43 protein-coding genes (1 of these 43 only partly in view) are annotated in these 57,671 nt (G+C 63.3%); 27 read left to right on the forward strand and 16 right to left on the reverse strand.

Features of this window, described 5'->3' with window-relative positions:
* Positions 1-132: 132 nt before the first annotated feature.
* The 3 genes from ACT89O_RS13425 (at position 133) to ACT89O_RS13435 (ending at position 3,172) form a co-directional block, all read left to right on the forward strand.
* Entirely contained in the window at positions 133-1,314 is a 1,182-nt protein-coding gene (locus ACT89O_RS13425; RefSeq protein WP_487260287.1) for an alkane 1-monooxygenase, read from the forward strand.
* A gap of 283 nt (positions 1,315-1,597) precedes the next feature.
* Positions 1,598-2,590, forward strand: coding sequence for a tRNA dihydrouridine(20/20a) synthase DusA (gene dusA / locus ACT89O_RS13430; RefSeq protein WP_487262860.1), 993 nt, complete (start codon positions 1,598-1,600; stop codon positions 2,588-2,590).
* 48 nt (positions 2,591-2,638) lie between these two features.
* Positions 2,639-3,172 carry a GNAT family N-acetyltransferase gene (locus ACT89O_RS13435; RefSeq protein ID WP_487260288.1) on the forward strand — a complete coding sequence of 178 codons (534 nt, stop codon included), beginning with the start codon at positions 2,639-2,641 and terminating at the stop codon, positions 3,170-3,172.
* Between the two features lie 55 nt (positions 3,173-3,227).
* On the opposite strand, the gene ACT89O_RS13440 is transcribed toward ACT89O_RS13435, so the two are convergent.
* Positions 3,228-6,095, reverse strand: coding sequence for a bifunctional diguanylate cyclase/phosphodiesterase (locus tag ACT89O_RS13440; protein ID WP_487260289.1), 2,868 nt, complete (start codon positions 6,093-6,095; stop codon positions 3,228-3,230).
* 169 nt (positions 6,096-6,264) lie between these two features.
* On the opposite strand from ACT89O_RS13440, the gene ACT89O_RS13445 reads away from it, so the two are divergent.
* From ACT89O_RS13445 to ACT89O_RS13485, 9 genes are all read left to right on the forward strand, one after another.
* A complete protein-coding gene (locus ACT89O_RS13445; RefSeq protein WP_487260290.1) occupies positions 6,265-7,356 on the forward strand; it encodes a GTP pyrophosphokinase in 1,092 nt (363 codons plus the stop codon).
* 207 nt (positions 7,357-7,563) lie between these two features.
* The gene (locus ACT89O_RS13450) at positions 7,564-9,192 is read left to right on the forward strand and encodes a polyhydroxyalkanoate depolymerase (RefSeq protein ID WP_487260291.1); all 1,629 of its coding nucleotides are present in this window, start codon (positions 7,564-7,566) and stop codon (positions 9,190-9,192) included.
* Positions 9,189-9,887 carry an RnfABCDGE type electron transport complex subunit B gene (locus ACT89O_RS13455; protein ID WP_487260292.1) on the forward strand — a complete coding sequence of 233 codons (699 nt, stop codon included), beginning with the start codon at positions 9,189-9,191 and terminating at the stop codon, positions 9,885-9,887. Before ACT89O_RS13450 ends, ACT89O_RS13455 begins: the two co-directional genes overlap by 4 nt.
* Before the next feature lie 319 nt (positions 9,888-10,206).
* Entirely contained in the window at positions 10,207-11,004 is a 798-nt protein-coding gene (locus ACT89O_RS13460) for an ABC transporter permease (RefSeq protein WP_487260293.1), read from the forward strand.
* Between the two features lie 3 nt (positions 11,005-11,007).
* The gene (locus ACT89O_RS13465) at positions 11,008-12,309 is read left to right on the forward strand and encodes an ABC transporter ATP-binding protein (protein WP_487260294.1); all 1,302 of its coding nucleotides are present in this window, start codon (positions 11,008-11,010) and stop codon (positions 12,307-12,309) included.
* A gap of 60 nt (positions 12,310-12,369) precedes the next feature.
* Complete coding sequence (locus ACT89O_RS13470) at positions 12,370-13,422, forward strand: glycosyltransferase family 2 protein (protein ID WP_487260295.1); 1,053 nt, start codon at positions 12,370-12,372, stop codon at positions 13,420-13,422.
* 169 nt (positions 13,423-13,591) lie between these two features.
* Positions 13,592-14,587, forward strand: coding sequence for a GDP-L-fucose synthase (fcl, locus tag ACT89O_RS13475; RefSeq protein WP_487260296.1), 996 nt, complete (start codon positions 13,592-13,594; stop codon positions 14,585-14,587).
* Entirely contained in the window at positions 14,580-15,338 is a 759-nt protein-coding gene (locus ACT89O_RS13480; protein ID WP_487260297.1) for a glycosyltransferase family 2 protein, read from the forward strand. The genes fcl and ACT89O_RS13480 overlap by 8 nt, the downstream gene beginning before the upstream one ends.
* Positions 15,339-15,364: 26 nt before the next feature.
* Complete coding sequence (locus ACT89O_RS13485; protein WP_487260298.1) at positions 15,365-17,926, forward strand: phytanoyl-CoA dioxygenase family protein; 2,562 nt, start codon at positions 15,365-15,367, stop codon at positions 17,924-17,926.
* A 27-nt stretch (positions 17,927-17,953) separates the two neighbouring features.
* On the opposite strand, the gene ACT89O_RS13490 is transcribed toward ACT89O_RS13485, so the two are convergent.
* Positions 17,954-19,444 (reverse strand): methyl-accepting chemotaxis protein, encoded by a 1,491-nt coding sequence (locus ACT89O_RS13490; protein ID WP_487260299.1) that lies wholly within the window; start codon positions 19,442-19,444, stop codon positions 17,954-17,956.
* Positions 19,445-19,618: 174 nt separating this feature from the next.
* Between ACT89O_RS13490 and dapC the strand changes: the two genes are divergently transcribed.
* From dapC to ACT89O_RS13520, 6 genes are all read left to right on the forward strand, one after another.
* A complete protein-coding gene (gene dapC / locus ACT89O_RS13495; RefSeq protein WP_487260300.1) occupies positions 19,619-20,824 on the forward strand; it encodes a succinyldiaminopimelate transaminase in 1,206 nt (401 codons plus the stop codon).
* 37 nt (positions 20,825-20,861) lie between these two features.
* Entirely contained in the window at positions 20,862-21,695 is an 834-nt protein-coding gene (gene dapD, locus ACT89O_RS13500) for a 2,3,4,5-tetrahydropyridine-2,6-dicarboxylate N-succinyltransferase (RefSeq protein WP_121506304.1), read from the forward strand.
* A 70-nt stretch (positions 21,696-21,765) separates the two neighbouring features.
* On the forward strand, positions 21,766-22,929 hold the full coding sequence (locus ACT89O_RS13505) for a PilT/PilU family type 4a pilus ATPase (protein WP_055397852.1): 1,164 nt from the start codon (positions 21,766-21,768) through the stop codon (positions 22,927-22,929).
* Positions 22,930-23,092: 163 nt separating this feature from the next.
* A complete protein-coding gene (gene dapE / locus ACT89O_RS13510) occupies positions 23,093-24,286 on the forward strand; it encodes a succinyl-diaminopimelate desuccinylase (RefSeq protein ID WP_487260301.1) in 1,194 nt (397 codons plus the stop codon).
* Complete coding sequence (prmB, locus tag ACT89O_RS13515; protein WP_487260302.1) at positions 24,283-25,218, forward strand: 50S ribosomal protein L3 N(5)-glutamine methyltransferase; 936 nt, start codon at positions 24,283-24,285, stop codon at positions 25,216-25,218. The genes dapE and prmB overlap by 4 nt, the downstream gene beginning before the upstream one ends.
* Before the next feature lie 112 nt (positions 25,219-25,330).
* Entirely contained in the window at positions 25,331-27,373 is a 2,043-nt protein-coding gene (locus ACT89O_RS13520; RefSeq protein ID WP_487260303.1) for an ABC-F family ATP-binding cassette domain-containing protein, read from the forward strand.
* Positions 27,374-27,859: 486 nt separating this feature from the next.
* Here the strand turns inward: ACT89O_RS13520 and phbB are convergent, their stop codons facing one another.
* From phbB to ACT89O_RS13535, 3 genes are all read right to left on the reverse strand, one after another.
* Positions 27,860-28,597 (reverse strand): acetoacetyl-CoA reductase, encoded by a 738-nt coding sequence (phbB, locus tag ACT89O_RS13525; protein WP_121420225.1) that lies wholly within the window; start codon positions 28,595-28,597, stop codon positions 27,860-27,862.
* Positions 28,598-28,946: 349 nt separating this feature from the next.
* Positions 28,947-30,125: an acetyl-CoA C-acetyltransferase gene (locus ACT89O_RS13530; RefSeq protein ID WP_121420226.1), complete on the reverse strand. Its 1,179-nt coding sequence runs from the start codon at positions 30,123-30,125 to the stop codon at positions 28,947-28,949.
* Positions 30,126-30,199: 74 nt separating this feature from the next.
* The gene (locus ACT89O_RS13535) at positions 30,200-31,900 is read right to left on the reverse strand and encodes a PHA/PHB synthase family protein (protein ID WP_487260304.1); all 1,701 of its coding nucleotides are present in this window, start codon (positions 31,898-31,900) and stop codon (positions 30,200-30,202) included.
* A gap of 124 nt (positions 31,901-32,024) precedes the next feature.
* On the opposite strand from ACT89O_RS13535, the gene ACT89O_RS13540 reads away from it, so the two are divergent.
* Positions 32,025-32,351, forward strand: coding sequence for a hypothetical protein (locus ACT89O_RS13540; protein WP_487260305.1), 327 nt, complete (start codon positions 32,025-32,027; stop codon positions 32,349-32,351).
* On the opposite strand, the gene pgeF is transcribed toward ACT89O_RS13540, so the two are convergent.
* The 3 genes from pgeF to ACT89O_RS13555 all read right to left on the reverse strand — a co-directional run bounded on the left by pgeF (position 32,271) and on the right by ACT89O_RS13555 (position 34,368).
* On the reverse strand, positions 32,271-33,146 hold the full coding sequence (gene pgeF / locus ACT89O_RS13545; protein ID WP_487260306.1) for a peptidoglycan editing factor PgeF: 876 nt from the start codon (positions 33,144-33,146) through the stop codon (positions 32,271-32,273). The genes ACT89O_RS13540 and pgeF overlap by 81 nt on opposite strands.
* Positions 33,143-33,811 (reverse strand): maleylacetoacetate isomerase, encoded by a 669-nt coding sequence (gene maiA / locus ACT89O_RS13550; RefSeq protein WP_487260307.1) that lies wholly within the window; start codon positions 33,809-33,811, stop codon positions 33,143-33,145. The genes pgeF and maiA overlap by 4 nt, the downstream gene beginning before the upstream one ends.
* Before the next feature lie 101 nt (positions 33,812-33,912).
* A complete protein-coding gene (locus tag ACT89O_RS13555; RefSeq protein WP_176886041.1) occupies positions 33,913-34,368 on the reverse strand; it encodes a MarR family winged helix-turn-helix transcriptional regulator in 456 nt (151 codons plus the stop codon).
* A gap of 169 nt (positions 34,369-34,537) precedes the next feature.
* Between ACT89O_RS13555 and ACT89O_RS13560 the strand changes: the two genes are divergently transcribed.
* The 3 genes from ACT89O_RS13560 (at position 34,538) to ACT89O_RS13570 (ending at position 36,140) form a co-directional block, all read left to right on the forward strand.
* Positions 34,538-35,233, forward strand: coding sequence for a fumarylacetoacetate hydrolase family protein (locus ACT89O_RS13560; protein ID WP_487260308.1), 696 nt, complete (start codon positions 34,538-34,540; stop codon positions 35,231-35,233).
* A 122-nt stretch (positions 35,234-35,355) separates the two neighbouring features.
* Entirely contained in the window at positions 35,356-35,907 is a 552-nt protein-coding gene (locus tag ACT89O_RS13565) for an NUDIX hydrolase (RefSeq protein WP_055397838.1), read from the forward strand.
* A gap of 8 nt (positions 35,908-35,915) precedes the next feature.
* Positions 35,916-36,140 carry a DUF1737 domain-containing protein gene (locus ACT89O_RS13570; protein ID WP_487260309.1) on the forward strand — a complete coding sequence of 75 codons (225 nt, stop codon included), beginning with the start codon at positions 35,916-35,918 and terminating at the stop codon, positions 36,138-36,140.
* A 57-nt stretch (positions 36,141-36,197) separates the two neighbouring features.
* Here the strand turns inward: ACT89O_RS13570 and ACT89O_RS13575 are convergent, their stop codons facing one another.
* The 8 genes from ACT89O_RS13575 to ACT89O_RS13610 all read right to left on the reverse strand — a co-directional run bounded on the left by ACT89O_RS13575 (position 36,198) and on the right by ACT89O_RS13610 (position 51,644).
* Entirely contained in the window at positions 36,198-36,596 is a 399-nt protein-coding gene (locus ACT89O_RS13575; RefSeq protein WP_055397836.1) for a collagen-like domain-containing protein, read from the reverse strand.
* A 213-nt stretch (positions 36,597-36,809) separates the two neighbouring features.
* Positions 36,810-39,143, reverse strand: a complete 2,334-nt coding sequence (locus tag ACT89O_RS13580; RefSeq protein ID WP_487260310.1) for a penicillin-binding protein 1A — start codon at positions 39,141-39,143, stop codon at positions 36,810-36,812.
* Between the two features lie 28 nt (positions 39,144-39,171).
* On the reverse strand, positions 39,172-41,325 hold the full coding sequence (ligA, locus tag ACT89O_RS13585) for an NAD-dependent DNA ligase LigA (RefSeq protein WP_487260311.1): 2,154 nt from the start codon (positions 41,323-41,325) through the stop codon (positions 39,172-39,174).
* Entirely contained in the window at positions 41,318-41,785 is a 468-nt protein-coding gene (locus tag ACT89O_RS13590) for a GNAT family N-acetyltransferase (RefSeq protein ID WP_487260312.1), read from the reverse strand. Before ACT89O_RS13590 ends, ligA begins: the two co-directional genes overlap by 8 nt.
* Positions 41,786-41,793: 8 nt before the next feature.
* Positions 41,794-42,912: a cell division protein FtsZ gene (locus tag ACT89O_RS13595; protein WP_487260313.1), complete on the reverse strand. Its 1,119-nt coding sequence runs from the start codon at positions 42,910-42,912 to the stop codon at positions 41,794-41,796.
* Positions 42,913-42,934: 22 nt separating this feature from the next.
* The gene (gene smc, locus ACT89O_RS13600; protein ID WP_487260314.1) at positions 42,935-46,459 is read right to left on the reverse strand and encodes a chromosome segregation protein SMC; all 3,525 of its coding nucleotides are present in this window, start codon (positions 46,457-46,459) and stop codon (positions 42,935-42,937) included.
* Between the two features lie 289 nt (positions 46,460-46,748).
* A complete protein-coding gene (locus ACT89O_RS13605; protein ID WP_487260315.1) occupies positions 46,749-49,931 on the reverse strand; it encodes a bifunctional diguanylate cyclase/phosphodiesterase in 3,183 nt (1,060 codons plus the stop codon).
* A gap of 255 nt (positions 49,932-50,186) precedes the next feature.
* Positions 50,187-51,644, reverse strand: a complete 1,458-nt coding sequence (locus ACT89O_RS13610) for a short-chain fatty acyl-CoA regulator family protein (protein ID WP_487260316.1) — start codon at positions 51,642-51,644, stop codon at positions 50,187-50,189.
* Between the two features lie 134 nt (positions 51,645-51,778).
* On the opposite strand from ACT89O_RS13610, the gene ACT89O_RS13615 reads away from it, so the two are divergent.
* From ACT89O_RS13615 to ACT89O_RS13635, 5 genes are all read left to right on the forward strand, one after another.
* A complete protein-coding gene (locus ACT89O_RS13615) occupies positions 51,779-52,174 on the forward strand; it encodes an acyl-CoA thioesterase (protein ID WP_487260317.1) in 396 nt (131 codons plus the stop codon).
* Positions 52,171-53,328, forward strand: coding sequence for a bifunctional 2-methylcitrate synthase/citrate synthase (gene prpC / locus ACT89O_RS13620; protein ID WP_487260318.1), 1,158 nt, complete (start codon positions 52,171-52,173; stop codon positions 53,326-53,328). The genes ACT89O_RS13615 and prpC overlap by 4 nt, the downstream gene beginning before the upstream one ends.
* Positions 53,329-53,362: 34 nt before the next feature.
* Positions 53,363-56,029, forward strand: coding sequence for a Fe/S-dependent 2-methylisocitrate dehydratase AcnD (gene acnD / locus ACT89O_RS13625; RefSeq protein WP_487262861.1), 2,667 nt, complete (start codon positions 53,363-53,365; stop codon positions 56,027-56,029).
* 70 nt (positions 56,030-56,099) lie between these two features.
* Entirely contained in the window at positions 56,100-56,483 is a 384-nt protein-coding gene (locus ACT89O_RS13630; RefSeq protein WP_487260319.1) for an endonuclease domain-containing protein, read from the forward strand.
* Positions 56,480-57,671 carry the 5' portion of a PrpF domain-containing protein gene (locus ACT89O_RS13635; RefSeq protein WP_487260320.1) on the forward strand. The gene runs 83 nt beyond the window's last position, so only the first 1,192 of its 1,275 coding nucleotides appear in the window; it begins with the start codon at positions 56,480-56,482; its stop codon lies beyond the right edge, outside the window. Before ACT89O_RS13630 ends, ACT89O_RS13635 begins: the two co-directional genes overlap by 4 nt.

Here is a 57,671-nt window from a genome sequence, read left to right on the forward strand (position 1 = left end):
CATTGTCAACAATCTTCTCCCGGCCTCACTTTGGTCAAAAAGATCTGGCATTTCGAAGGCGCCTGATCAGAATGACTGGCATGGCTCTCCTTCCCCGGAGCCGACCCACCACGCCGCGCTACGCCCTGGACCATGCTGCAAGCCACCCGCAACGACGACACCACCTACCGCGACCGCAAGCGGTACGCATGGCTATTGTCGCTGGTGGTGCCGTGCACCGTGGTCGTCGGCCCCGCGCTGATGCTCTGGACCGGTGAGACGCTGGCGCTGTGGACGCCGGTGGTGTTTTTCTACCTGGTAGCGCCGTTGCTGGACTGGCTGCTGGGCGTGGACCAGAGCAACCCACCCGAATCCGCCGTGCCGGCGCTGGAGCGAGACCGCTACTACCGCCGCATCACCTACCTGCTGGTGCCGGTGCTGTGGGCGGCCTTTATCTTCAGCACCTGGTTTGTGGCCACGCAGACGTTGCCCTGGCATGGTGTGCTGGCCATGGTGTTGACCACGGGCACGGTGGGCGGCTTCTGCATCAACCTGGGGCATGAGCTGGGCCATAAAAACTCCAAGCTCGAACGCTGGCTGGCCAAGTTGGTACTGGCACCCACGGCCTACGGGCACTTCTTCATCGAACACAACCGGGGCCACCACCGCGACGTGGCGACCCCGGCCGACCCGGCGTCGTCGCGCATGGGCGAGTCGATCTACCGCTTCGCGCTGCGCGAAATGCCCGGAGCCCTGCGCCGGGCCTGGGCGCTGGAGAAAGACCGGCTGGCGCGCCAGCAACAACCGCAGTTTTCCTGGCACAACGAAATCCTGCAGCCCGCGCTGATTACCCTGCTGCTATGGACCGCCCTGGCCCTGTGGCTGGGCCTTTTCGTGCTGCCGTTTCTGGTAGTGGCCTCGTTCTGGGCCAACTTTCAGCTCACCTCGGCCAACTACGTAGAGCACTACGGCCTGCTGCGCACGCAAGACGCCAGCGGCCGCTACGAGCCCTGCCAGCCACACCACTCGTGGAACAGCAACCACCTGTTCTCCAACTGGGCGCTGTTTCACCTGCAACGGCATTCCGACCACCACGCGCATCCGCTGCGGCGCTACCAGTCGCTGCGGCATTTCGACCATGTGCCGCAGCTACCGATTGGCTACTTCGGCATGTTCACCCTGGCCTACGTACCGCCCCTGTGGCGCCGCGTGATGGACCCACGCCTGCTGGCCATGGCGGGGCGCGATGCAACACACATCAACATCGACCCGCGCCAACGCGCCCAGGTGGTGCGCCGCTATGGGCTGCGCGACGGGGCGCAGCCGGTGGGTTAGCACTTCGAAGCGCGCAACCGCACAGCGCTTTGTTGCAAGCCATTCGAACGCTCTGTTTTTGATAGCTACCAGCGCTCGCTGGATAAGCGTTAGCGCCCATTTCTATTCAAAACCACACGCTGGTGCTGGCCGCGAGGTCGGTGGGATAATCGCGGCTTTCCAGTTACAGCCCTGCGGGCGCCTTCGCCCCCACAGGCGCACCCCACGCAACCCCCACCCTCCCCGCTTTTCTAGTTTGCCCGTGGAAACCACCCTGAGCCCCTGGCGCATGTCCGTCGCCCCGATGATGGACTGGACCGACCGCCACTGTCGTTACTTTCACCGGCTGCTGACCCGCCAGACCCTGCTGTACACCGAGATGGTGAACGCGGGCGCCATCATCCATGGCGGCACCGAGCGGCACCTGCGCTTCAACCCCGAAGAGCACCCTGTGGCCCTGCAATTGGGCGGCAACGAGCCCGACAAGCTGGCCGAGGCTGCTCGCCTGGGCGCGCAATGGGGCTACGGCGAAATCAATCTCAACTGCGGCTGCCCCAGCGACCGGGTGCAGCGCGGCGCATTTGGCGCCAGTCTGATGAAGTCGCCTCAGCTGGTGGCCGACTGCGTGAAGGCCATGAAGGACGTGGTCAGCGTGCCCGTCACCGTCAAGCACCGCATCGGCATCGACAAGGTGGAGGACTACGGTTTTGTGCGCGACTTTATCGGCACCGTGGCCGACGCCGGGTGCACCGTGTTCATCGTGCATGCGCGCAACGCCTGGCTGCAAGGCCTCTCCCCCAAGGAAAACCGCGATGTCCCGCCCCTGCGCTACGAGGTGGTGCACCGGCTCAAGGCAGAGTTTCCGCAGTTCACCATCGCCATCAACGGCGGCATCACCACCGATGCGGTGGTGCAAGAGCAGCTCACGCACCTGGACGGCGTGATGATCGGTCGCGAGGCCTACCACAACCCCTGGTGGCTGGCCCGCTGGGACCAGCTCTACTACGGCGAACAAGGTGGTATGCCCTGCCCCCTGACGCGCGAAGAGGTCGAAATCAAGATGGTCGAGTACATGGAGCGCGAGGCTGCCCAGTACGGCACCCCCTGGCCCCACATCGCCCGCCACATGCTGGGCCTGCGCCACAGCCTGCCCGGTGCCCGCATCTGGCGCCAGGTGTGGAGCAACCATCTGTTCAAGGACCGCCCTGCGCGCGAGGTGCATGCGCTGGCGATGCAGGCGTATGCCAACGCGCCTGAATCTTCTGCAGACCCAGCAGCCCAGGCCCTGGCTGCCTGACGCCGCGCAGGGGGTGATGGCTTGCGGGCAGAACCAAAGCGTGTGCAAGTGCGCGGAAAAACCCAAGCCACCGCGCCCGTCGCTTTGCGCGCACCCGTGGCAGCGGATGCAGAGCGCTTTGTCACTTTGGCCCAGCGCAGCCAGGCCCTGCATACACCCTGGACCTCGGCGCCATCGACCCCCGAGTCGTTTGCAGCCTATCTGGCGCAGCTGGACACGCCTGCGAACCAGGGTTTTCTGGTGTGCCGGCCGCCCAAAGCGGGCGAAGGCGAACAGATCGCGGGCGTCTTCAATCTCTCACAGATCGTGATGGGCAACTTTCGCAGCGCTTACCTGGGCTACTACGTCTTCGCCGGTTACGAGCGCCAGGGTCTGATGCGTGCGGGCATGCAACAGCTGCTGCGCCACGCCTTTGGGCCACTGAAGCTGCACCGGCTGGAGGCGAACATCCAGCCCGGCAACGCAGCGTCCATTGCGCTGGCGCGGGCTTGTGGCTTCCGGCAAGAAGGCTTTTCGCCCCGCTACCTCAAGATCAATGGCCGCTGGCGGGACCATGAACGCTGGGCGTTCGTGGCCCATTGAGCCACCTTCGGCTCCTGGTTAGGCGGTGCTGCACTTTCACCAAGCGCGCAGCGCATCATTGCGGTGAAGTCAGCCTACCCAGCCACGCCGCCAGCGGCTCCGGCCGCCCGAACAGGTAGCCCTGCAGGCAGTCACACTGGCTCGCCACCAGAAAATCTGCTTGTGCACGGGTTTCCACCCCCTCGGCCACCACGCGCAGGTTCAGGTGGCTGGCGACCGAGATGATGGACTGCACGATGGCGGTGTCGCTGGGGTCGTCAGGGGTGTCGTCCACAAAACTTTTGTCGATCTTGAGCTCATACAGCGGCAGCCGCTTGAGGTAGGCCAGGCTCGAATATCCGGTGCCGAAGTCGTCGATGGAAAAGCGCACGCCCAGGCCCACGATTTCGGTCATGCGGGCGATGGTGTCGTCCAGGTCTTCGATGAGCAGGCTCTCTGTCACTTCGAGGATCAGGTTGGCTGGATGGGCGCCGGTGTGGGCCAGCATGTGGCGCACACGCTCGACAAAGTCGTCCTGGCGGAACTGCCGCTCGCTCACGTTGACCGACAGCGACAGCTCGCGCCCCGCAGTCTGCAGGCGCGCCAGGGTTTCGCAGGCCTGCTGGATCATCCAGTCGCCCATGCGCAGGATGAGGCCCGAGGCTTCGGCGATGGGGATGAAGCGGCCGGGCGGCACATTGCCGCGCGTGGGGTGGTCCCAGCGCATCAGCAGCTCGCCGCCCACCACGGTGCCGGATGCGTCCACCTGGCTCTGCACGAATGCAGCCAACTGGCCCAGAGCGTGGGCTTTCTTCAGGTCCTGCTCCAGCGCCAGACGTTCCTGCACATCGGCCTGCATGGCCGCCTCATAAAAGCGGATGCGGTTGCGGCCCAGGTCCTTGGCGCGGTACATGGCGGTGTCGGCCTCGCGCAGCAGATCTTCCACGCCTTCGCCGCGCTTGGGGAACAGCGTAATGCCGATGCTGCCCGTGGTGCTGTAGAGGTGCGTGTCGATGGTATATGGCGCTTCCAGCGCAGTGCGGATTTCTTCGGCCACCAGCAGGGCCTGGCGCCCGGCGGCCTCCATATCGGTCGCCACGTTGTGCGCCAGCACCACAAACTCGTCCCCGCCCAGGCGGGCCACGGTGTCGCCGGGGCGCAGCTGCTGCGTGAGGCGCTGCGCTACCTGCATGAGCAGCGTGTCGCCCAGCGTGTGCCCCCGCGCGTCGTTGATCTGCTTGAAGTTGTCGAGGTCGATGTACAGCACGGCGCCCACCTGCGCCGTTTGCTGGGCGCTGCGCAAGGCGTGCTCCATGCGGTCAAGGAGCATGCGCCGGTTGGGCAGGCCGGTGAGCGCGTCGAAATAGGCCAGCTGGTGCGTGCGCGCCTCGGCCTGCTTGCGCTCGGTGATGTCGCGCGAGAGCGCGATGAATCGGGGTTCATCGCCCGGCGCAGCGCTTTCCTTGCGGGCGATGGACAGCTCAAACCAGTGCGTAGCACCCTGGAGTTCCAGGCGGTACTGATGGCCCGCCGAATAGCCCGTGCGGTCCGCGGCCTCCAGCGCTGCATGGCAGCCTGCGGCGGCCTCGGGCGGGACCACGTCGCGCAGCAAGCGACCCAGAAACATCTCGGGCGGCACGGCCAGTGCTTCGGACCTCGCCGACCGGTAGTGGTAGATGCAGCCATCCAGCCCCACCTCAAACAACAGGTCGGGGATGGCGTTGAGCGTGCTCTCCAGGTCATCGCGCGTGGCGCGCAGCTCCGCCGTCATGTCGCGCGCCAGTGCCACGGCCCGCTCGCGCCCCGTGGCCAAGATCCAGGTGAACCAGGCCAGCAACAGGCTCAGCACCGTGCCCATCAGGGCCACAGGGTGGTGCCCCTCATCCTGAAAACGCGCTGCAAACGCAGGCAGGGGCGACATCTGCAACACCCAGCGGCGGCCACCCAGTTCCAGCACACGCCGTGCCTGCAGACCCGAGGGGGCATCCCCCTGCACAGCGGCCTGGTGCACAACGTTGCTAAATAGCAGGGTTTGAGCGCCTGCGCTGGTGTCGTCGGTGATCCGAAAGCCGATGTCGGCATCAAACTCGCGCGACATGCCGTGGATCACGTCTTCCAGGAGGAACGGCGCAGACACCCAGCCAGCAAGGCCTGCACGCCGACCATGTACCGCGCGTGTATCGACGCCCGCGCCATACAGCGGCATGTACATGACCAGCCCCGGGCTGCTGTTTTGCAGCAGCGTCAACTGGCCGGACAAGGCGAGCTCTCCGGTGTCACGGGCCCGGTCCAGTGCTTCCTTTGCTGGGGGAAGTGTCAGCACATCGAATCCCAGCGCCTTGAGGTTGTTGCCCTCCAAGGGCTCGATGTGGGTGATGGGCGCCAGCACCTCGCGCGCACCTTCGGGGCGCACGGTGTATTGGGCAAAACCGCGCTGGCGCATGTCATCCAGGTGTGCCGCCAGCGCCGAAGCGGGTAGCTGCATGACGAGCGAAACCCCCTGCAGGCCGGGGCGCGTTTCACGCAGCTGGAGCGCCCCCACATAGGCCTGAAACTCGGCCCGGTCGATGCGCTCGGACCCTTCAAAATACCCCTTGACTCCGCGAAGCACCACCTCGTAGGTGGCCATCCGATCCTTGAGGTTGTAGGCGATCTGGTCGGCCGCGACCTGAAAGTTCTGCTCCTGCTTGGCGCGGGCACCGCTCTCGGCGCTCTGCCAGTACAAGAATGTCAGCCCCAGGGTCAGCAGCCCCACCAGAGGCGGCAGCACCACAGGAACCCACCGGTGGCTGGTGGTCCCCTTCCCTCCTCCAGAGGAAGGCGCCAAGGGTGTGGACCCAGCGGCTGCATCGACGATCCCTGCCGGAGAATGTTGGGTCATGGCGTTCTGGGTGATGTACGCGCCACGGTCGGCAAAAGCCACCGCCGTGGCGATCTGCACCATTATGGGCATCTGTCCGGCACTAGAAAGCAGTATTTGCGCACACACTTTGCACACAGGGCAACGCTGGGCGGGCATTGTTGGATATGCTCCCTGCGCACCATCCTCAACACCGCACCAGGAGCCTGAGCACGGCTCCCCCACCACCACCCTCGCACACCAAAGAACCAGCATGCCATCGCTTGATTTCGACCTGGAGGAATCCCATTTCCGCGCGTTCTACGCAGAGCAATCCGCTGCGCTGGAAACCGCCTGCGCCGCCTTCACCGCCATGGTGGCCGCTGTGGTCACGCAGTCGGGTGGGGTAGAGATCGCCAAGGTGGAGGGCCGCGTCAAGGATGTGGATGAGTGCATCCGGAAGTTCGTGCGCAAATACCGCCCGGCGCTGGAGGAAAACAACACGCCCTACGAGATCCCGCACTACATCACCGACCTGGTCGGCGTGCGTGTGGTGTGCCTGTACGAGGACGAGCTGGAGAAAATTGCGGCCATCGTGCGCGGGCACTTTGCCGTGATCGATGTCACCGACAAGGTGACGGCGGTGGAAAGCACCGAGGCCTCATTTGGCTACAAAGGCCTGCATCTGGACCTCAAGCTCAGCCATGCCGAACGCACGCAGCCTGAGCATGCAGCCTATGCCCACCTGCCGTTCGAGCTGCAGGTGCGCACCATCATCCAGGACTCCTGGAGCGTGCTGGACCATCGAATCAAGTACAAGAAATCGATCCCAGGCGAACTCAAGCGCCGCATCAATGTGCTGTCAGCCCTGTTCGAGCTGGCCGACCGCGAGTTCCGCCAGATCCGCGACGCCACGGCCGCCGAACTGCTGCAAGCCCCCGACGAAACCGCCGAGCCGCTGCCCGACCCTGCCACCGCCGACAACCCGCAGGCCCCCAGCAAGGCCCAAGCCCCCAGCAGCGAGCTCAACGCGTTCACCTTCCTCAAGATTGCAACGCACTTCTTCAAGGATTTTGAGTTCGAGCCTTCCAAGGTAGACGGTTTTGTGGACGACATTCAGGCGTGGTCCCGGGGCATGACGCGGGCCCGCTTCAATGCGCTGATGCGCGAGACCGTGGGCGTGGTCAAGCGCTACAAGCAGCACTTCGAAGAACAAAACCCCCAGGCCAGCTTCAATCCGTATACCGTGATCCGGCATTGCCTGTACCTGAGTAACAAGACCGCGTTCCGCCCCGCCCTGCGCAACTCGGCCCGGGAGTCGTTCGAGGCGTGGCTGCAGGAGCAGACTGAGCCAAAGCCGCAATAATTTGAGAAAAATTGGGCCCTACCGCTCGTCCAGATTAAATTTACAGCTATCTATTCAATAGCAATTTGACTGGCATCGGCTTATTGGACAAGCTCTAAGTGAGACGCCCTGATCTGTCGCATAGGTGACTTGGCATTGGTGGTTTTCCTCCATGCGCTTGTTACGAAGTGCTGTTATATTGCACTGCAACATAACGGAGTTTCGCCCATGCTGTATCACATCTACGAAACCCAGCGCTCCCTGATGGAGCCCTTTACCGATTTCGCGCAGGCTGCTGCCAAGCTGTTCAGCAACCCCATGTCCCCCTTCAGCGAAAGCCCGCTGGCGCAGCGCATGTCTGCGGGCTACGAACTGCTGTATCGCCTGGGCAAGGACTACGAAAAGCCCGCTTTCGAGATCCATTCGGTGGATGTGGACGGCGTCGGTGTGGCAGTGCACGAACGCATCGAGATGGACAAGCCGTTCTGCGAACTGCGCCGCTTCAAGCGTTTCTCGGACGACACCGCCACCTTGACCAAGCTCAAGGCCCAGCCTGTGGTGCTGATCGTGGCGCCCTTGTCGGGGCACTACGCCACTTTGCTGCGCGACACCGTGCGCACCATGCTCAAGGACCACAAGGTCTACATCACCGACTGGAAGAATGCCCGGCTGGTCCCCCTGGCCGAGGGCGAGTTCCACCTCGACGACTACGTGAATTACGTACAGGAGTTCATCCGCCACCTGCAGGGCATCTACGGCAACTGCCATGTGATCAGCGTGTGCCAGCCCACCGTGCCCGTGCTGGCAGCCGTGTCCCTGATGGCCAGCCGTGGCGAAACCACGCCGCTGACGATGACCATGATGGGTGGCCCCATCGACGCCCGCAAATCCCCGACTTCGGTGAACAACCTGGCGACAAACCGTAGCTTTGAGTGGTTCGAGAACAACGTGATCTACCGCGTGCCCGAGAACTTCCCCGGCGCAGGGCGGCGCGTGTACCCAGGTTTTCTGCAGTACACCGGCTTTGTGGCCATGAACCCGGACCGCCACGCCAGCAGCCACTATGACTACTTCAAGGACCTGATCAAGGGCGACGACGCCAGCGCCGAGGCCCACCGCAAGTTCTACGACGAGTACAACGCCGTGCTCGACATGGACGCCGACTACTACCTGGAAACCATCCAGACCGTTTTTCAGGACTACAAACTGGTGCACGGCACCTGGGATGTGCGCTCCCCCGACGGCAAGATCGAGCGCGTGCGCCCGCAGGACATCACCACGACCGCCCTGTTCACGGTGGAAGGCGAGCTTGACGACATCTCCGGCTCGGGCCAGACCGAAGCCGCGCACGATCTGTGCAGCGGCATCGTGCGCAAGGAACAGCGCCATCTGGAGGCCAAGGGCGCGGGCCACTATGGCATCTTCAGCGGCCGGCGCTGGCGCGAAGTGGTCTACCCCCAGGTACGCGCTTTCATCCTGGAACACGAAAAGCCCCAGGCGAAAATCGCAGCCCCCGTCACGGAAACGCCGGACGACAACCCCCCCCACCGCGCAGCAGCAACAACAAAAGCCGCAGCGCCCGCCGCCAAGGCAGCCGCCAAGCCACTCGTCAAACCCGCCGCCACAGCGGCTGTAAAAACGCCTGTCAAAGCAGCCGCCAAAACGCCGACCAAGCCCACGGCCAAGGCGCCTGCGGCGGTGGCCACCCGCTGGGTGGCACCTGCACCCGCAGCCACCACCAGCAAGCCCACCGGCGCTGCCGCACCCGCTGATGTGGGCGTTGCCACGCCAGCGAAGACTACGGTGACCGCCGCGGCATCTGCCCGCACCCGCCGCAATGCGGCACGCAAGGCTTGAGCTCCCCCCGGTCAGCTTCTGCATCAACTGCCGCCGTCCTCACGCTTGCGGCGCGGATCGACGCGGCCTTGCCCCAGACACAGTGCACACGCTGCGGCTACCCCGACTGCGCCACATACGCCCGGGCCATTGCCGAAGAGGGCGTGCCCATCAACCAGTGCCCCCCTGGGGGCGCTGAGGGCATCGCCCGCCTCGCAGCCATCACGGGGCAAGCACCGCTGCCGCTGAGTGCAGAGCATGGTGTGGAAGCCCCACGCACCGTGGCGTACATCGACGAAGCCTGGTGTATCGGCTGCACGCTGTGCATCAAGGCCTGCCCCACCGATGCCATCGTGGGCTCCCACAAGAAAATGCACACCGTTGTCGAGCCCTATTGCACCGGGTGCGAGCGGTGCATTCCGGTGTGCCCTGTGGATTGCATCCAGCTCGAAAACGCCAGCGGGAATGCCACCGGCTGGGCCGCATGGTCGGGTCCTTTGGCGCAACAGGCGCGCCTGCGCTACCAGGCACACCGTGAACGCCTGCCCTTGGAAGCAGTACCGGACGCGGATGATGAAACCCCTCCGTCCTCCGTTGACAACGGCCCTGTCCCTGCCTCCGTCGCAGATACCGCCACGGCGCAGGTTGCCCGCCAGGCCACCATTGCAGCAGCCCTGGAGCGAGCCCGCCAGCGGCGGTCACAAGCTCCGCGCTAGGTTGGGGGCTCTGAGCAAGAGCCCTCTTCATCCGCCCAGGTCGACAAGGACCGGGAAATCTTCAGGCCCAGCCCTCCCTGGCACTTTGAGGGAAGACAAACCCCGCAAAATCGAGCACATTGGAGCAAATTTCACGTTCAGACGGCGCATCGAACAGCCCCCCGCTGCAGGGCAACCTTCAATGATTCAATAAGAGCGTCCCCACCCGCCCGCCTAGCACAGATCTTCTCGACAATGCACATCGCGCAATATTAGCTGGGATTAATGACTATACCAACCAAATCAATACAGCCGCGATTTCAAATGGAATGTGCAATCCATGCAATCTAGCCTTCCCACCACATTGTGGCGGCACCGCAGTTTGGTCCTTGAACTCGTCAAGCGTGAATTTTCCAGCCAATATCGCGGTTCCTTTGGCGGAATATTTTGGTCGCTGGCGCAACCCCTCTTTTTACTGACCATCTACATTATCGCATTTGGAGTAATTCTCAAATCTCGCTGGAACAATGCAGGCAGCGCGGCTGACTATGCATTCATGTTATTCGCCGGGTTGATTATTTTCAATGCATTTTCAGAAGTCCTGAATAAATCACCTCTTTTGATAGCCAGGAACCCAAACTTCGTGAAGAAGGTGGTTTTCCCACTAGAGCTATTGCCCGTCGTTACAGTAGGAGTAGCCTGCCTTCAGGCATTACTGGGTACAGCGATTTTACTGGCGGGATATATAGTTTTCATGGGGAAGCCTTCACCCACGGTGCTTCTTTTTCCCTTTATCCTGCTGTGCTTTTCACCCATGCTGCTGGGGTTGGCATGGCTTCTCTCCGCTGTGGGCGTTGCGGTGAAGGACATCGGCCAGCTGACAGGCATGCTCAGCCACTGCCTTCTCTTCCTAACCCCGATTTTCTACAGCATGGATTCTGCCCCTGAATTGCTGAAGAATTTGCTGATGCTCAATCCTCTGACCTTTATCGTCGAGCAGTTTCGCCTCGTGCTTCTGACGGGGGGACTGCCCTCCTTCTTGGGGCTTGCGGTCTATACCGGCCTTGCCAGTGCTTTTTCGTGGGCCTCGTTGATACTGTTCAGACGGCTGCGCACAACGTTTGCGGACATGGTTTGAGCGATGTCGGACATTGTCATTTCCGTACAGGATGTCAGCAAGTGCTATCGGGTATTCGACAATCAGCGCTCACGCCTCCTGCATGCATTGTCTCCTAGGCACACAGAAGGAATGCAGGAAATATGGGCACTGAAAGACATCAACCTCGAGGTCAGGCGGGGTGAATCGCTGGGGGTCATCGGCCGCAACGGCAGTGGCAAAAGTACCTTGCTGGAAATAGTGACCCAGACCCTGACTCCGACGACCGGCAAGGTACAGGTGAATGGGCGAGTTGCCGCATTGCTGGAATTGGGCAGCGGGTTCAACCCGGAATACACAGGCCGGGAAAACGTCCTGCTGAATGGCTTGTTGATGGGATTGACGCGATCAGATGTAGAGCGCCAATTCGACGACATCGCCGCATTTGCTGATATTGGCGATGTGCTGGACCGGCAGGTAAAAACCTATTCGAGCGGCATGCTTGTTCGCCTGGCTTTTGCCGTACAGGTAGCATTGACGCCAGATATATTGATTGTTGATGAAGCACTGAGCGTAGGAGATTATTTTTTCCAGCAAAAATGTTTTGGACGCCTTCGAAAAATGCGGGAAGACGGTTTGACCCTGCTTTTCGTCTCACACGACATGGGGACGGTACGTGATCTTTGCAAAACAGCCCTCTATTTGCGCCATGGCATGGCTCAATTCATGGGCGACAGCGGATCCGCGATACGGCACTATTTCAATGAGGATGCGCCGATACTGCCTGCACACACCACGAAAACACCCACCTCACACCTTGTTGCAGTCACTGCGGATGCTCAAAATCCCATGATTTTCAACAATGCGTTCTGGACCAAACCTCAAAACCTTCGCAACAGGTTGATGGCAGTTAGCATCCAGGATCACAATGAGAACGAAATTGGGCATGCCAGGATGGGTTCTGATGTATATATAAAGGTACATTACCAAAGCCATCTGAATGATGTCGGCACGACAGTGGCATTGGCAATAAAAAACCGCTTTGACCAAGTCATTTTTGTCACCAATGCCCGGCGCTTGGGCGTGGAAGACTGCGAAACAGAAAAAGGGAGCAGCGCAGTTTTTGTGTTCAAGGTGACGCTGGCCATGGAAGCGGGACTTTATTCCTTGAAAATTGGTATTCACCAACCAACCGGCATCAACAAGGGCAGAGAAATCGACAGTACTGGCTGGTTTGGGCCATTCAGGATTGACTGGGACTACGAGACAGAATCAGCACCATTTCTTGGGATGTTTGGACTCCCGGCAAGCGGAGAATTTATGGCAATAACCTCTGTGCAAAATTGACACTCAAAAATTTCCCACTAATGTACAAATTTTGCCATAGCGTTTCGCCGTGCAGTTTCAATGGAGATTGAATTGCAGGAATATAAAAAAATTCCAAAAAAATGGCTTGCAAAGTTCTTTGCGATCATCAAGAAACCGTACCAACTACTTGGTACTTTTAGAATAATTTTGCATATCGCTTTTTCAGCATTTCGCCCATTGCGTCCTATTTTCCGACATTTTGCAGCCCCCTTCAAGCCGCGGCTAGGCAATCTCAATCAGTATGCGCCAAGGCACATGGTGCCGCCTAGAGTGATACCAAAGACGCAATCATCTACAATTTTCCCCAAAATTTCACTGATCACACCTTCATTTAAGCAGGGTAATTTCATTGAAAATACAATAACAAGTGTTCTGGACCAAGAATATCCCAATCTGGAATATTTCATTCAGGATGGCGGCTCCCAGGACGAAACTATCTCCGTTCTGAAAAAATTCGAAGCAAAATTAACCGGATGGGTATCCGAAAAGGATACGGGGCAATCGCAAGCGATCAACCGGGGTTTCGCTCGAACGACGGGTGAAATCATGGCGTGGCTCAATTCAGACGACCTGCTCTTGCCGGGCGCCTTGAGCACCGTCGCAGACTACTTTGCCCGCCATCCCGATGTTGACGTGGTCTATGGAGACCGCTTGCTCATCGATCGAAATGGAATGGAGATTGGTCGCTGGATCATGCCAGGGCATGACAACACCGTATTGTCTTGGGCAGACTATATTCCGCAGGAAACACTCTTCTGGCGGCGACGCATCTGGGACAAGACCGGAGCCCAAGTCGACGAATCATTCAGGTTTGCCATGGACTGGGATTTGCTGATCCGTTTCCGGGACGCCGGTGCAAATTTTTCCCACATCCCCCGCTTCCTGGGCGCATTCCGGGTTCATGAACACCAAAAGACTTCTGCCAATATCAATGACATTGGCCAGCAGGAAATGAGCCGGATACGCGAGAAAATCCTCGGCAGAGTCCCTGACTATAAAGAGATACGGAATGCCGTGCTTCCCTATCTCTCAAGGCACATGCTTCGCGATTTGGCATTCCGGATGCGGCAACCACTCAAGCGTGCACATTGAGCTGGGTGGAGCGTGCTCTTCAAGCTGGCTGCAGCCACTACATCGACCAATACGCCGCCAAAAGCAAACTGGCTGGATTCGAGACAAAGGAATTGGAAATGAGAAGAGCAGAAAATGGGAAGGCCGCCCGGAGGTACCGGCCTGGCGACGAGGTGTGGGGGCCGCGCCCATGACCGCGACCAATAACGGCTCAGCAGTCCGGGCACCGAGGGTTTATGTGGCCGGCCACAGCGGCATGGTCGGTTCGGCCATCGTGCGTGTGCTTGAGCAACAAGGTGGTGTCCAGATCATTGCACGCACCCACGCCGAACTCGATCTGACCTGCCAGGCGGATGTGCGTTCGTTTTTCAAGGATGAAGCTCCAACCCACGTCTACCTAGCCGCAGCCATGGTGGGGGGTATACACGCCAACAATACGTATCCCGCAGAGTTCATTTACCAAAACCTGATGATCGAGGCGAATGTCGTGCATGAAGCCTGGCGAGCCGGTGTTCAGCGCCTGATGTTCCTGGGTTCCAGCTGCATCTACCCCAGACTCGCGCCACAGCCCATGGGTGAAGACGCACTGCTGACCGGCACCTTGGAGCCCACCAACGAGCCCTATGCCGTTGCCAAAATTGCGGGCATCAAGCTGTGCGAGTCTTACAACCGGCAATATGGCACCGACTATCGCAGCGTGATGCCCACCAACCTGTATGGCCCGGGCGACAACTATCACCCAGAAAACAGCCATGTCATTCCGGCACTGATACGGCGTTTCCACGAGGCAAAGCTCGCCCATGCGCCCAATGTCGTGATCTGGGGAACCGGTGCACCGCGCCGCGAATTTCTATATGTCGATGACATGGCGGCAGCCTGCGTCCATGTCATGAATCTCGAAAAATCAATTTACAACGCCTGCACGCAGCCTCGGTTATCACATATCAATCTGGGGACTGGCGAAGACCTGTCCATTCGGGAGCTTGCACACTTGATCAGCGACGTGGTGGGATATCCCGGCCATATCGAGTTTGACGCCTCCAAGCCGGATGGTCCTCCACGAAAACTCCTGAATGTGAGTCGCCTGGAGGGACTGGGCTGGCGCGCCCAGACTGAACTTAGGCAGGGGTTGGCCATGGTCTACGGGAATTACATGTCAACACTGCAGCAGCGTGCCAATGGATGATCCGCTGGACATGCCGTTGGTGACAGTGGCAGTGCCTTCCTATAACCAGGGGCGCTATCTGAATGCTGCACTCGAGTCCATATTTGCACAGGACATCCCCGTCGAAGTCTATGTCGCGGACGGTGGTTCCACCGACGGCACGATAGAGGTCATCCGCCGCTGGGAAGAACGGCTTGCAGGCTGGCGCAGTTCCAAAGACATGGGCCAATCGTCGGCCATCAACGAGGCGATAGCAAATGGACGTGCGCCTTTTGTCTGCTGGCTCAATAGCGACGATTGGTTGTTGCCAGGTGCGCTGAAAAGCCTGGTGGCAGCACTGCAGCACAATCCAGCAGCCCCCATGGCCTACGGACGGGTATGGAACTATGTGGAAAGCACAAAAAGAACCAATCCCGTCTTTGTCCGCCCTTTCAGCGAGTGGTGGATGGCGCAACTCTGCATCGTTTCTCAGCCCGGAACGCTGATTCGCCGCACTGCTTGGGAAGCCGTTGGAGGCGTGGACGAAACATTGCACATGACCATGGACTACGATCTTTGGTGGCGCCTTTACAAGACTCTGGGACCTCTGGAATTTGTGGATACCTTTCTGGCAACTAACCGGGAGCACCCCGAAACGAAGACGAGCACCCGGCGCAAAGCGCATTATCAGGAGGCGATAGATGTGGTTCGCCGGCATTATGGCCGGGTGCCATTAAAGTGGTGGCTCGCCCAACCATACTCGGTTTGGTATCGTTCCATGATGAGGCATTGACCACCTATTACTTCTGACATCCACAAATGGCACCGCACCGAATTCTGGTCGATTCAGGAAACTATTTCTCCAACAACGATAATCTAGGAGACAGGGCGATTTACCAGGTCATTTTTCGCCGGTTACGGCACCTCTGGCCAGATTGTCAAATACATTGGATAACCCGCAATGCAGCCCTGCTCAGAAAGGATTGTCCCGAAGTCATTGCGCTTGAGCTCACCGAAGAACGCCTCCCCCTGCCGCTGATCGCCCTTGGTGCTGATACCCGGAACCTGATAACCCAAGCATCAGCAGACTGTGCGCGCATCGTGTCGGCGCTGATGGATTGCGATATGGTGATGGCGACCGGCGGCGGATATTTCAGCGACGATTTCTCTGGTCAATCGGAAGTCATCTTGCAGACGCTGGAAGCGGGTATCAGGCTCGGCAAACCGGCAATCATTCTGAGCTGTGGATTTGAACCTGTCAGCGTTCGCAGCCTTTCGCAGAAGATGCTGGGGGTATTTCCTCTTTTGAGCCTGGTGGTCTGCAGAGAATCGCAGCAAAGCCCGATGGTGGCGAGATCCTTTGGGGTGCCAGAACAACGCCTGGTCGTAGCAGCAGACGAGGCGATTGAACTCGCGTTTGACTTGCGCCCCACAGTTCTGGGCGAAAGCCTGGGCATCAACGTCCGCCAAGCGGACTACGCCGGCGTCGATGCCAACACCCTGTCGCGCCTGCGGGAAGGATTGGGAAGTGCCATTTCACGGCTGGGTGCACCTCTTGTTGCCGGTGTGCCCATTTCGCTTGCCGGTCCTTCCGATCCGGACGCCATTGCCTCACTGCTCCATGGCATCCCGGGCATCAGCTACACCTCCTACCCGGTTGCAACGCCACAGGACGTCGTGCAGCAGATCGGTGCATGCCGTGTGGTCATCACCGGCAGCTACCACGCGGCAGTGTTCGCACTGTCGCAAGGGGTGTCGGTGATCGCCTTGGTGGCATCGCCCCACTACCGGTCGAAAATGCAAGGGCTTCAAGCCCAGTTTGGGCCCGCCTGCCACATCGTGTTTCTGGACCGCGAGGAAACGGCCACGCACTTGGCGACCGCCATACAGGATGCGTGGCAAGCAGCAGGGACTGAACGGCAGCGGTTGCTGCAAGTGGCACGACAGCAGGTCAGCGTGGGCCGGGCTGCCTACGAGCGCCTGGCCGCGCTAGTGGAGGACGTTCCAGCCAACCCGCGTGACAGCGCAACCTCAGAATTGACAGGTATTTCTACGCAGGCACCCATGAACAAAGACACCTCCGAACTCCCCGTCTGTTTGTCTCTGGAGGAAATTGAGCAATTTCGGACACAGGGCTACGCAGGGCCATTCACGGCATTCTCGCCCCATGAAATGGAAAAATTCCGCACAACGGTATGTGAGCGGGTGCTGCCCACGCCTACGCCTTATTGCCCATTCGGCCTGCGCGTGCGGCACCTAGACAGCCAAGCGGTCCATGCGATGTGCTCGGCCCCGGCCATCGTGGAACGCATGGCTTCTCTCTATGGGCCGGATCTCGTTCTGTGGAACTCCAATCTTTTCAACAAACCGCCTGCCCGGCCTGAACAGCAAGAGGAATACCCCTGGCACCAAGATCATTACAACTGGAACATGGAACCCATCCTGAACATTTCAGCTTGGCTGGCGATTACGCCGGCAACGCTGGAAAATGGATGCGTGGAAATCATTCCAGGCTCGCACCGGCAAATCATCCCTCCGGCCATCGATACCGATCCAGCCAAGAGCCTTCGGTTCGGGGGCATCGCTTCAGACCCCGCCTACGTGGATGAAACCCGCAAGGTATCCATGGTGCTGGAGCCCGGCCAGTTCTTTCTCTTCAATGAACGGCTGCTGCATCACTCCAACCCCAACCGCACCACGGAGCACCGGCTGGGACTGGCCGTCCGAGTGACGGTCCCCATCGCAAAGGTCAGCGAACCTTTCCCCTGCGTCATGTTGCGGGGTGAAGACCGCATGGGCTTCAACCGGTACATTGAAGCGCCCTTGGACGAGCCCGATTCGCACTGGCTCGCCTCCCTGCCGCCTGGACACGACTACCTCTTTGACCGCCCCATCCCGGGACGGGGCTGGCATGTCCGGGAGACCGAAGGTCCACATCACTTTGCATGGACAGGCCTGGAGCCTGAGACATGGATCGACTTCCGCCCGGTAGGCGTTGGCGATCACCTGCTGCGGATGGAAGTCGTCCACCTGTTGACGATGGCAGCTGTCAGCGAGCTTCAAATGCAGGTGAATGGGCGAGCGATTGCGGTGCACCAGGAACAAGTGGGCGACACGCTCGTCCTGGACGCCCGTGTTCCCGACGCGGTCTTGCGAAGCCGTGCGGACCGGGTCAGAGTGGTGCTCAAGGGCTCCCCCCTCGTTCGGCCCTGCGATCTGAATCCGGAGAGCACGGACAAGCGCTCTTTGGGATTGGGTATTCGCCGGATTGCGCTCTTGCCCATGGATGCCTCCGGAACTGAGGTCGAAGCTGAGGCGACCAACGCAAAAGCACCTGCACCACAACCACCCACTGCCTGGTACCGCCGGCTGCTGGGGTGAGCCCGCCGGTGGCCGAGGGCCGACAACTCAGCGGGCAGCGAGTGCCTTGTAAACCCCACACCCCACATACAGATCGCCCGCGCGGCTGACGTAAGACATTTTCGTCTGCACCGCACCCGTGGCAGGGTTGGTGATGTCGTACTCCACCCAGCCCGGCTCACGGTCCGCCTGGGAAACGATGTCGTTCACCAGCCGGTCGCCCGCAATGCCAGGAATGTCCTGCACCCGCGTGCCCACCTTGGCGGTGTTGCCTCCAAAGGCCAAGTAGGTGCCTGCGGAGTCGAGGACAAACACATACATGTCGCGGTCGTGGTAGGGCTGATTCTTGTCGGTGATGCTGCGCAGGAACTGGTCGCGCGAGGTACTCTTGTGCAGCGCCATGGCCTTGCCCACCAGCGCCACAGCCTCCTCGGCCGTGCCCTGCTGCAGGCGGAATGCAGAGACCGCACGCGACAGGGTGGATGCGCGGCTTTCCAGGGCCTCTGCCTGTTGCACGGCATGGCCCACCATCTGGGCGTTGTGCTGGGTGATCTGGTCCAGTTGTTGCACGGCGGCGCTCACCTCGCGCAGGCCGGTGCTTTGCTCGGCGCTCGATCCGGAGATTTCGCTCATGCTGGCTGCCACGCTGCGAATGCCCCCCGCCATGTCCGAGATCCCCTCCCCGGCCGACCGAATCAGGCCCGCACTGGTTTCGACCTGACTGACCGAGGCACCGATCAGTTCACGAATTTCGTGCGCGGCATCGCTGGACCGCTTGGCCAGCGTGCGCACCTCTGCTGCCACCACGGCAAACCCACGGCCCTGCTCTCCGGCGCGAGCAGCCTCAACGGCTGCGTTCAGGGCAAGGATATTGGTCTGAAATGCAATGCTGTCGATCACACCGATGATTTCGGTCATGCGCCGCGCACCTTGCTGGATGGCCTCGACCGACTGCACCGCACGTGCCATGGCCTGGGCGCCCACATCGGCTGCGTCACGCACCTGCGCCGCCCTGGCATCTGCACTGTGAGCGGTCTGGGCGTTGTTCTGCACCGCTGAAGACAGTTGCTCCACACTGGCGGCCGTCTGCTCCAGGTTGGCGGCCTGCTGCTCGGTGCGGTCGGCCAGCGAGCGATTGCCCTCGGCCAGGCTCTGCCCAGCATGGGCGACCAGCGCCGCATTGCTACGGATGTCTGCCACCATGGAGGAGAGCGTGATCACCATGCGGTCGAGCGACTGCGCCATCTCGGCCACCTCATCTTGTCCGTAGTCGCGACGGGGCTGGGCCCGGAGATCCCCGGCCTGGGTCAGCTCTATGGTTTGCGCCAGACCCGCAAGGTCGGTGGCCAGACTGAGGTAAAGCACGAGCAGAGCGTACAACACCACCACTGCGGCCAAGGCAAGCGCCCACCAAGGCGCCCCAAACGCAGCAATGGCAAGTGCCGCCCCCACCAGAAGACTCAGCGAGAGCAGCTTGCCAGGCAAATGCCACCTGCGCATCCACCAGAGCCCCGGACGCAGCGGTAGGAATCCTGACATCGTGTCTCCTCTATTGTTCTGATCAAATGGCCTGAATACTAGGTACACGCACTTACGGCGGATTGACAGACCACGGGCCCATCGACGCATTGAGGTCAGCTCCGGTCACGATCCGCTAAACCCTGGCCGATCCAGCGCCGACTGATCTGAGGTGATCGCCCATAATGGCGCCCCATGAATCCCCTGCTTTCCCATCTCCAGCCCTACCCCTTCGAGCGGCTGCGGCAGCTCTTTGCGGGGGTGGTGCCCCCGGCAGCCTACAGCCCCATCAGCCTGGGCATGGGTGAGCCACGCCATCCTACACCGCAGTTCATCAAAGATGCACTCAGTAACAACCTCAGTGGCCTGGCGAGTTACCCCGCCACCGCTGGCGAGTTGGGCTTGCGCGAGGCCTTCACCCGCTGGCTGAATTTGCGCTATGCCATCACGCTGGATCCGGCCACCCAGGTCCTTCCCGTGAATGGTTCTCGGGAAGCACTTTTTTCGTTTGCCCAAACCATCATCGATCCTTCGCAGGGCCAGCCGCTGGTAGTCTGCCCCAATCCGTTCTACCAGATCTATGAAGGTGCAGCCCTGCTGGCGGGCGCGGCCCCTTATTACGCGGCCAGCGACCCGGCACGCAATTTCGCCGTGAATTGGGACGCGGTGCCGGACTCCGTGTGGCAGCGGACGCAGTTGCTTTTTGTTTGCTCCCCTGGCAACCCCACCGGCGCCGTCATGCCGCTGACGGAGTGGAAGAAGTTGTTTGAACTGAGCGACCGGTATGGTTTTGTGATTGCCTCGGACGAGTGCTACAGCGAAATCTACTTCCGCGACGAACCGCCGTTGGGCGGCCTGCAGGCTGCAGACAAGCTCGGCCGCAGCGACTACAAGAACCTGATCTCCTTCACCAGTCTCTCCAAGCGCAGCAACGTGCCCGGCATGCGCAGTGGTTTTGTGGCGGGAGATGCGGCCCTGATCAAGGCCTTCCTGCTGTACCGCACGTACCACGGCAGCGCCATGAGCCCCATCGTGCAGGCCGCCAGCATTGCAGCCTGGGGAGACGAGCAGCATGTGGTGGAAAACCGCACACGCTACCGCAAGAAGTTCGCCCAAATCACGCCGCTGCTGGCGGGTGTCATGGAAGTAGCCCTTCCCGATGCAGGTTTCTACCTCTGGGCCAAAGTCCCCGAGCAGCTTGCCATGGACGACGCCGAGTTCGCGCGGGCCCTTCTGGCTCAATACAATGTTACGGTGCTCCCTGGCAGCTACCTGGCCCGCGAGGCCCAGGGCAGAAACCCCGGTGCCCAGCGCGTGCGCATGGCCCTGGTGGCCGAAACCGAAGAGTGCGTGGAGGCTGCGTTGCGCATCGTGCAATTCATCCAGTCCCGCACTGCCTGATTTCTGATTCCTGATCCACAGACTGACAGACAACAACATGACCCAACAACTGCAAACCCTCATCGACAACGCCTGGGACAACCGCGCCAGCCTTTCGCCCTCCGCCGCCCCCAAGGAAATCCAGGACGCTGTCGAGCATGTGATCGCCGAGCTGAACAACGGCACGCTGCGCGTGGCCACGCGCGAAGGTGTGGGCCAGTGGACCGTGCACCAGTGGATCAAGAAGGCGGTGCTGCTGTCGTTCCGCCTGAAGGACAACGAAGTGGTCAAGGCCGGTGACCTGGGTTTTTACGACAAGGTGCAGACCAAGTTTGCCCACTTGTCTGAAGAAGAAATGAAGGCCACCGGGGTGCGTGTGGTGCCACCCGCCGTCGCCCGCCGTGGCAGCTTCATCGCCAAGGGCGCGATCCTGATGCCGTCGTACGTGAACATTGGCGCCTATGTGGGCGAAGGCACCATGGTCGACACCTGGGCCACCGTGGGTTCGTGCGCACAGATCGGTGCCAACGTGCACCTGTCGGGTGGCGTGGGCATTGGTGGCGTGCTGGAGCCTCTGCAGGCCGGCCCCACCATCATCGAAGACAACTGCTTCATCGGTGCACGGTCCGAAGTGGTTGAAGGCGTGGTGGTCGAAGAAAACTCCGTGCTGGGCATGGGCGTGTACCTGGGCCAGAGCACCCCCATCTTCAACCGCGCCACGGGCGAGATCAGCTATGGCCGCGTGCCCTCGGGCTCGGTGGTGGTCAGCGGCAACCTGCCCAAGACGGCCGCCAACGGCACGCCCTACAGCATGTACGCCGCCATCATCGTCAAGCAGGTGGACGCGCAGACCCGCTCCAAGACCAGCATCAACGACCTGCTGCGCGACTGATCGCACTCAAGGCCGGGGCAGGCCATCCCGCCTGCCCGCCGACAGACACCGACAACAAGAGGGAAACACCATGAGCACGATGGAGCGGATTCTTCGCCTGATGAGCGAAAAGAAGGCATCAGACGTCTACCTGTCGGCCAATGCCCCGGCGCTGATCAAGATCAACGGCGAATGCATCCCGATCAACAACCAGATCCTGCCGCCCGATGCGCCGCGCAACCTGCTCTCCGAAGTGGTTCCTCCAGATCGCATCGAAGAACTGGAGGAAACCGGCGAGCTGAACATGGGCGTGCCGCTCAGCGGTGTGGGCCGCTTCCGTATCAGTGCCATGCGCCAGCGCGGCAGCTACGCGGTGGTGATCCGTTTCATCTCGCAGCAGATTCCCGAATTCGACTCGCTGGGCCTTCCACCCGTGATGCGCGAACTCATCATGGAAAAGCGGGGCCTGATCCTGATGGTCGGCGCCACGGGCTCGGGCAAGAGCACATCCCTGGCGTCGATGATCGACACCCGCAACGAAGCACTCACCGGCCACATCCTCACCATCGAAGACCCGGTCGAGTACCAGTTCAAGAACAAGAAATCCATCGTCAATCAGCGCGAGATCGGCAGTGATACCCAATCGCTGCAGACCGCCCTCAAGAACGCGCTGCGCCAGGCGCCGGATGTGATCCTGATCGGCGAAATCCGCGACCGCGAAACCATGTCGGCCGCCATTGCCTACGCCCAGTCCGGCCACCTGTGTCTGGCCACGCTGCACGGCAACAACAGCTACCACGCGCTCAATCGCATCTTGTCGTTCTATCCCGTCGAAGTGCGTCCCACCATGCTGGGCGACCTGGCATCCGCCCTGAAGGCCATCATCTCCCAACGCCTGGTGCGCACCATCGACGGCAGCCGTGCTCCGGCGGTGGAAGTCATGCTCAACACCAAGCTGGTGTCCGACCTGATCGAAAAAGGCGATTTCTCAGGCGTCAAAGAAGCGATGGAGAAGTCCATGGCCGAAGGTTCGCTGACCTTTGAGGAAGCCCTCGCCCGGTTGATCATGGACTCCAAGATCGACCGCAAGGAAGGCATGGCCTACGCTGACTCGCCTACCAACCTCATGTGGCGCTTGCAAAACGATTTCTCCCTGGCCGCCAATGCCGCCAAGGCGCAGAAGGAAGCGCGGGATGCACCCGACGACGCGCCTTCCTTCACCGAGATCGTGCTGGACGTCAAACCAGCGGCATGAAATGTCTCCGCCCTGAGTCGCCTGCGGCGCCTTCCCTCTGGGGGACGACGCCCTCGCTGCGGGGCGGCCCTTGGCTTGCCGTCTCTCGCCTAGGCCGCGCTGATGCTTACGCTTCGCTCTCTAACTACAGCTGACTGCACGGCCCCATCCCACCGAATCCCCAATGTCCCGTACCCTGCACCTCGCCGAACAGCTCATTTCCCTGCCCTCCATCACCCCGGAGGATGCGGGCTGCCTGGAACTGCTGGCCGCGCGGCTGGCTCCGCTCGGGTTTGTGTGTGAGCGCCTGGACAGCGGCCCGGCGGACTTTCGTGTCAGCAACTTGTGGGCGAAAAGGCCTCTAGCGCTTGATGGAAAGGCGCAAGCAGCTATTAAAACCATAGTGTTTGCCGGCCACACCGATGTCGTACCCCCCGGCCCGCTGGCACAGTGGAGCAGCGACCCGTTTGTGCCTACCCACAAGGACGGCAAGCTCTATGGCCGTGGTGCCAGCGATATGAAAACTTCCATCGCCGCCTTTGTCGTGGCGGTGGAAGAGTTCCTGGCCGCCACGCCCGATCCGCAGATCGCGCTGGCTTTTCTTCTGACCAGCGACGAGGAAGGCCCCTCGGTGGATGGCACCAAGGTCGTGGTCGAGCAACTCAAGGCGCGTGGTGAAAAGCTCGATTACTGCATCGTCGGAGAACCCACCTCCGTCGAAAAAACGGGCGACATGATCAAGAACGGACGGCGCGGCACGCTCAGTGGCAAGCTCTCGGTGCGCGGTATTCAGGGGCACATTGCCTACCCGCAACTGGCCCGCAACCCCATTCACCAGGCCCTGCCCGCACTCGCGGAGCTGGCGGCCACGGTGTGGGACGAGGGCAACGCGTTTTTCCCGCCCACCAGCTGGCAGATCAGCAACATGCACGGCGGCACGGGTGCCACCAATGTGATTCCGGGAGAGGTCGTGATCGACTTCAACTTCCGCTTCTCGACTGAATCCACTGCCGAAGGCTTGCAGCAGCGTGTGCACGCCGTGCTGGACCGCCATGGCCTGGAATACGACCTGCGCTGGACGCTGGGCGGCCAGCCGTTTTTGACAACCCCCGGCGAACTGGTGGGCGCCGTGCAGCAGGCCATCACTGCAGAGACCGGGCTGACCACCGAACTCTCCACCACGGGCGGAACCAGCGACGGCCGTTTCATTGCCCAGGTGTGCCCCCAGGTGATTGAACTTGGCCCTCCCAACGCCAGCATCCACAAGATCGACGAGCACATCGTCGTGGCCGACATTGACCCCCTCAAGAACATCTACCGCCGCACGCTGGAAAACCTGCATGCGCAGGCCCTGGCCGCCAATGGAGTGCCAGCATGAACACTCCACAACAGCACCCCACCGTCGCGGGCGATACCGTGGGTGTCCTGGTCGAATCGGGTGCGCAGTGCCTTGCCGCAGCAGGCGTCTCCTTTGGCCACGGTACCACCAATGCCCACGACGAAGCCGCTTGGCTGGTGCTCTGGCGTCTAGGGCTGCCGCTGGACAGTGATCTGTCGGAAGCCCCCGATTCCATGAAGAATCAGCCCGTAGCGCCCGCCGATCAAGCGCTGGTAGCTACTCTTTTTGAAGAGCGCATCCGCACCCGCAAGCCCGCCGCCTATCTCACACAAGAGGCCTGGCTGCAAGGTGTACCGTTCTACGTGGACGAACGCGCCATCGTGCCGCGCAGCTTCATTGCCGAACTGCTGGTCGACGGGGGGGCTGACGAGTACCTGAGCGACCACACCCGCCAGGTGCTGGACCTGTGCACGGGTAACGGCAGCCTTGCCGTGCTGGCGGCCATGGCCTGGCCCGAGGTGCAAGTGACGGGCGCCGACATATCGCCCGACGCGCTGGCGGTAGCCCGCATCAACGTGGACAAACACGGCCTGCAGGACCGCATCCAGCTACAGCTGTCCGATGGCCTGGCAGCCCTGCCCGGCCCCTGGGACCTGATCCTGTGCAATCCACCCTACGTAAACGCGGCCAGCATGGCCGCCTTGCCCGCCGAATACCGTGCCGAGCCCGAGCTGGCCCTGGCCGGAGGCAACGATGGCATGGACTTTGTGCGCCAGCTGTTTGCCGCTGCTCCCGCCTGCATGAGTGAGGATGCAGTGATCATTCTGGAGATTGGCAACGAACGCGCTTACTTCGAGGCCGCTTTCCCCCAACTGCCTGTTTTCTGGCTCGATACCAGTGCAGGTGAAGACCAGGTTTTGCTGGTGACTCGGCAGGCCTTGGCCGCCCAAAGCCGGCTCACGGCACAATAGAGGGTTGCGCGCCACCGGCTTGTTGCATCCTTTGGATGGTTTGCAACAGCCTTGGCCCCCTGCTTTTTCACGCCACCCGCCCAGTGCGGGTGCGCTTTTTTCTGAGTTCCGGATGATCACCCTCAAGAACGTTACCCTGCGACGCGGCGCCAAAGTCGTGCTCGACAGCGTTTCCGCCACCATCAACCCCGGCGAAAGCGTAGGCCTTGTGGGCCGCAATGGCGCGGGCAAGTCGAGCCTGTTTGCCTTGCTCAGCGGCAAACTGCACGAAGACGGGGGAGATTTCTACATCCCCACCAGCTGGCGCATGGCGGAGGTCGCGCAGAACATGCCCGAAACCGACCAGTCGGCCACTGACTTTGTGTTGGAGGGTGACACGCGTCTGGCCGAGGTCCAGCAACAGTTGCTGGACGCAGAGGCCAGCGACGACGGCATGGCCATCGCGCATGCCTATTCCGACTTGCACGACGCCGGAGCCCACGATGCCGTGGCACGTGCACAGGCATTGATTCTGGGCCTGGGCTTTCGCGTCAGCGAACTGGACCACCCCGTCAACAGCTTCTCGGGTGGCTGGCGCATGCGCCTGCAACTGGCCCGCGCACTGATGTGCCCCAGCGATTTGCTGCTGCTGGACGAGCCCACCAACCACTTGGACTTGGACGCCCTGGTCTGGCTCGAAGCCTGGCTCAAGCGCTACGCGGGCACAATGATCGTGATCAGCCATGACCGCGAGTTTCTGGACGCCATCACCAACGTCACCCTGCAAATCCAGCAAGGCGAGTTGAACCGTTACGGTGGCAACTACAGCAAGTTCGAAGAGCTGCGCGCCCAGCAGCTTGAACTGCAACAGGCCAGCTTCTCCAAACAGCAGGAGAAGATGGCCCATCTGCAGAAGTTCATCGACCGCTTCAAGGCCAAGGCCAGCAAGGCCAAGCAGGCGCAAAGCCGCGTCAAGCAGCTCGAACGCATGGAAAAGATTGGCCCCGTGCTGGCCGAGGCGGACTTCACCTTCGAGTTCAAGGAACCTGCCAATCTGCCAAACCCGATGCTGGCTATCAGCGATGCATCATTTGGCTATGTGGACGACGAGGGCACGCCCACCACCATCCTCACCGGCGTCAACCGCTCGGTGCTGGCGGGCCAGCGCATCGGCATCCTGGGTGCCAACGGCCAGGGCAAGTCCACGCTGGTCAAAACCATTGCCCGCACCATGAAGCCCCTGGGCGGCAGCGTGACCGAAGGCAAGGGCCTGAACATCGGCTACTTTGCCCAGCAGGAATTGGACGTGTTGCGCCCCAGCGAGAACCCGCTGGAGCACATGATCCGCCTGGCCAAGGAACTGGGCCCCGACATCAAGCAACCCAGCCGCGAGCAAGACCTGCGCAGCTATCTGGGCACGTTCAACTTCACGGGCGACATGGTCAAGCAGGCCGTGGGCACCATGAGCGGTGGCGAAAAAGCCCGCCTCGTGCTGGCCATGATCGTCTGGCAGCGTCCCAACCTGCTGCTGCTCGACGAACCTACCAACCACCTCGACTTGGCGACCCGCGAGGCCCTGGCCATGGCGCTCAACGACTTTGATGGCACCGTCATGCTGGTCAGCCACGACCGTTCGCTGCTGCGCTCGGTCTGCGAAGACTTCTGGATGGTGGGCCGGGGCGTTGTGGGGCCCTTCGATGGCGATCTGGACGACTACCAGCGCTACCTGCTCGAAGAGTCCAAACGCCTTCGCGAAGAGGCACGCCTGGCCGAGCAGGCACAGGTCTCGGTGGCAAGCTCCACGGCCCCCAAGGCCAACGCACCTTCAGCGGCAGCAAATCCCGCTCCTGTCGCGGCCCCGGTGCCCACACCGACCTCCGCCACAACCCCTTCAAGGGACGGGCGAGAACAACGCAAACTGGATGCCCAGGCGCGCCAGCAACAAGCCGAAAAAACACGGCCGCTCAAAAAAGAGCTGGAACAGATCGACAAGCGCCTGGCGACGCTGGCTGGCGAACGGGCTGCGCTCGAGCACAAGCTCACGCAGGCCCTGCCCCCGGCCGAGATCGCAGAGTGTGGCCGCGCCCTGAAGGCAGGCCATGAAGAGACGGCCCAACTGGAAGAACGCTGGCTGGAAATTTCTTCCGAATTGGAAGAAATCTCGGCAGCGGCATAGGCCAAAAATGTAAATTCATGTAATCACAAAGTGATATTTTTCGGCCTTTTCGCTTATCCAGCATTGATTTTTAGCTATCATTTTTGATAGCGGTGTAGAGGTAAATCTGCGGGCACTTACGGTTGCATTTTTTTGCGAGACGCTGTCAACGGACTGTAGATGGGCCGCGTTGTTGGTACATCACAGGAGTTTTCCAGCATGAATACCACCGCAATCTTGTCCGCTTGGCCCGAAGACGAACGCGATCGCAAGCGCGCTCCCTCCCGCTTCTGAAGGCGTGGCAGCCATTTTCCCGCTTCAAGCGCCCATCCAATGCCAGCCGCAAAATCAAAGCACAAAGCGTACCAAGGTACCGGTTGTGTTTCCGCCAAACGGCCCATTTCATAGGCTCCTCGAAGCAAGATAACCGGCGACCCCTTCCCTCTTGCTCCTCCAACAAAAAACCCCGCATTGCGGGGTTTTTTTGTTTTTCCAAGCCTTCGGGCATCAACCCATGTGCAGGCCACCGTTGACCGAAAAATCGGCACCGGTCGCGTAGCCACCTTCATCCGAAGCCAGCCACGCAATGATGGAAGCGATTTCGCTGGGTTCACCGAGGCGCTTGACGGGAACCGTGGCAACGATCTTTTCAAGCACATCGGGGCGGATCGCCTTGACCATGTCAGTGCCGATGTAGCCGGGGCTCACCGTATTGACCGTCACGCCCTTGGTGGCAAGCTCCTGCGCCAGCGCCATCGAAAAGCCATGCATGCCCGCCTTAGCGGCCGAGTAGTTGGTCTGGCCCGCCTGGCCCTTTTCACCGTTCACCGAGCTGATGTTGATGATACGGCCCCAGCCCTTTTCCACCATGTCGGCCACCACCTGCTTGGTGACGTTGAACATGCTGTTGAGGTTGGTTTCAATCACCGCGTCCCAGTCTTCGCGCGACATCTTGAGGAACATGCGGTCGCGGGTGATGCCAGCGTTGTTCACCAGCACGTCGATGGTGCCGTGCTCGGCCTTGGTCTTGCCAAAGGCTTCTACCGTGGAATCCCAGTCGCCCACATTGCCCACCGACGCATAGAAGGTGTAGCCCAGGGCTTTCTGCTCGGCCAGCCACTTGGCATGGTCACGGGTAGGGCCACAACCTGCGATGACCTTGAAGCCCTCCTTGTGCAGGCGCTGGCAAATGGCAGTCCCGATGCCGCCCATGCCGCCGGTGACGTATGCAACTTTCTGGCTCATGTGATTTCTCCTTGTTAGTGATTTGCTCAACAGCCACTCTACCGAAGAAATCTACCGCCGCCGTGAAGGAAAACACTGAAGCCCTTTTCTTTTTGGCATATCGGCATGCGTCACACACCTTACGCGCTATGTGTCTCGGCAGAGTCACAGTTTTGGTGCAAGCCACAGCCTTCCAACGATCCCATAGAAACATCTTGCAACCACCTGCGCACGCAGAAGTGAGGCCACGGCGGCGACACGTTCACACTGAAGCCAGACATAAAAAAGCCGCGTCGTAACGCGGCTTCGATTTTTGGCCTTGCACCTGAGAAACGGCTGAACCGCAGGTGCAAACAGGCGCAGGGGCTTGTTAGCGCTCCAAGGCCAGGGACACGCCCATGCCGCCACCAATACACAGCGCTGCCAAGCCCTTCTTGGCATCGCGGCGCTGCATTTCGTGCAGCAGGGTCACCAGGATGCGGCAGCCGGAAGCGCCGATGGGGTGGCCGATGGCGATGGCACCGCCGTTCACGTTCACCTTGGCAGGGTCAATCCCCAATTCCTTGTTCACCGCGCAGGCTTGTGCGGCAAAGGCTTCGTTCAGCTCGAACAGATCCACATCGGCAGCGTTCCAGCCTGCGCGCTGCAGGGCCTTGCGTGACGCTGGCACCGGGCCCATGCCCATGGTGGCGGGATCGAGTCCGCTGGTGCCGAATGCAGCGATGCGTGCCAGGGGCTTGAGGCCCAGGGCTGCAGCTTTCTTAGCGGTCATCACCACCACAGCGGCTGCGCCGTCGTTCAGGCCCGATGCGTTGCCCGCCGTCACGCTGCCGGCCTTGTCGAATGCGGGGCGCAGGCCTGCCAGCGCTTCGGCGTTGGTCTTGCGGTTGAGGTATTCGTCGGCGTTGAACAGGATGGGGTCGCCCTTCTTCTGCGCCAGGCTCACACCCACGATTTCGTCCACAAACTTGCCGGCATCTTGCGCTGCGGCGGCCTTTTGCTGACTGCCCAATGCCAGGGCATCCTGCATATCGCGCGTGATGCCATAGGCCTTGGCCACGTTTTCAGCGGTGATACCCATGTGGTACTGGTTGTACACGTCCCACAGACCGTCCACGATCATGGTGTCGATCAGCTTCCAGTCGCCCATGCGCTGGCCATCGCGGGAGCCGGGCAATACGTGGGGCGCCATGCTCATGCTCTCTTGGCCGCCAGCCACGACGATCTCGCTGTCACCCCAGGCCACAGCCTGCGCAGCAAGCATCACGGCCTTCAAGCCTGAGCCGCACACCGCATTGATCGTGAGCGCAGGAGTTTCCTTGGCCACACCGGCCTTCATGGAAGCCTGCCGGGCGGGGTTCTGGCCCACGCCAGCGGCCAGCACCTGGCCCATGATGACTTCACCAATCTGGTCGGACGACAGGCCCGCGCGCGCGATGGCTTCGCGGATCACGATGGCGCCCAGTTCGGTCGCAGGCGTCTTGGCCAGCGCACCACCAAACTTGCCCACAGCAGTGCGGGCGGCCGAAACGATGACGATGTCTTCCATGGAATGTCCTTGTGGTTGGAGGTTGTTGGTTGCTTGGTAATTCTCGCAGTGCTGAAAGTCAGGACTTTTGCGTATCAGGCTTTCTGCTTCACGTAGCTGCCAGGTGCGGGCTCGATGGCCTTGAACTTGGTGCCCTTGCCATAGCTCTTGGGCGCTGCAATCTGCTTGCCTGCATGGCCTTTGAGCCAGCCGGCCCAGTCGGCCCACCAGCTGCCGGGGTGCTCGGTAGCGCCGTCCAGCCATTGGTCGAGCGTGGCGGGTAGCTTGCCGTCGGCGCGGATCCAGTGGCTGCGCTTGCCTTTGGCGGGCGGGTTGATGACGCCCGCAATGTGGCCCGAGGCACCCATCACAAAGCGCTTCTTGCCGGGTAGCACCTGGGTGGACGCATAGGCGGCGTTGATGGGCACGATGTGGTCCTCGCGCGAGCCATAGATGTAGACGGGCAGCGTGAGGTTTCCCAGGTCCATCTTCTCGCCACACACGGTGAGCTTGCCCGGTTGGACGAGGTTGTTTTCAAGGTAGAAATTGCGGAGGTACCAAGCGTAAAACGGGCCTGGCAGGTTGGTGCTGTCGCTGTTCCAGTACAGCAGGTCGAACGGGGGCGGTGTTTCGCCCTTGAGGTAGTTGCCCACCACGTAGTTCCACACGAGGTCATTGGGGCGCAGAAAACTGAAGGTCGAGGCCAGGTCCTGCCCCTTCATGAGGCCGCCCTTGCCCATCTGCATCTCACGGAACTTCACGAAAGCCTCGTCGATGAACACATCGAGGATACCGGTGTCGGTGAAGTCGATCAGCGTGGTGAGGAAAGTGGCGCTGGCCACGGGCTCATCGCCGCGCGCCGCCAGCACGGCCAGCGCATTGCTCAGGATGGTGCCGCCTACGCAAAAACCCAGCGCATTGATCTGGTCGGCGCCCGTGATGTTCTGCACCACGTCGATGGCGGCCATGGCGCCGTCTTCCACGTAATCGTCCCAGGTCTTGTGGGCGAGGCTGTCGTCAGGGTTGCGCCAGCTGACCACAAAGGTCCGGTGGCCTTGTTCCACGGCGTAGCGGATCAAAGAGTTCTCGGGCTGCAGGTCGAGGATGTAGAACTTGTTGATGCACGGCGGCACGAGCAGGAAGGGCCGCTCGTAAACCTTGGCGGTCAACGGCTTGTATTCGAGCAACTGGAACAACTCGTTCTCAAACACCACCGCGCCTTCCGTAGTGGCCACGTTGCGCCCCACCTCGAACAGGCTTTCGTCGGTCATCGACACATGGCCCTGCGTGATGTCGTGCAGCAGGTTCTGCATGCCTTTGGCAATGCTCTCGCCCTTGGTCTCAATGGCTTTTTTCTGTGCTTCGGCGTTGAAGGCCAGGAAGTTGCTGGGTGCCATGGCAGCCATCCACTGCTCCACGCCAAAGCGGATGCGTGCCTTGGTCTTTTCGTCGGCCTCCACCGCGTCGGCCAGCCCCATGAGGGTGCGGGCATTGAGCAGGTAGGCTGCGGCTGAGAACGCAGCAACGGGGTTGCTGGCCCAGCCCTCGCCGGAGAAGCGGCGGTCCTTGACTTCGGGGGTTCCCTGCAGGCCCTGGGCCCAGAGTTCCTGCGCGTCTTTCAGGTACTGCTGCTGCAGGGACTGCAGCTTGGTGGGCGAAAATTTCAGGGGTGGTGCTGCAGGAACCTGGGTGCCCATGTCCAGCTTCTGGAACGACTGCAGCGCCTGCGACCAGCTTTGCCCGAAAATCTTCTGGAACTGCTCGGCGCTCTCGGCCCAGGGTGATTCAGAATTCATGCTCTTTCCTCAGTGATTGGTCGCTCGCAGCGGCAAAGCTTCTGGTTTTTTATCTCTCGGGTTCATTGTTGCCGAGCCCTTTGCACATGGCAACGGATTCAACGCTTGCACTGAACACAAACCAATGTACCTCATCGTCATCGCCTGGACCTACGTCACCCTCATGATGGCGGTGGCCGAAGCCACCAGCCCCAACGGCACCGTGCTCGGCGCCGTGATCACCTTTGCGCTGTATGGCATGCTGCCCATGGGCATTCTGGTGTACATCCTTGGCACTCCTTCGCGCAAGCGGGCAATCAAGGCACGCGAGGCCGCAGAGCAGGCGGCCTACGATGCGGAGCAAGCCGCAGCCGCAACCACTGCCACGGCGTCAGCTGCGCCAGATGCAGGCGGCGAAGCGCCCGCTAGCGCCGAGGGCTCCACTGTCGCGGCGGTGCGAAAAGAACCGTGAAGCGTTGGTTACGGTGCACCAAGGCGATGTGCCATCGTTGCCGTGGATGTGGGTGATCCCCAGCGCCTGCAGCCGCAGTCGAGCCAGTCCAGCCAGGTCGCACAGGTATTTGCCTTTGGCACTGCCACTGGGCACAAAACACGCCTCTGAAGCCGGGTTCGCCTCGCAAAATGCCGCGCGCACCTCGGCCCCCACTTCAAAGGCCTGCGGGCCAATACAGGGCCCCAGCCAGACCAGGGTGTCCTGGGCGAACGTTTGGGCAGGATCGTTTGCTTCTATTTTGATAGCATTTGGCGCTTTGCCATCCAGCGCCAGGGCCTCAAAACGCTTGAAAACCGATTCCAGCACTCCCTGCCCGCCCACTCCGGCCAGCCCGCGCCAGCCTGCATGTGCCGCCGCCACCACACGGCCTGAGCGGTGTGCTAGCAGCACCGGCAGGCAATCCGCCACCATGATGGTGCAGGCCACGCCGGGCGCGGTGGCCACGCAGGCATCGGCGTCGATGCCATCGGGTGTGCTGCTGCCCAGGTGCACCACGCCATCGCCGTGTACTTGGTTCAGAAACACCGCCCGTGTGCCATTCACCACCGCAGCGACCGTGGATTGCAGCCGCATGCGGTTGGTGTGCACGGCGGCCGCGTCATCACCCACATGGGTCCCCAGATTCAGGCTGTCATAGGGTGGCAGGCTCACGCCCCCCGTGCGTGTGGTGCACAGTGCAAACACGCCCTCGGGCGCGGGCCAGTCGGGCACCAGACAGTCGGCCGCCGCCAGAGGGCCTTCGTGCGGGGTCAAGCTTCGTGGTCCGGGCAGGCGGACGGCTGGGCCTTCTGGAAGGCAGGCAACGCCATGCAGGCGTCGAATGCCCCCATCGTGAGTGGCAGGCCACCGAGGTCCACGTTGAAACGCTGGCCGTTGAAGATTTGCGGCACCAGGCAGCAGTCGGCCAGCGTGGGGGTGTCGCCCCAGCACAGCACGGAGGGAGGCAGGCCCTGGGTTTCGAGCTCTTGCGCCAACAGTGCCAGCTGGCGCTCAAAGGCCTCCAGCCCGCTGCGCACCCAGTGGTGGTACCACGCGTTCTTGGCCCCCTCGTCCACCTTCAGCTCGCGCACCAGGTACTTGAGAACGCGCAGGTTGTTGATGGGATGGATTTCGCACGCCACCATCTGCGCCAGCGCACGCACGTGTGCCCGCGCCAGGGGCGTGGCAGGCAGCAGCGCGGGCGTAGGGTGGGTTTCCTCCAGGTATTCGATGATGGCCATCGACTGGGACAGCGCCGCTCCGTCATCGGTCACGAGCGTGGGTACCAGCGCATCGCCGATGCGGCTGGCGTACGCGGGGGCCTGGTGCTCACCCTTGACGAGGTGCACGGGGATGTAGTCGTATGGCAGGCCCTTGATCTGCAGCGCGATGCGCACACGGAACGAGGCGGAGGAGCGGAAGTAGTTGTACAGCTGCATGCAGAAAATACGTTGTGAAAGGGGACGTTTCAAAGCGTGACAGTGGGGCCCCACACTACCGCGGGCGCTGAATGGGCAAGCCTCGGGGCCGCCCGGGTCCGTCAGGCGCCCGAGGCCCCTGCCGGGTCCTGGTGGTTGTAGACAACCTTGGACAGGATGGACATCAGATCGACGCGCTCCTGCGCGTTGAGTGGCGCCATCAGCCGCTCCTGCACACGCTGGGCGGCATCACGCATCTGTAGCGCGGCCACCTCGCCCTCGGGGGTGATCCACAGCAGTTTGCGGCGGCGGTCACGGGTGTCGGGCTCACGGCGGATCCAGCCGCGTTTTTCGAGCCGCCCAATCACCGAGCCCGATGTGGCAGCGTCGAACGCCACGCGGGACGCCAGCGTGACCTGGTCTTCACCGGGCCGTGCCAGCAGCTCGTGCAGGATGGCGAACTGCACCGGCGTCACGTCAAACCCCGCAGTCTCTTCCATGAAAAGCGCCACGGTTCGCTGGTGGGCACGGCGCACCAGGTGGCCTGGCGTATTGTGGAAATCGAAGCTCTTTGCCATGGGCGCGAGTGTAGCGCCCCCCAGCAGGCAGCCCGCGCCCATGGCACACTGCCACACCGAGGCCGCGCAGGGTCCACCCCGGGGTTTTTGCGACACAGTCCCTGCCCTGGCATCCGCGCCGTCCGGCAACCATTCATTTCCATTGAACCCAGAAATTCGAGAGGCTGACATGAGCTACGTGTTTTCTCCCGCCCCCGTGGCCAGCGTGCCCGTGGCGGGCAGCGGCGACCGCTTTCCCGTACACCGCATTTATTGCGTGGGCCGCAACTATGAAGAGCATGCCAAGGAAATGGGCTTCACCGGCCGCGAGCCACCCTTCTTCTTCATGAAGCCCGCCGATGCCATCGTGGTGGTCAACGCGGGTGAAACGGGCCAGCTGCCCTACCCCAGCCTCACCGCCAACCTGCACCACGAGATCGAACTGGTCGTGGCCATCGGCAAGGGTGGCAAAAACATCAAGGCCGCCGACGCATTGGCACACATCTATGGCTATGCCGTGGGCCTGGACATGACACGCCGCGACCTGCAGAACGACATGAAAAAACAGGGCCGCCCCTGGTGCATCGGCAAGGGCTTTGATGCCAGCGCGCCCATTGGCCCCATCACCCCGGCCGCCCAGGCGGGCGACGTTGCCAAGGCGGCCATCTGGCTGCAGGTCAACGGAACGGACAAGCAGCGCAGCAGTGTGGCGCAGCTGATCTGGAACATTGCCGAAACCATCGAACACCTCTCGGCCGCGTGGGAGCTGCAGCCCGGCGACCTGATCTACACAGGCACCCCCGAAGGCGTGGGCGCCGTGGTGCGCGGCGATGTGCTGGAGGGTGGTGTCGAAGGCCTGGGCACGCTGCGCTTGAGCGTGGTGTAACGCCCTGGCCGGGGCGCCGCGGGGCCCCAGTCTGGACGCACAGCCCCTGCACTATGCTTTTCATAGCTGCTTGCGCTTATAGAACGAGCGCTGGCAGCCGATTTGATTCGAAAAATCCTCCGATGACCTTCCGCAGCCCCATCAAACACTGCCGCGCCTGTGGCACCGCCGTGGTCTACCGCCTGCCGGACGACGGCGACACCAAACAGCGCGCGGTGTGCCCCGTCTGCAACACGGTGCACTACGAGAACCCGCTCAACGTGGTGGGCACGGTGCCCGCACTGCCCGATGGCCGCATCCTGCTGTGCAAGCGCAATATCGAACCCCGCTGGGGCAAGTGGACCCTGCCCGCAGGCTTCATGGAGCTGGACGAAACCACGGCCCAGGGCGCCGCGCGAGAAACAGACGAAGAGGCTGGCGCCCAGATTGAAATGGGCCCGCTGTTCAGCCTGCTGAATGTGCGCCGTGTGGGCCAGGTACACCTGTTTTACCGCGCCACGCTGCTGAGCGACCAGTTCAACCCCGGCTACGAGACCATCGAGGCGCGCCTGTTTGCCGAAGACGAGGTACCCTGGGACGAACTGGCCTTCCGCACCGTGAAGGAAACCCTGGAATGCTACTTTGCCGACCGCAAGGCGGGCGCCATGGGTATGCACTTCATTGACATCGAATAGGCCGTGGGATGACTGCCACTACCACCCCAACGTCCCCTGCCCCGGCCAGCACACCTCCCGATGGCCTGCCAGCCTACCGCTTGCTCACAGGCCCTGATGACGCCAGCTTTTGCCGCCGTGTCAGCGACGCGCTGGCACTGGGCTACCGGTTGTACGGATCCCCCGCCGCCACGTTCAACGGCCAGAACGTGATCGTGGCGCAGGCCATTGTGTGGCCTGGCACAGTGGTCTGACCTCCGCCCGTCCGACGCATCGCCGGTCGCGGGCCGTCAGCCGCCGAGCGCGCCGTGTCACGGCTTGGCGGGTATGACGATGACGGTACTGCCATCGCCCGAGGTTCCGGTATTACCGGTGTTGCCCTTGCTACCAGTGTTGCCGGTGTTGCCCTTGGCACCCGTGGCACCTGTATCCCCCTGGTAGCCCGTGGCGCCTTGCATGCCGGTAGCACCCGTGCTGCCCTGCCCGCCTGTGGCCCCTGTGGACCCCATGCTGCCCGTAGCCCCTGTGTAACCCGTGTTTCCCTGGTTGCCCGTGGCTCCGGTGGCTCCGGTATAGCCGGTGTCACCGGTCTTGCCGGTATATCCCGTATTGCCGGTATTGCCCTGCGCTCCCGGGGGGCCCATGGGGCCGGTGCAGGCGCCGAGGGTGAGGGTGGCCAGCACAAGCAAGGTGGTGGTAATCGTTTTCATGGTGAGTCCTTTGGCGTTGCATGCAGTCCAACAACGACTGCATGGGCCAATGTGCGGGCCCCACCATGAAAGGTCTGTTCGTTTACGCGCATAAGCCAGGCGCCAGCCGCACCATGGAGTGACTGGCGACGCCGTCCTACAACGTCAAAGTTGGCAGCGTTGTGCAACGCTTCGGTGGCTTGGGGTGCGCAGGCCCACCCCGCCGCTTCGCACCTACCCGCCCACCCGCTCCTCGGCTGGCACAGGCGGCCGGGACGAACCAGCAGGGTCCGTGGTGACCGGTGGCAGCCCATCACCGCTGGGCCGTGGCGGAGTTCCGGGCCAGGGGGCCGGTGCAGAGGGGGATTGCGCATCCCCTCCGAACAGGCCCCGAATCCATTCCCGCATCGCGCCCAGTGATCCATCCGCCGGTGGCGGGGGGGTATCCACAAACTCGTCTACAAAGCGGTCATTCCCGTTGATCGCCCTGGTGCGAATGGCCTGCTGCATGAACTCGCCCACCATGGGCAACGCGCTGCGCGCCCCCTGCCCCCACGCATCGCTGCGCAGCGTGATGCGGCCGTCGTTGAAACCCGCCCAGGCACCCGCCACAACGCGCGCGTGCATCAGGATGAACCAGCCGTCGGTGTTGTCCTGCGTGGTGCCGGTCTTGCCCGCCACATCGGCCTGGATGCCATAGCGGGTGCGGATTGCGGTGGCCGTGCCCCGGTCGATGGCGCCGCGCATGGTATTGCGCAAGGTCTGCGCGGCGCGTGGCTCGAAAACCGTTTCGGGGGCAGACGGCGCAAAAGTCTCCAGCACCTTGCCGTGGCGGTCCTCGATGCGGGTAATCAGCACGGGCTCCACATAGCGGCCCAGATTGGCGATGGAGCTGTAGGCCGTCACCATTTCCTTCAGGGTGACCGGGCTGGTGCCGAGCGCCAGAGATGGCACCTCTTCCAGCGGCGACTGGCGCACCCCCAGGGCCCGGGCCACCTCGGCCACGCGGGCCGGGCCCACCTGCTGCATGACCTGTGCGGTGATGGTGTTCTTGGAAAACGCCAGGCCATCGGCCAGCGTCATGGGCTGGTCGCTGGGCGGGCCGCCATCGGTGGGGCGCCACACGCGGCCTCCGCCCAGGGGGATTTCTACGGGCCCGTCCATCAGCGTATCGCTGGGCGACGCGCCACTGGCAAACGCCGCGCCATACACAAAGGGCTTGAACGTGGAGCCAGGCTGGCGCCGCGCCGCCTGCACATGGTCGAACGGGTCTTGCGCAAAGTCGCGGCTGCCCACCCACGCCAGCACATGGCCAGTGACCGGGTCCTGCGCCAGAAAACCAGCCTGCACGCGCGTCTTCTCGGCGCGCAGTTTCTGCAGGTAGGCGGTGTCATCCAGCAGCGCCTGCAATGCCTCTTCCGGGGCCTGGCCCTTGTCCACGGCGTTGCGGTATTCGGGGCTTTCGCGCACCAGCGTCTGCACCAGCTCGCTCTTCGGGCCCCAGCCATTGCGCTGGGACCAGGCGGTGTCGGCCACGCCCTGCAGCTGGCGCCCCTGGCGCGCCACGGCCTGGTTGGCAATGGCCTGCAGGCGCGAGTCGATGGTGGTGCGGATCACCAGGCCATCGGCATACAGGTTGTAGCCATGGCTGTCGGCCCACTCGATGAGCTGCTTGCGCAGCTGCATCGCAAAGTGGGGCGCGGGGCCCATGACCTCGGTCTGACGCTCGAAATTGACGCGCAGCGGGCGTTTTTGCAGGGCCTCCAGCTGCTTTTCTTCGAGCTTGCCGCGCTTGACCATTTGCGACAGCACGGTGTTGCGCCGTGCCTGGGCACGCTCGGGGTTGAGCACGGGGTTGTAGTAGGCCGTGCCCTTGAGCATGCCGATCAGCGTGGCGCTTTCCAGCACGTTGAGCTTGTCGGCCGACTTGTCGAAATACGTGCGCGCGGCCATCTCGATACCGTAGGCGTTGTAGAGGAACGGCACGGTGTTGAGGTAAGTCTCCAGGATCTCGTCCTTGGTGTACGACGCCTCGATCTTGAGCGCGGTGATCGCCTCCTTGAGCTTGCGCGTGAGGGCCTGTGGGAACACGCGCGAGCGCCCGATTTCCTCAGGGAACAGGTTGCGCGCCAGCTGCTGCGTGATGGTGGAGCCGCCCTGTGGGTCGCCGCGCAGCGTGTGCACCACCGACGACGCCGTGCGCCGCCAGTCGAGCCCGAAGTGGTCGTAGAAACGGTGGTCTTCGGTGGCGATGAGCGCATTCACCACGTTGGGTGATATCTGGCTCAACTCCACCCATTCACGGTTGGCCCAGCGGTATTCGGCCAGCAGCTTGCCGTCCACCGACATGAGCTGCGCGGGCAGCTCGCTCTTGGCCTTGCGGATGTCGCTGATGGAGGGGGTGAACGGGATCAGCACCAGCGTGTAGACCAGCACGGCGGCAGGCACGGCCAGGGCTCCCCACATCAGCGCGCGGCGCAGCGGGCGGGGTATCCAGGCGAACAGGCCGGCCAGCCAGCGGAACAGGGCCGCCGCGCGGGCCTGAAAGGAAAGCAGCAATGTGCGCATCAAAAACTCAGAGAAAGGGGAGATTGCTTCAGGCGCCTGTGCCCGACAGCAGGGCCAGCATGCCGGCTTCGTCCAGCACGGGCACGCCAAGCTCTTCGGCCTTGGCCAATTTGCTGCCGGCCTCGGCGCCCGCCACCACATAGCTGGTCTTCTTGCTGACCGAACCGGCCACCTTGGCACCAGCGGCTTCCAGCATGTCCTTGGCGACATCACGGCTGAGCGTGGGCAAGGTGCCGGTCAGCACCACCGTCTTGCCCGCCAGGATCTGCGGGGCACGCTCGGCCACCGGGCCTTCGGGCCAGGTCACGCCGCAGGCGCGCAGTTGCTCGACCACCTCACGGTTGTGCGGCTGCTGGAAGAAGGTGTGCAGGCTCTGTGCCACCACGGGGCCCACATCGTTCACCTCCAGCAACTGCTCCACGCTCGCATCCATGATGGCGTCCAGCGTGCCAAAGTGCCGAGCGAGGTCCTTGGCCGTGGCCTCGCCCACATGGCGCAGCCCCAGACCGAACAGGAAGCGCGGCAAGGTGGTCTGCTTGGATTTTTCGAGCGCAGCCAGCACGTTCTGGGCCGACTTCTCGGCCATGCGCTCCAGCGCGATGAGCGACGTGAGGCCCAGCCGGTACAGGTCAGGCAGCGTGCGGATCACGTTGGCGTCCACCAGCTGGTCCACCAGCTTGTCGCCCAGGCCTTCGATGTCCATGGCGCGGCGCGCGGCGAAGTGCAGGATGGCCTCCTTGCGCTGTGCGGCGCAGAACAGGCCACCCGTGCAGCGGTGGTTGGCTTCGCCCTTTTCGCGGACCACATCGCTACCGCACACGGGGCAGACCTTGGGCATGCGAAAGTTGGAGACGTATACCTCGCGAGGAGGATTTCCGTGACGTTGCTTGATAGGGACACCATCAACAGAAATGACTTCCGTTGCATCGGTGAGTGGGGGCATGACTCCCACGACTTCGGGAATCACATCACCGGCTCGGCGCACGATCACCTGATCGCCCACCCGCACGCCTTTTTTGCGAATCTCGAACAGGTTGTGCAGCGTGGCATTGGTGACGGTAACCCCACCGACAAACACAGGAGTAAGACGCGCTACCGGCGTGATCTTGCCCGTACGCCCCACCTGCACGTCGATGCCCTCGACCTTGGTGGCCATCTCCTGCGCCGGGTACTTGTGCGCCACGGCCCAGCGCGGCTCGCGGGTCTTGAAGCCCAGGTCGCGCTGCAACTGCAGGGAATTGACCTTGTAGACCACACCGTCGATGTCGTACGGCAGCGCATCGCGGCTGGCTCCCACCTGCTGGTGAAATGCTACCAATTCAGTAGCACCTACCGCAATCTGCACCTGCGCTGCAACTGGAAAACCCCAGGACTTCAGCGTCTGCAGCATCTCGTAGTGCGTGCGGAACACCGGCCCGCCATCGCCGGGCGGCGTGATGGCGCCCAGGCCATAGGCAAAAAAGCTCAAGGGGCGCTGGGCGGTGATGCCGGAGTCGAGCTGGCGCACCGCACCCGCTGCGGCGTTGCGTGGGTTCACAAAGGTCTTGCCGCCCTGCTCTCGCTGGCGCTCGTTGAGAGCATCAAAGTCTGCGCGGCGCATGTAGACCTCGCCACGTACTTCGAGCAGCGGCGGTACACCGCCAGGCAGCGTGAGGGGTATCTGCCGGATCGTGCGGATGTTGTGCGTCACGTCCTCGCCCACCTCACCATCACCGCGCGTAGCGGCTTGCACCAGACGGCCGTTTTCGTAGCGCAAGCTCATGGCCAGGCCGTCGAACTTGGGCTCGGCCACGTATTCGATGGCAGGGTCAGATTCCGACAGGCCCAGCTCGCGCCGCACGCGGGCATCAAACGCCTGCGCGCCGGTGGCCTCGGTGTCGGTTTCGGTGTGGATGCTGAGCATGGGCACCGCGTGGCGCACCGATGCCAAGCCCTCCATCACCGCACCAATCACGCGCTGCGTGGGCGAATCGGGGGTGACGAGGTCGGGGTGCGCAGCCTCCAGCGCCTGCAACTCGCGGAACACACGGTCGTATTCGGCATCGGGCACCGTGGGTTCGTCCAGCACGTAGTACTGGTGCGCCCAGTGGTTGAGCTGGTCGCGCAGTGCTTTGATTTTGATAGCTGGTTGCGCTTGATCTGCGGGCGCTGGAGCCGAAAAAAGATCAGATTGCTCAGTCATGGCGGACCGCCCTGGGGTTCTTCTGGACGAAGCCCAATTCCTGGTTGCCAACAAAGCCGGCAGATTCATAGAGTCGGTGCGCTTGCTTGCGTTGAGCACCCGAGAGAAGAAATACCTTGCAGCAATTCATTGTCCAAGCTGCATCCAGAGCGAACTCCAGAGCAGCAAGTGCCAGCCCCCGGCGACGAAAGCGCTCGCCCGTAATCACGTGCTCAATGACACCGATGGGCATTCCTGCACTCGCGAAATTGGGGATCGAAGCCAGCATGCAGGTGGCACCGACTTCGCCTTCGCAAAGCGCAACGACGAGGCGCGCCTGCGGAGACTGCAACACGACACGAAAATGCGTCAAGGACGCATCACTGTCCACCTCGGGGTCCTGAGGCCGCAGTTCTCTGTACAGAGCTTTGACAGCGCCGTGGTCAGCTTCGGTTGCCAGACGGACCTGCATTGCACTCATGCGCTGCACTAGCTGAAAAGTCGTCGCGCCAGCACCGACCCGGCCGACAGATCCCGTCCATCGAGCTGGTCATACAGCAGCTCCAGGTCCGCAGCAATCGGATCCATGGCCATCGCGGGCAGCGGCTGGCCGTTCTGGTCGCAGAGCACCCCATCCATCGCGTCGCACAGCGCGGCCCCTACGTCGCGCAGGCGCGCAAAGGGTTGTTCGGCACGGTGGACTTGCGCCACGTCCAGGCTCAGCGTGATGTCGCGGATGGCGGACTGGTCGGGGTCTTCGGCCAGCGCAGCCTGGGTGTCGTAGCCCAGCGTGAGCAGGGGCGGCAAGCCCTGTGCGCTGGCAGGCAGCACCAGGCGGCCGGGCATGGCTCCGGGCACAAAGCCCAAGCGGGCGGCGTTCTGCTGCACGTAGCCGGGGCTCCAGGCGGCCTGGCGGGCGCGCAGCATGAACATGAGCTGGGCGTCGTGGTCGCTGGCGAACTGGTCCAGCTCGCGGGCGCGGGCCACTTCCTGCAGCATGTCGGGGAAGTCAGGGGCGGCATTGATGGCGTCGGCAAACGCCTGGGCCTTGACGACGAACTCGGAGAACTCGATCTCGTTGAGCGCGCCCATGCGGTTGGCCAGCTGCACACCGGCCTGGAAGCTCTGGTAGCGCTGGCCCGGTGCAGGGGTTTCCCACTGCTGGTTCGCTTCGTTGAGGCCTTCGATGGCAAACGGCTTGCTGCCTGCGCGGCGGGTCGGCGGCAGCGCGGCCAGGGCAGCATCGCCCGACACCACATGCTCGGGCTGCAGCGATGCAATGACATCGATGAGCGGATCGAGCCCGGGGCGACGCTCCAGCGAAAACGGTGGCACGGGCAGCTGCAGGGCCTCATCGGCATCCACCGCGTGCTCCGAGGGATCGGGGCCCCGGTCGAGGCCGTGAAACTCACCCGGCGGTACGGCCACGGCAGCCCCCGCATCGAAGCCGGGCTCCTGGCGCTGGGTCGGCTCGCCCGCGGGATCCACCGGCTCTTGCGGCAGCGCGCGCTTGGGCGCATTGCGGCGCGAGGTCCAGGTGTTGTAGGCCACGATGAGGGCCAGCACCAGACCGCCGATGATGGCCAGACTCAGTTGCAATGTGCTCATGGGTTCAGAGAATTTGAGTTTTTCAGGCGTCGGCCATCGAAAGCGCGGACTCCATGTCCACCGCTACGATGCGCGACACGCCCTGCTCCTGCATGGTCACGCCGATCAGTTGCTCGGCCATTTCCATCGCGATCTTGTTGTGGCTGATGAACAAAAACTGCGTGCCCTTGCTCATGCTGGACACGAGCTTGGCATAACGCTCGGTGTTGGCGTCGTCCAGCGGCGCGTCCACCTCGTCCAGCAGGCAGAACGGCGCGGGGTTGAGCTGGAAGATGGCAAACACCAGTGCGATGGCCGTGAGGGCCTTTTCGCCCCCCGACAGCAGGTGAATGGTCTGGTTCTTCTTGCCGGGTGGCTGGGCCATCACCTGCACACCGGAATCAAGGATTTCGTCGCCCGTGATGATGAGCTTGGCCTGGCCGCCGCCAAACAGCTCGGGGAACATGCGCCCGAAGTGGCCGTTGACCGTATCGAAAGTGCCTGAGAGCAGCTGGCGTGTTTCGCCATCGATCTTGCGGATCGCGTCTTCCAGCGTGTTCATGGCCTCGGTCAGGTCGGCGGTTTGCGCATCGAGGAAGATCTTGCGTTCGCTGGCCAGCTTCAGTTCGTCCAGTGCTGCCAGGTTCACGGCGCCCAGAGCGGCGATCTCGCGGTGCAGACGGTCGATTTCGCTTTGCAGGCCACCCACGCGCACATTGCCTTCGGTGATCGACTGGGCCACGGCTTCGAGGTCGGCCTGGGCGTCGGTCAGCAAGGTGGTGTACTGCTCCAAGCCCAGGCGCGCGGCCTGCTCCTTGAGCTGGAATTCGGTGATGCGCGCACGCAGCGGGTCGAGCGCACGTTCGAGCTGCATGCGGCGTTCATCGCTGGCGCGCAGCTTGGTCGTCAGATCGTCGTATTCGCTGCGCTGGGCGGCGAGCGCCTTTTCGCGCTCCATCTTCACTTCCAGCGCGGCCTGCAGGCCGCCTTGCGCAGCGGCATCCGACAGGCGGGCAAGCTCGTCGCGCGCGCGCTGCTCTTCGTCGGCCAGGGCCTTGGCCTGCTGGGTGGCGGTTTCGATGGAGCGGTTGAGTTCGGCGCGGCGCGCCTCCAGGCTGCGTTGCGAGAAGGTGGCCTCTTGCGCTTGGCGCTCCAGCGTGCGCTGCTGTTCGCGGCAGGCGGTGAGCTTGCGCTCAGCCTCGATGACCTTGTCGCCCAGTTGCGCTTCGCGCTCCTGGCTGTCGGCCAGCTGCATGTCCAATTCTTCAAAACGCGCTTCGGCCGCCACGCGGCGTTCCTGCAGGTCGGCCAGCTGGGCCTCCACTTCGGCCAGGTCGCCGTCGATTTGCTGGCTGCGCGCGCGGGTCTGTTCGGCCAACTGCGTGAGGCGCAGGGTTTCGACCTGCAGCTCGTGGGCGCGGCTTTGTGTTTCGGTCGCTTCGCGGCGTGCGGCCACGAGGCGCTGCGAGGCATCGGCATAGGCCGCTTCCGCACGGACCAAAGCGGTGCGTGATTCTTCGGCGATCAGCGCCTGCGCGCGCAATTCCTTTTCGAGGTGCTCGATCTCCTGGGCGCGGGCCAGCATGCCGGACTGCTCGGAGTCCTGCGCGTAAAAGCTCACGCTGTGCGCACTGACGGCATGGCCGGTAGGAACAAACACCACCTCCCCGGGTTGCAGCGTGCTGCGGCGGGCCAGGGCGTCGTCCAGCGTGGGGGCGGTGTAGCAGCCTTGCAGCCAGTCCACCAACACGGCACGCAGGCCCGCGTCGTTCAGGCGCAGCAGGTCCGACAGGCGAGCATGGGGCGACGATGTTTCGGGGTGGCCCGCAGCGGGGGCGCTGTAGAAGGCCAGGCGCGCGGGCGGCGCGTCGTTGCCGCCCGAGCCCAGGAAGCCGCGCACCATGTCCAGGCGCCCTACTTCCAAGGCGGCCAGGCGCTCGCGCAGGGCCGCTTCGAGCGCGTTTTCCCAGCCGGGTTCGATGTGGATGCGGCTCCACAGGCCCTGCAAGCCATCGAGGCCGTGCTTGGCGAGCCAGGGGCGCAGCTTGCCGTCGGTCTTGACCTTTTCCTGAAGCGCCTTGAGGGCCTCCATGCGGGCCGACAGCTCAGCCTGGCGTGCGCTCTCGCTGTTCACGGCCTGCTGGCGGGCGCGGCGGTCGTCGTCCAGCTGGGGCACGGACTCCTGCAGCTCGTGCAGGCGGGCTGCGGTGGTTTCAGCGATCTCTTGCGCTTCTTCGAGCTGCTCACGCAAGTTGGTCAGGCGGGCTTCGTCGGGCGCGGCCAGCGCATTGCGGTCGGTGCGCAGGCGCTCGAAGCGGGCATCGAGCTGGCGGCTTTGCTCGTCAAAGCTGCGCTGCTCGGCGGCGAGCACGCCAATCTGCTGCTGCACCTGCACCACGGCAGTCCGTTGCTCGGCCGTGCGGCTTTGCGCCTGGCGCAGGGCCTCTTCCAGGTCGGGCAGCTGCATGGCTTGTTCTTCGACCTGGGCGGCCAGCAGCTCGGCGCGTTCTTCGGCGTCCACACCCGCACCGGCCAGGTTTTCCAGTTCGATGTCGGCCTCTTCCTTGCGGGTCTGCCACTGCGCGATCTGCTCTGCCAGCTGCACCAGGCGCTGCTCCACGCGCTGGCGGCCCTCGACCACGTAGCGGATCTCGGCTTCGAGCTTGCCGACCTCGGCCGTAGCTTCGTAGAGCTTGCCCTGGGCCTGGTTGACCTGATCGCCCGCTGCGTAGTGGGCCTGGCGGATAGTTTCGAGGTCCGACTCGACCGCGCGGAGGTCGGCCATGCGCGATTCGAGGTCATTCACGGCCTGCAGGCCGTCCAGGCGCACCTTGTTCTGCTGCTCCTCGGCCTCGGCCCGCTTCAAAAACCACAGCTGGTGCTGCTTGAGCGTCGCATCGGCATGCAGCGTGTTGTATTTGGCGGCCACCTCGGCCTGCTTTTCGAGCTTTTCGAGGTTGGCATTCAGCTCGCGCAGGATGTCTTCGACACGCGTGAGGTTCTCGCGCGTGTCCGACAGGCGGTTTTCGGTCTCGCGGCGGCGCTCCTTGTATTTGGAGACGCCCGCAGCCTCTTCGAGGAACAGGCGCAGTTCCTCAGGGCGGCTTTCGATGATGCGGCTGATGGTGCCCTGGCCGATGATGGCGTAGGCACGGGGCCCCAGGCCCGTACCCAGGAACACGTCCTGCACGTCGCGGCGGCGCACGGGCTGGTTGTTGAGGTAGTAGCTGCTGGTGCCGTCACGCGTGAGCACGCGGCGCACGGCCACCTCGCCGTACTGGCCCCACTGCCCGCCCGCACGGTGGTCGGAGTTGTCGAAGACCAGCTCCACACTGGCGCGGCTGGCCTGCTTGCGGGTGGTGGTGCCGCTGAAGATCACGTCCTGCATGGACTCGCCACGCAGCTCGCTGGCCTTGCTCTCGCCCAGCACCCAGCGCACCGCATCCATGATGTTGGACTTGCCGCAGCCGTTCGGGCCCACCACGCCGACCAGTTGCCCGGGCAGCATGAAGTTGGTGGGTTCAGCGAACGACTTGAAACCGGAAAGCTTGATCGAGGTGAGACGCACGGGTCAGGGGGCGGGCAAAAAGAGGAAGAAGGCTGGGGTGCAAAAAGTGGCGCCAGACGGACGTTCCGGGCCGGAACACGCAGGCCGCAGCAAGGGCGGAATGATACCGCGCCGCCCGATGACCACGGGCCCTTGGCAGCATGCCCAGACGCCAGAGCGAGGGTGCGACAGAAACATTTGGAAAAAACAGGCCCTACCGCTTATCCAGAAACGATTTCACGCTATGAATATTGATATTCTGCAGCAGTGCCAGCAAGGCCCGGGGCCGGATGGGGGCAGCGTTCCTGGGTTACGCGCCGTGTGCGTCGTGTGCGTCCTGCGGGTCCTGCGCATCCACCCCATTGGTTTTGCGCACCAGTGCCTCAAACTCGGCCACGGGCACGGGCGGGCTGAAGAGGTAGCCCTGCCAGGCGTGGCAGTTGTGGCGCTCCAGAAACTCGCGCTGGGCCTCGGTTTCCACCCCTTCGGCGATCACGCGCAGGCCCAGGCTGGTGCCCAGGGCCACCACGGTGCGGGCGATGGCGGCGTCGTTGGGGTCGGTGAGCACGTCGCGCACAAAACTTTGGTCGATCTTGAGCTGGTCCAGCGGCAGGCGCTTGAGGTAGGCCAGCGACGAGTACCCGGTACCAAAGTCGTCCAGCGAGAAGCCCACACCATATCCCTTGAGCTGGCCCATCTTTTCGATCGTGTCTTCCACGTCCTGCAGCAGCAGGCCCTCAGTCAGTTCCAGCTTGAGCTGCGGCCCCTGCGCGCCTGAGCTGGCCAGTGCTGCCAGCACCTGGGCCACAAAACCGGCCTGGTGGAACTGGCGCGGGCTCACGTTCACGGCCAGCCCCAAACCCGCCAGGTCCGCGTGCCGCGCCCAGCGGGCCAGTTGCGCGCAGGCCGCCTGGAGCACCCATTCACCCAGCGGAAGGATGAGGCCGGTCTCTTCCGCCAGCGGAATGAAATGCGCAGGCGAGACAAAGCCGTCGCGGGGATGGCGCCAGCGCAGCAGCGCCTCGGCCCCCGTGATGCGGCCCCGGTCGATCTGCGGCTGGTAGTACAGCTCGAACTGGCCCTGCGCCAGGCCGATGCGCATGTCCAGCTCCAGCGCGGCGCGCGCGCTGACAGCAGCCTGCATCTGGGGGTCGTAAAAGCGCAGGGTGTCGCGGCCCGCATTTTTGGCCTGGTAGAGCGCCAGGTCGGCCCGCTTGAGCAGCTCGTCGACCGTCTCGCGCATGCCGCTGAAAATGGTGACCCCCATGCTCAGCGAGCTGTGGTGCGCCGCGCCGTTGAGCACGTAGGGCTCGCGCAGGGCGGTCAGGATGCGCTGACCCACCTCTTCGCTGCGGGCCGCAGCCTCCTCAGGGTTGTCGCCCAGGTCTTCCAGCACCACCACAAACTCGTCGCCCCCCTGGCGGGCCACGGTGTCGTCCTCGTGCACGCAATAGCGCAGCCGGTGGGCCACCTGCAGCAGCAGGTTGTCGCCGCTGTCGTGGCCCCGGGTTTCGTTCAGTGTCTTGAAATTGTCCAGATCCAGCAGCAGCAAGGCGCCGCTGCGCTGGTGGCGGGCACTGGTGGCCAACGCCTGCTGCAACCGGTCCATGAGCAGGCGGCGGTTGGGCAAGCGGGTGAGCGGGTCGTAGTAGGCCAGGTTGTTGATCTCTTCCTCGGCCGCCTTGCGCTGACTCAGGTCCTGCATGGTGACAAGGTGCCCGCCCTCCACCACAACTCCCGACACCTCGACGGGCCGCCGTGTGCCGTCGGCACAGCGAATGGTGTATTCGCGGGCGGGTATGACCCCGTCGCCCGCCACGGCCTGCTTTGCGGCCTGGCGCCAGGCATCGTGGACAGCGGTGCGTTCAGATTCGTCGGGGTAAGCGCGCTGCCACCAGGTTTCCACGTCCGGTACGTCTTGCGCCGTGTAGCCGCAGATCTGCACGTAGCGGTCGTTGCGAAAACTGATGCGGCCGTCGGTCTGAACCAGGCACAGGCCCATGGGCAGGCGTTCCAGGATGCCGCGCAGCCGGTGCTCGTTGCTGCGCAGGGTGTCTTCCATGCGCTTGCGCGCGGTGATGTCCTGCACCACCGCGATGTGGTGGTCAGGCCGGGCCCCGGGTACCCACATGGGCGACACCGTGAGGTCCACCCACACGATGTGCCCGCTCTTGTGGAGGTAGCGCTTTTCGAGCCGGTACTCGGGCACTTCGCCTTTCTTGAGGCGTTCCAGGTGCTGCGTGTCGGCCTCCAGGTCGTCAGGATGGATGAGGGCCTGGACATGGAGCGCAGCCATCTCGTCAGGGCTGTAGCCCACGATGTCGCAATAGCGCTGGTTGGCGCGCAGAAATCGGCCGGTGGTGGTGTCCAGCAGCGCCACGCCCACGCTGGCCTGGTTGAACAAAGCATGAAACCGCTCTTCGCTTTCGCGCCGGGCATCTTCGGACACCTGGGCCCGTGCGAGGGCCAGCGTGCGCTGGCGCACCAGCAGGCCCACCGTAGACGCGAGCAGCAAGGAGACCAGCGCACCGCCCAGCCCTACAAGCACGGGCAGCCGCGCCTCGGAGGGCGACAGGAACGAGCGCGCCGGGTAGAAGGTCAGTCGCCAGCGCCGGTCATGCACCTGCAGGTCGCGCACAAACGGCTGCGCCCCCGGCAATGCCGCCGATGACTGTGCCAGCAAGGGCCGCACCGTGGAGTCGGCAGAGCCTGCCCGCACCGAACCATGGTCGGCCATGGACACGACGATCCCGTTGAGCAGGCCCTGGCTGCCCAGCGCCTGCACCAGGTCATACACCCGGATGGTGGACGCCACGGCCCCCAGGAAGCGGGGCTCCGGCGTGCCCGCCGTGTAGTCAAAAACCGGCACGCGGATCACAAACCCCTGGCGGTGTGTTTCTTCCTGCAGCAAATCAAACGGGGCAGAGACCACAGTGTGGCCGCTGTCCCGGCTGTACTGCATGGCGGCCAGGTTGGTGGGCTGGCTGCTGATGTCAAAGCCCAGCACACCTTCGTTGCCTGCCATGGGCCACAGGTATTCGGCCACAAAGTATTCCGCCCGTTCGCCCGGCGGCCGGATGGTGAAGTTGGGGTAGCCCTGGGAGGTCAGCGAAGTGTCGGCACGCACGCGGGCTTCGTAGGCGGCCCGCTCGGCGCCAGGCACCCAGCGGGTGAACGACAGGTTGCGCACACCGGGGTAGCGCTGGCCCACCTCCAGGTCGCTGGCCGCGCGCTCAAACTCCAGGCGCGTGAGGTGGGGATTCGCCGTGAACAGGCCGCGCAGGCCGTTGACGACTTCGGTATGCCCTTCGATGCGCTGGCTCAGCGCATCGGCAAACCCGCGCGCCTCCTGCATGAACCGCGCGCGCCCGACCTGGGCCACAGAGTCGGCCTGCTGCCAGGCCAGCCAAAGGCTTACCGTCACTCCGAGCACAGCCACGCCCAACCCGGCCATCCAGTGCCGGTATCGACCGTTTTGCGTCAGTGGGGCCATGGCGTGGGGCGGGTGGGCGTTGGAATTCGGTGTCAGAGCAGAGCCTGGACAAAGGTACCTGCGTTATGGGTATGTGCCATGGCAGCCGCACCAAGGATTCGGGCAAAGCGCAGGATAGCGGCAATCTGCCATCCGTTGGAGCAAGCGGCGGCACAACAACTGGTTACCAATCAGTTATTTGGTAGAAAGTGCCGTCAGCGCAACACCCTCATGCGTCGACAGCTATGAATTGATGAGCGGTTTTCATAACCCAGGTCAAGAGAGTGTCTGCCCCGGGCGGCCCGCCACCGGGTACGGTGCAAAGCGGCTTCGATTCTCGTTCACATCCAGCGAGCGCCCTATGGGGGGAAACGCCCGCTGCGGGCAGGCGTCGCGCTCACACACCTTGCAGCCCATGCCGATGGGCACGGCGGCCTCGGGGTTGGCGAGGTCCAGCCCACGGGAATACACCAGCTGCGGTGCATGCCGGATGTCGCAGCCCAGTGCCACCGAGAACTCCTTGCCGGGCGCGCCCCACCCGCCCCCGCTGCGCGACACCGCGCGGGCCACCCACAGGTAGGCGCGGCCATCGGGCATGCGCGCCACCTGCGGCACGATGCGGCCGGGCTGTGCGAAGGCCTCGTACACATTCCACAGCGGGCAGGTGCCGCCGATCTTGCTGAAGTGAAAGTGTGTGGCCGACTGCCGCTTGCTGATGTTGCCCGCCCGGTCCACCCGGATGAAGAAGAACGGTACGCCCCGCGCGCTGGGCCGCTGCAAGGTGGACAGGCGATGGCACACGGTCTCGAAGCCGACACCAAACTGCTGGCCCAGTCGGTCGATGTCGTAGCGCGCCGCTTCGGCCGCCTCCAAAAAGGCCGTGTAGGGCAGCACCAGCGCCCCCGCAAAGTAGTTGGCCAGACCGATGCGCGCCAGCGCCCGGGCCTGGTCGCTGGACAGCCCGGCGCTGTCGGCCAAGCGCTGCAGCTCCGCGCCCTGCTCCAGAAACGCCAGCTGCGTCGCCATCTGAAACGCGCGCTGCCCGCGCTCCAACCCCGCCGCCAGCTGCAGCAGCCCGGCCTCGGCCTGGAACACGCGCTGCGCCTGGCCAGGCAGGTCGGCCACATCCACCACGCGCACCCCGTGGGCCACGAGCAGGCGTTGGGCCAGCGCCTCATCGGCCCGGCCGGGCAGCAGGCCCCAGTCGGCGGCACATCGCTCGGCCGCATCGTCCAGCTCGGCAATATGGTTCTGGCGCGCAAAGAAGAAGTCGCGCACTTCTTCATAGGCCATGGGTGGGTGCGGGGCCAACACGCCCTCGCCGCTGCGGTCATTGCCCAGGGCCGCCAGCCGCTCCAGGGCCTGCCGGTGCCGCTGGTGGAGCGCCAGTAGTGTGCGCGCGACGGCAGGCATACCTGCGGCCAGCTCGCGGATCTCGGCCAGCGAGACGGCATCGCCCGCGCCCTCCCCGCCCACACCCGCAGGCAGGTCAGCCAGCACCTCTCGAAGGCCGGTGATCAGACGCGCCTCGTCGTCGTCAGAAAACCGCTGCACATCCACACCGAACACGGCGTTGATCTTGAGCAGAACGGGCACCGTGAGCGGGCGCTGGTTCTGCTCCAGCTGGTTGAGGTAGCTGGCCGACAGGTCCAGCGCCCGGGCCAGCGCCACCTGGGTCATGCCGCGCTCTTCGCGCAGGCGGCGCAAGCGCACACCCATGAAGGTTTTTTTCATTCCATCTTTCTCAGTGGTGCGTCGCAGCACCTTCACCATCATTCGCAATATTTGCAAATTGACGGTTTTGCATTCGCAATCATTCGCCAATTTAGGACTTACAGAGGGGTGCCATTGTGCGTAAATTGCGAAGCATGACAACCCCCACTGGCACCGTCGAGCTGACGGAAATCGTGTTCCCCGCCGAAGCCAACCACTACGGCACGCTGTTTGGCGGCAACGCCTTGCAGCTCATGGCCAAGGCGGCATTTCTGGCAGCGCGCGGCGCCGCACAGCGCGATGTGGTGATGGCGGGCGTGACCGACGTGCGTTTTCTGGCCCCCGTGCCCGTGGGCCATGTGCTCACGCTGCGCGCCTGGGTCACCCGCGTCGGCCGCAGCTCGCTCACCGTGTGCGTGACCGGTCTGGCCGCCACGCTGGGCTCGCCCCAGGACGAAGTGCTGAAGGGGATTTTTGAAATGGTGGCGGTGGATGGCAAAGGTCGCCCCGCTGCCATCACCAACGCATATGTAAACCAGGAGACCGCATGACTACCACCGTTGAAACCCCGGGCTTCAAGCCCAAGAAGTCCGTCGCGCTCTCGGGCGTGACGGCGGGCAACACCGCCCTGTGCACCGTAGGCCGCACGGGCAACGACCTGCACTACCGGGGCTACGACATCCTCGACATTGCCGAGGTCTGCGAATTCGAAGAAATCGCCCACCTGCTGGTGCATGGCAAGCTGCCCACGCGCGCCGAACTGCGCGCCTACAAGGCCAAGCTCAAGGCCCTGCGCGGCCTGCCGATGAGTGTGAAGCAGGCGCTGGAGCAACTGCCCGCCGCCAGCCACCCCATGGATGTGATGCGCACGGGCGTCTCTGCCCTGGGCTGTGCCCTGCCCGAAAAGGACGACCACAACCTGCCGGGCGCGCGCGACATTGCCGACCGGTTGATGGCGTCGCTGGGCTCCATGCTGCTGTACTGGTACCACTGGGCCAGCTCGGGCCGCCGCATCGAGGTGGAGACGGATGACGACTCCATCGGCGCGCACTTCTTGCACCTGCTGCACGGCACCCAACCCAGCGCCGCCTGGGAGCGTGCGATGCACACCTCGCTCAACCTCTATGCCGAGCACGAGTTCAACGCCAGCACCTTCACCGCCCGCGTGGTGGCCGGCACGGGCAGCGACATGTATTCGGCCATCACCGGCGCCATCGGCGCGCTGCGCGGACCCAAGCATGGTGGTGCCAACGAGGTGGCTTTCGAGATCCAGAAACGCTACGACAGCCCGGACGAAGCCGAGGCCGACATCCGCCGCCGCGTGGAGGCCAAGGAAGTGGTGATCGGATTCGGCCACCCGGTCTACACCGTGAGCGACCCGCGCAATGTGGTCATCAAAGGCGTTGCGCACAACTTGTCGCAAGAGGCTGGCAGCACCAAGATGTATGACATTGCCGAGCGGCTGGAGACCGTGATGTGGGAGGTGAAAAAGATGTTCCCCAACCTCGACTGGTTCAGCGCCGTGAGCTACCACATGATGGGCGTGCCCACCGCCATGTTCACTCCGCTGTTCGTCATCGCACGCACCAGCGGCTGGGCGGCGCACATCATCGAGCAGCGGCAGGACAACAAGATCATCCGGCCGAGTGCGAACTACACCGGGCCGGAAGACCTGGCGTTCGTACCAATCCAGGACCGCAAATAAAAATCAAGACGACCCAGTACCCAGCCCCATGGCCATGAACACCCTGTACCGCAAGCAACTGCCCGGCACGCAGCTGGACTACTTCGACGCCAGCGAGGCCGTCAATGCCCTGCAACCCGCCGCCTGGGCCACCCTGCCCTACACCGCCCGCGTGTTTGCCGAAAACATCGTGCGCCGCGCCGATCCGGCCACCGTCAACGACTGCCTGCGCCAGCTCGTCGAGCGCCGCAGCGACCGCGACTTCCCCTGGTACCCGGCGCGCGTGGTGTGCCACGACATCCTGGGCCAGACGGCGCTGGTGGACCTGGCAGGCCTGCGCGATGCGATTGCCAAAGAAGGCGGCGACCCGGCCCAGGTGAACCCTGTGGTGCCGGTGCAGCTGATCGTGGACCATTCCCTGGCGGTGGAATGTGGCGGGTTCGACCCCGATGCGTTTGCCAAGAACCGCGCCATCGAAGACCGCCGCAACGAAGACCGCTTTCACTTCATCGAGTGGACGAAAAAAGCCTTTGCCAACGTGGATGTGATCCCGGCGGGGAACGGGATCATGCACCAGATCAATCTGGAAAAAATGTCGCCCGTGGTCCATGCCGACCGGGGCGTGGCATACCCCGACACCTGCGTGGGCACCGACAGCCACACACCGCATGTGGACGCCCTGGGCGTGATCGCCATCGGCGTGGGCGGCCTGGAGGCCGAGAACGTGATGTTGGGGCGCGCATCGATGATGCGGCTGCCCGAGATCGTGGGCGTGGAGCTGACCGGACATCGCCAGGACGGCATCACCGCCACCGATGTGGTGCTGGCGCTCACCGAGTTTTTGCGCAAGGCCAAGGTGGTGGGCGCCTACCTGGAGTTCTTTGGCGAAGGCGCAGCCAAGCTCACGATTGGCGACCGCGCCACCATCTCGAACATGGCGCCCGAATACGGTGCCACGGCGGCCTTGTTCAGCATCGACGAACAGACGCTGGAGTATCTGACGCTGACGGGCCGCGAGGCGGAACAAGTGAAGCTGGTCGAGACCTATGCCAAGGCAGCGGGATTGTGGTCCGACACCCTCAAAGACGCTGTCTACGCACGCAACCTGGTGTTCGACCTGTCGAGCGTGGTGCGCAACCTGGCCGGCCCCTCCAACCCCCACGCGCGCGTGGCCACGTCCGACCTGGCGGCCCAAGGCATCGCGGGCCCCTGGGCCATGCCCGCACCACAGGAGGGCACGATGCCCGATGGCGCCGTGGTCATTGCCGCCATCACCAGCTGCACCAACACCAGCAACCCGCGCAACGTGATCGCCGCCGCGCTGCTGGCGCGCAACGCCAACCGGCTGGGCCTTACGCGCAAGCCCTGGGTCAAGACCTCGCTGGCGCCCGGCTCCAAGGCGGTGGAGCTGTATCTGAAGGAAGCGGGCTTGCTGGCCGACCTGGAAAAGCTCGGCTTTGGCATCGTCGGCTTTGCCTGCACCACCTGCAACGGGATGAGTGGCGCGCTGGACCCTGCCATCCAGCAGGAGATCATTGACCGTGACTTGTACGCCACCGCCGTGCTCTCGGGCAACCGCAATTTCGACGGGCGCATCCACCCCTATGCCAAGCAGGCCTTCTTGGCCTCGCCCCCGCTCGTGGTGGCCTATGCGATTGCGGGCACGGTGCGTTTTGACATTGAAAAAGACGTGCTGGCGGTGGTGGATGGCAGTCCGATCCGCCTCAAGGACCTGTGGCCCAGCGATGAAGAAATCGACGCGGTGGTAAAGGCCGCCGTCAAAAGCGCACAGTACCGCGCGGTGTACGAACCCATGTTCGCCATCCGACACGACGATGGCCAGCGCGTGTCGCCGCAGTACGAGTGGCGCCAGCAGTCCACCTACATCCGCCGCCCGCCCTACTGGGACACCGAGGGCATCGGCGCGCTGGCCGCCCACCCGCGCACCCTGCGGGGCATGCGCCCGCTGGCCATCCTGCCCGACAACATCACCACCGACCACCTGTCGCCATCCAACGCCATCTTGCCGGACAGTGCAGCGGGCGAGTACCTGGCGCGCATGGGCGTGTCCGAGGAGGACTTCAACTCCTACGCCACGCACCGGGGTGACCACCTCACGGCCATGCGCGCCACGTTTGCCAACCCGCAGCTCGTCAACGAGATGGCCGTGGTGGATGGCAAAGTGAAAAAGGGATCGCTCGCCCGCGTGGAGCCCGAAGGCCAGGTCATGCGCATGTGGGAGGCCATGGAAACCTATCTGAACCGCCGCCAGCCGCTCATCATCATTGCCGGTGCCGACTACGGCCAGGGGTCGAGCCGCGACTGGGCTGCCAAGGGTGTGCGGCTGGCGGGGGTGGAGGTGGTGGTTGCCGAGGGCTTTGAGCGTATTCACCGCACCAATCTGATCGGGATGGGTGTGTTGCCGCTGGAGTTTGAGGTGGGGGTCAATCGCATCACGCTGGGGCTGGATGGGAGGGAGGTGTATGACGTGGAGGGTGATCTGATGCCCGGTGCGACGGTGATGCTTGTTGTTCAACACAAGCTGGGTGAGGTGGTGAGAGTGCCCATGCGCTGTCGGCTAGACACTGCAGAGGAGGTTTCGGTGTACGCGGCGGGTGGTGTGCTGCAGCGTTTTGCGCAGGATTTTTTGGCGGCGCGGGCTGGGGTCGCCCCCTCTCCCCACCCCCTCTCCCGCGAGGGGAGAGGGGCTCGCGCACGATGACAATCACTGCTATTTATCTTGCTCCCCTCGCCCCTTGTGGGAGAGGGGCCGGGGGAGAGGGGGCCTACCCATGGACCAACGCCAATTCACCAAAACCCTGCGCCAGAACATGACCGACGCCGAACAGCTGCTCTGGAGGCACCTGCGCGCCCACCGCATGGACGACCAGAAGTTCCGCCGCCAACAACCCATCGGCCCCTATATCGTGGACTTTGTGCATTTCGGTCTGCGGCTGATCGTGGAAGCCGATGGCGGGCAGCATGTGGATTCGGAGCACGACGCTGCCCACGACGCCTGGCTGTACAGCCAGGGCTTCACCCTGCTGCGGTTTTGGAACAACGACATCCTGCACAACACGGATGCGGTGCTGGAAAGCATCTGGAATGCTGTGCGTGCGGGCACCCCCTCTCCCCCGGCCCCTCTCCCACAAGGGGCGAGGGGAGGAACACCATGAACAACCATCCTTCTCAAATCAAAATCCCTGCCACTTACATGCGTGGCGGCACTAGCAAAGGTGTCTTCTTCAAGTTAGAAGACCTGCCCGCCCCCGCCCAGCAACCTGGCCCCGCCCGCGACGCCCTGCTGCTGCGCGTGCTGGGCAGCCCTGATCCGTACGGCAAGCAGATCGACGGCATGGGCAATGCGTCGTCGAGCACCAGCAAGGCCGTGATCCTGTCGCGCAGCACGCGGCCGGGCCACGACGTGGACTACCTGTTTGGCCAAGTGTCCATCGACCAGCCTTTTGTGGACTGGAGCGGCAACTGCGGCAACCTGTCGGCTGCGGTGGGGCCGTGCGCCATCCACATGGGGCTGATCGATGCGGCGCGGATTCCGCAGGACGGCACCATCCCCATCCGCATCTGGCAGGCCAACATCGGCAAGACCATCGTGGCGCATGTGCCCATCACCCAGGGGCAGGTGCAAGAAACGGGTGACTTTGAATTGGACGGCGTGACTTTTGCAGCCGCCGAGGTGGCGCTGGAGTTCATGGACCCGGCGGACGATGGCGATGATGGGGGAGCCATCTCGACAGCGCCGGGCCGCCCCAAGCTGGCGAGGGCCCCCTCGGGGGGCAGCGAACCACACGCAGTGGGGAGCGTGGGGGCGTTATTCCCGACGGGCAACGTGATGGACACCTTGGAGGTGCCCGGGGTCGGCAGCTTCGCCGCCACGCTGATCAACGCGGGCATCCCCACCATTTTTCTCAACGCGCAAGAGCTGGGTTACACCGGCACCGAGCTGCAGCAGGCCATCAACGGCGATGCGGCGGCACTGGCGCGCTTCGAGACGATCCGCGCGCACGGCGCCCTGCGCATGGGCTTGATCCAGCAGCTGAGCGAGGCCGCCACCCGCCAGCACACACCCAAGATCGCGTTCGTCGCGCCACCGGCCAGCTACACGGCCTCCAGCGGCAAAGCCATTGACGCCAAAGACATCGACCTGCTGGTGCGCGCTCTCTCCATGGGCCAACTGCACCACGCCATGATGGGCACGGCGGCGGTGGCCATTGGCACGGCGGCAGCCATCCCAGGCACGCTGGTCAACCTGGCAGCGGGTGGTGGTGTGCGCAGCAGCATGCGGTTTGGCCATCCCTCGGGCACCTTGCGTGTGGGGGCCGAGGCAGTCCAGACCAACGGCCAGT

This window comes from Acidovorax sp. NN32 (assembly GCF_057597245.1).

Excerpts from the sequence above, each read along its gene's own strand:
- ACT89O_RS13425 (WP_487260287.1), top strand. The coding sequence starts at position 133 with ATGCTGCAAGCCACCCGCAACGACGACACCACCTACCGCGACCGCAAG.
- dusA (WP_487262860.1), top strand. The coding sequence starts at position 1,598 with ATGATGGACTGGACCGACCGCCACTGTCGTTACTTTCACCGGCTGCTG.
- ACT89O_RS13440 (WP_487260289.1), bottom strand. The coding sequence starts at position 6,095 with ATGGTGCAGATCGCCACGGCGGTGGCTTTTGCCGACCGTGGCGCGTAC.
- ACT89O_RS13445 (WP_487260290.1), top strand. The coding sequence starts at position 6,265 with ATGCCATCGCTTGATTTCGACCTGGAGGAATCCCATTTCCGCGCGTTC.
- ACT89O_RS13450 (WP_487260291.1), top strand. The coding sequence starts at position 7,564 with ATGCTGTATCACATCTACGAAACCCAGCGCTCCCTGATGGAGCCCTTT.
- ACT89O_RS13460 (WP_487260293.1), top strand. The coding sequence starts at position 10,207 with ATGCAATCTAGCCTTCCCACCACATTGTGGCGGCACCGCAGTTTGGTC.
- ACT89O_RS13465 (WP_487260294.1), top strand. The coding sequence starts at position 11,008 with ATGTCGGACATTGTCATTTCCGTACAGGATGTCAGCAAGTGCTATCGG.
- ACT89O_RS13470 (WP_487260295.1), top strand. The coding sequence starts at position 12,370 with ATGGAGATTGAATTGCAGGAATATAAAAAAATTCCAAAAAAATGGCTT.
- fcl (WP_487260296.1), top strand. The coding sequence starts at position 13,592 with ATGACCGCGACCAATAACGGCTCAGCAGTCCGGGCACCGAGGGTTTAT.
- ACT89O_RS13480 (WP_487260297.1), top strand. The coding sequence starts at position 14,580 with ATGGATGATCCGCTGGACATGCCGTTGGTGACAGTGGCAGTGCCTTCC.
- ACT89O_RS13485 (WP_487260298.1), top strand. The coding sequence starts at position 15,365 with ATGGCACCGCACCGAATTCTGGTCGATTCAGGAAACTATTTCTCCAAC.
- ACT89O_RS13490 (WP_487260299.1), bottom strand. The coding sequence starts at position 19,444 with ATGTCAGGATTCCTACCGCTGCGTCCGGGGCTCTGGTGGATGCGCAGG.
- dapC (WP_487260300.1), top strand. The coding sequence starts at position 19,619 with ATGAATCCCCTGCTTTCCCATCTCCAGCCCTACCCCTTCGAGCGGCTG.
- dapD (WP_121506304.1), top strand. The coding sequence starts at position 20,862 with ATGACCCAACAACTGCAAACCCTCATCGACAACGCCTGGGACAACCGC.
- ACT89O_RS13505 (WP_055397852.1), top strand. The coding sequence starts at position 21,766 with ATGAGCACGATGGAGCGGATTCTTCGCCTGATGAGCGAAAAGAAGGCA.
- dapE (WP_487260301.1), top strand. The coding sequence starts at position 23,093 with ATGTCCCGTACCCTGCACCTCGCCGAACAGCTCATTTCCCTGCCCTCC.
- prmB (WP_487260302.1), top strand. The coding sequence starts at position 24,283 with ATGAACACTCCACAACAGCACCCCACCGTCGCGGGCGATACCGTGGGT.
- ACT89O_RS13520 (WP_487260303.1), top strand. The coding sequence starts at position 25,331 with ATGATCACCCTCAAGAACGTTACCCTGCGACGCGGCGCCAAAGTCGTG.
- phbB (WP_121420225.1), bottom strand. The coding sequence starts at position 28,597 with ATGAGCCAGAAAGTTGCATACGTCACCGGCGGCATGGGCGGCATCGGG.
- ACT89O_RS13530 (WP_121420226.1), bottom strand. The coding sequence starts at position 30,125 with ATGGAAGACATCGTCATCGTTTCGGCCGCCCGCACTGCTGTGGGCAAG.
- ACT89O_RS13535 (WP_487260304.1), bottom strand. The coding sequence starts at position 31,900 with ATGAATTCTGAATCACCCTGGGCCGAGAGCGCCGAGCAGTTCCAGAAG.
- ACT89O_RS13540 (WP_487260305.1), top strand. The coding sequence starts at position 32,025 with ATGTACCTCATCGTCATCGCCTGGACCTACGTCACCCTCATGATGGCG.
- maiA (WP_487260307.1), bottom strand. The coding sequence starts at position 33,811 with ATGCAGCTGTACAACTACTTCCGCTCCTCCGCCTCGTTCCGTGTGCGC.
- ACT89O_RS13555 (WP_176886041.1), bottom strand. The coding sequence starts at position 34,368 with ATGGCAAAGAGCTTCGATTTCCACAATACGCCAGGCCACCTGGTGCGC.
- ACT89O_RS13560 (WP_487260308.1), top strand. The coding sequence starts at position 34,538 with ATGAGCTACGTGTTTTCTCCCGCCCCCGTGGCCAGCGTGCCCGTGGCG.
- ACT89O_RS13565 (WP_055397838.1), top strand. The coding sequence starts at position 35,356 with ATGACCTTCCGCAGCCCCATCAAACACTGCCGCGCCTGTGGCACCGCC.
- ACT89O_RS13570 (WP_487260309.1), top strand. The coding sequence starts at position 35,916 with ATGACTGCCACTACCACCCCAACGTCCCCTGCCCCGGCCAGCACACCT.
- ACT89O_RS13575 (WP_055397836.1), bottom strand. The coding sequence starts at position 36,596 with ATGAAAACGATTACCACCACCTTGCTTGTGCTGGCCACCCTCACCCTC.
- ACT89O_RS13580 (WP_487260310.1), bottom strand. The coding sequence starts at position 39,143 with ATGCGCACATTGCTGCTTTCCTTTCAGGCCCGCGCGGCGGCCCTGTTC.
- ligA (WP_487260311.1), bottom strand. The coding sequence starts at position 41,325 with ATGACTGAGCAATCTGATCTTTTTTCGGCTCCAGCGCCCGCAGATCAA.
- ACT89O_RS13590 (WP_487260312.1), bottom strand. The coding sequence starts at position 41,785 with ATGAGTGCAATGCAGGTCCGTCTGGCAACCGAAGCTGACCACGGCGCT.
- ACT89O_RS13595 (WP_487260313.1), bottom strand. The coding sequence starts at position 42,912 with ATGAGCACATTGCAACTGAGTCTGGCCATCATCGGCGGTCTGGTGCTG.
- ACT89O_RS13605 (WP_487260315.1), bottom strand. The coding sequence starts at position 49,931 with ATGGCCCCACTGACGCAAAACGGTCGATACCGGCACTGGATGGCCGGG.
- ACT89O_RS13610 (WP_487260316.1), bottom strand. The coding sequence starts at position 51,644 with ATGAAAAAAACCTTCATGGGTGTGCGCTTGCGCCGCCTGCGCGAAGAG.
- ACT89O_RS13615 (WP_487260317.1), top strand. The coding sequence starts at position 51,779 with ATGACAACCCCCACTGGCACCGTCGAGCTGACGGAAATCGTGTTCCCC.
- prpC (WP_487260318.1), top strand. The coding sequence starts at position 52,171 with ATGACTACCACCGTTGAAACCCCGGGCTTCAAGCCCAAGAAGTCCGTC.
- acnD (WP_487262861.1), top strand. The coding sequence starts at position 53,363 with ATGAACACCCTGTACCGCAAGCAACTGCCCGGCACGCAGCTGGACTAC.
- ACT89O_RS13630 (WP_487260319.1), top strand. The coding sequence starts at position 56,100 with ATGGACCAACGCCAATTCACCAAAACCCTGCGCCAGAACATGACCGAC.